Genomic DNA, 57,671 nt, shown 5'->3' with positions numbered 1-57,671 from the left:
ATCGTGAACAAGACTTGCTAAATGCAACATTTCTACGCCCGCGCAAGCTTTCGCCACGCGTTCCATCACAGGAGAATTTTTTCCCGATGTCGCAATTAACGAAAGCACTGTCGAACGAATCTTTTTTCCTTTGCGCTGAATGAGTTTTAACATCCGTTCCGAAACACCTTCTGGAGCCGAGCGCGCAACCGCTAAAACGGTCGCATCGGCTTCGTTCAAGTATTCTTGAACTTGTCCACGTGCATTCTGCAGCACTTCTTGAAAGGTCTTGTGATCGGCGGAATTCATAGGAAAAATTAAATGTCCAAATCGTTGATGACTTTGTATGCGTTTTCTTCGATGAATTTGCGGCGCGGTTCCACGTCTTCGCCCATCAACATGCTGAACACATTGTCGGCGAGAACGCCATCGCTAACGTGACATTTTTTCATAATGCGCGTTTCGGGATTCATCGTTGTTTCAGCGAGCTGTTCTGGGTTCATTTCACCCAAACCTTTGTATCGCTGAATGTCATAATTTTTCTTTTCGCCCGAGTCAATGCTTGCGAGTTCACCTTCATCGAAGATGTAACGAATCGTCTTCTTGCCTTGCGCCAAACGGAAGAGAGGCGGCTGCGCAATGAAGACATAACCGCCATCGACGAGCGGACGCATATAGCGGAAGAAGAACGTGAGCAAAAGAGTTTGAATGTGAGAACCGTCCACATCCGCATCGGTCATGATAATCACTTTGTGATAGCGGAGTTTTTCCAATTTGAATTCGTTGCCAATGCCACAGCCGAGTGCGTTCACCAAATCCTGAATAGTATCAGCGTTCAAAACGCGGTCAAGGCCCGCTTTTTCCACATTCAAAATTTTACCGCGGAGCGGAAGAATCGCTTGAAATTCACGGCGACGTCCTTGCTTTGCAGAACCACCTGCAGAGTCACCTTCCACAATGAAAAGTTCACATTTCGCTGGATCGCGTTCACTGCAGTCGGCGAGTTTTCCCGGAAGTCCACCACTTTCGAGAATGTTCTTGCGACGAGCGAGATTGCGGGCTTTGTGTGCAGCTTCGCGGGCAACTGCAGCGTTGTAAACTTTATCGACAATCGCTTTGACAATCGCAGGATTTTCGGCAAAGTATTCATCAATTTTTGCACCGAAAGCGGTATTCACCAAACCGGCGACTTCGGAGTTTCCCAAACGGCGTTTCGTCTGGCCTTCGAACTGCGGCTGCGGAATTTTAATCGAGATAACTGCGGTCAAACCTTCGCGGATATCGTCAGCAGCAATCTGCGTATCTTTCTTGCCCTTCGGAAGAATTTCTTGCGCATACTTTCCGATGATGCGGGTCATCGCCGTTTTAAAACCGGTGACATGAGTTCCGCCATCGTGAGTATTCACATTGTTCACAAAGCTGAAGAAATTTTCTTGATAACCGTCGTTGTACCAAAGTGCGACTTCCAGCGGATATGTACCTGCGGTCGTCGTGATATGAATCGGTTCATCAAAAAGCGGTTTGCGATGTTCGTCCACATAACGGACAAATGCCGAGACGCCTCCCGGGAAATAGAACGAATCTTTTTTACCATCCGGAGTGCGTTCATCGGTTAACGAAATGCGAAGTCCGCTCATGAGGAAAGCGAGCTCGCGGAAACGTTCAGCGAGAGTTGCGTAATCGTAAACGGTTTCTGTAAAAATCGAATCGTCCGGATAATATTCAACGGTTGTTCCCGTCGTTCCGTCCGAAGCGCCGATGTCTTTCTGATCGGCGAGCGGTTTACCCTTCGAAAATTCTTGCTGAATCACGCGACCGTTGCGGCGCACCGTCACGATGAGCTTTGTCGAAAGCGCGTTTACACAACTCACGCCCACACCGTGAAGACCCGCAGAAACTTTATACGAATTGCTGTCGAATTTTCCGCCAGCGTGGAGTTTCGTCATCACGACTTGAATCGTGCCCACGTGCTCTTTCGGGTGAATATCCGTTGGGATGCCGCGACCATTATCGACGACGCGGATTCCGTTGCCCGGTAAAATGGTCACTTCGATATGCGTGCAAAAGCCCGCGAGAGCTTCGTCCACCGAGTTGTCCACCACTTCCCAAACCAGCTGATGGAGGCCCACGGAATCGGTCGAACCGATGTACATTGCCGGACGAACGCGAACTGCTTCGAGTCCTTCAAGAACGGTAATGCTCGAGCCACTATATTCTTCAGCCATGAAAACCTCAAAAAAAAATCGAAATTAAACGAATCGGATGTTCTTAACGCACTTCGCGCCAAGGAGTCCATTACACCGTTCAATTATAGCTTTTTTTTGGTATTCCGATTCGGTTTTCCACACGGAATTGGAGGCTTTTAAGACCAAAATAGAGTTCTTTAAATCGATGATTTTTAAATGCTCGGCGAGTTGTTTTCCAAAGAGATTTTCGAAGTTCGCCATGAGAGTAAAAAGGTTCTGTTTTTCGCCGATTTCTCCCGCAGCAAATATCCGCGAAAGAAGCAAACTCGCATGCGTTAAATCCCGCAATTTATGCAGATGCGGACTATTTTCTTCTTGGCTCATACTAATAAAAGTTTTGAAAGCACAAAGCCGCCGATGAGGATGCTCGTCATGCCCGCAACCACTGTTGACTTTGTACTTTTTCCAACGCCTTCGGCACCGCTATGCGTGTTGTAACCGAAGAAGCAAGCGTAACTCGCGATGAAGAATCCGTAAACCGCAGCCTTGATTAAACCGACTGCAAAATCCCAGTCTTCGTAGAACATGCGAACGCCATAAAAGAAAGTCGAAAAGGAAACTTCTTTGTAAAGATAAGCGGTGACAAATCCGCCGACGATACCGATAAAAATGCTGATAATCGTGAGCACCGGAAGCATGACAACGGTTGCGATTAAACGCGGCGCTAACAAAAAACGATACGGATTTAGTCCGAGAACATTATACGCATCAAGTTGTTCTGTAACCGCCATCGTGCCGAGTTCCGAGCACATCGATGCGCCTACGCGCCCTGCGAGAACCATCGCCGTTAAAATCGGACAGAGTTCTACCATCACCGATTTGCCGACCGCCATTCCCACAAAAACAAGCGGAATCATATCGCCGAATTGATACGCCAACTGCCACGCCATAATGGCGCCCGTCGCTAAACTCGCCGCAAAAACCACCGGAATACTTGTAATTCCGGTGATATACATTTGTTCTACAATCGTATGAAAATTGCGGAATGAACTCGGAATCGTTTTGCCGAGTTCCCACATAAAGACAAAATAACCGCGGACCGTGTCAAAGAACTTTCGAACGTAATGCCCGAGGCTCGTTGCCGCAATGTCCAACACCGAAGGCATTTATTTCTTTTTGCCTTTTTCTTTGGTCGGCGCTTTCGTCGGTGCGCTAATCGTCTTCTTGTACAAATCCATATCCGACAAGTACTTGATAGCTTCCTTGACCTGCGCATCGCTTTGAAGTGTAAACGCAGTGCTTGCCGAATCGCCTTGGAAAACAGTCAACAATTCGCGTTTGATTCCGTTCATAATGTATTCGCGGTTTTCGCCGAATTGATTATCGCGGTCTTTTTCAAGGGCTTTGCGAAGCGCATTAACTTCGGCGCTGAGAACTGTATCGGAAAGCGTCTTCGAAGAATCGCCCATAAAATTCTGTTCGCGGATTAAATCTTTTTCGAGAATTTCCAAAGTCGCTAAAGAATTGCTCTTAATCTTTGTAAAATTCGTATCCTTTAAACAGAAATCTTTGAACTGTGTAAAGAGAGAATCGGGAACAACCCAATTTCCATCAACTTTTACGCCTTGCTTTTCTAAACTCGGGCGAATTTTCACCGCATACTTGAAATACATCGCCATGCGTTCTTGCACTTGAACGACCCACGGAATCGGGTCTAATTCAATATCGACGTCAGGTGTGATGCCTCCGCCGCCATACATTTTACGGCCGGCATTGGTAAAGAATGTGTCCACAACAACGGTATCCGCCGAAGCGACAGTGGAATCTTGCGCCGTTTCTGTTTCGTCTTCAAGCTCTTCTTCTTCGCGGATTTTCAAACCTTTAATGCCATTTTCCGGCTTGTTAATGCAGCGTCCGAACGGCAAATAATAAAACGCCGTCGTGAGTTTTAACGCATAACCTTGATTGTCTAACGGGAAAATCGTTTGCACAGAACCTTTACCAAACGAAGTCTTTCCGATGATAAGTCCGCGGTCCCAATCTTGAATGGCGCCCGAAACAATTTCTGCGGCGCTTGCCGAACCTTGGTTCACCAAAACGACGAGCGGAACATCGGGAGAAACGATGCCGTCTTTATGTGCACGGCTTTCGGTCTGCTGAGTCCGTCCACGAGTGCTGACGATGACGTTTCCTTTTTTCAAAAAGAGTTCGCCGATTTCTACCGCTTGGTTGAGAAGTCCGCCCGGATTATAGCGCAAATCGAGGACGAGTTTTTTCATGCCTTGCTTTTGCAATTTCTGAATCGCGCTTACGACTTCGTCGCGGGTCTTTAACGAGAACGATGCGAGTTTAATGTAGCCGATGTCTTCGGAAATCATTCCGCTAAACGGCACCGCATGCACCACAATTTTCGCACGGGTAATTGTAAAGTCCATTAGTTCGGTAACACCTGCGCGAGCAATGCTCACGGTCACATCTGTTCCGACTTTTCCGCGGAGTTTACTCACGGCTTCGTCTAATGTGTAACCTTTCGTGTCTTTACCGTCAATCTTCATAATGCGGTCACCCGCACGAATGCCCAAATTAAAAGCCGGCGTTCCCGCAAGCGGCGAAATCACCGTCAAAATATTATCGCGGAGACTAATCGTAATTCCGACGCCACCGAATTCCCCTTCCGTCGAAACTTTCAAATCTTCGTAATCTTTCGGGGCAAAAACCGCTGTATGCGGATCCAAAATATTCCGCATTCCTTGAATCGCCGATTCCGAAAGTTCTGCCGGATCGACATCTTCGACATACTTCAAATTGATTTCCGAAAGAACTTTGTTCAAGCGCGAAAGTTCTTCGTAAAAATCGCCTGGCGCTTTCTTCTCGTTTTTAGAAGAAGCAGCAAAGACGACGCTTACCGCAATCCCTGCGATAGTAAGAGTTTTAAAAAGGCAATGTGCAAAAGACATTCTAAGTTTCATGTGATAAACATATAAAATTTGCCGCATTCTTACCGAAGGCATTTTTCATTTTGCATCATTTCCCTATTTCGTTTTAAAACTCTTTGTTTGATTTTGAAATACTTCGCCGCATTCTCTTGGCCTTTTTTGCCAAATTTCATCGCTACAGAAAAATTGGCACGGCTTTTGCATAATCATCGGGTGAAAATAAAAAAGGAGATACAATATGTACAACACTCAAATGATTCCGACTCACTTCTTTGGATTAGATAATTTCTTTGACGCCCTCGATGGCAACGGAAAAGCTTGCATGCCGCGCGCTGCTGTCGTCGAAAAAGATGGCGCTTACACTTTGGAAATTGATCTTCCGGGCGTAAGGAAAGAAGATGTAGAAGTCGATGTCGAAGGCGATACTCTCGCAGTCAAGGCTTCTCGTAAGACCGCCACATCTCAGGTGACATACGAACGCACATTCAAACTCGCCGAAGATTTGGATCCGTCTTCTGCCGAAGCGTCTTTTGAAAACGGCGTTTTGAGCTTTAAGCTTTCGAAGAAGCAAGCGGCTGAAAAACGCAAAATCATGATTAAATAAACGGCAATTTTAGAAAAGGAGATTTCATTATGTTTACGAAAAAAATGATTCCGGCAAATTTCTTTGGATTGAATGATTGGTTTGACACATTGAATGAAGATGTGAAGGCTTGCGATTCTTATGTTCCACGCGCAACCGTTTCGGAAAAAGGTGGAATTTACACTTTGGAAGTTGAACTCCCCGGTGTAAAGAAGAGCGATATTGACGTGGACATCGAAGGCGATACTCTTACCATTAAAGCAACGCGTAAGAGCGCAACTTCCGAAATGAAATACGAACGCTCGTTCAAGCTTTCCGAAGATTTGAATGCAGAAAATGCAGACGCTTTCTTGGAAGATGGCATTCTCACATTCAAATTCGTCAAGAAGCAGAGCGCACAAGCCCACAAATTGGTCATCAAATAAAAACGAAAAAAGCGGCGAAAGCCGCTTTTTTTATGCTTCGTTTTTTTGCAGTGTTGGATTTTTATTACTGCGACGAGAACGACTCATCCAACTCAGAACGAGATTTTGCCATACGACATAAAATGTCGGACAAAGAGCAGCGACGGGGCCCGCGTAAAGCTGCGCCACCCAAATGATAAGCATCGTATTCTTTTGTCCCATACTCTGCGAACCTTCAATCGGATGCGATTTCCGTTCACAAAGCCAGCCTAAGAAAAAGAGAAGAACGCAAAGTACAAGAGAAATAATTGCGGTCAGTTGAAAATCTCCAGCGTCCCACAATTTTTTGACGCCCATTAAACGGACATCGTAACTCGCCTTCGAAAGCAAAACGAAAACGTTGAAAATCCAAATGAACATCGTGTATTTCTGTAGTTTCGCAATTTTATCAGCGACTTCGGGATAAAAACTGCGAAGGCCGAGCGCAATCGCCAAAGGAATTGTAATAATCGGTTGAATCGAATTAAAAATTCTCTTGGAAAGGCCTAAAAAATCAAGCTGTTCCATTCCCGCAGGCGGTGGACAAAAATAGCCGAAAATAAATGGAATCGAAAAGCAAGCGATGACGCTTCCGACAAGGAAAATTTTAAGCGCTAAAATCGGATTTCCACCGAGAAGTTTCGCCATCACCGGAGCCGCATTCGCTGGCGGGCAAAGGCAAATGAGCATGCAGCCGAGAACAATCGGCCGCGAAAGTCCAAAAAGTTTTTCGGAAGCTAATAAAAGCCCGCAGAGAAAAAGCCCCGCAAAGAGCGCTCGCATTTCAATTTTAAACGTAAATCCGTGCTGCTGCGGTGGCACTTTCGACACAAAAGTAAGCGCCATCATAAGGCCGATGCAAAAAGGCATCAGCGGAGAAAGCACATGTGCACAAGGCAGTAAAATGCCCAAAAGAATCGCCAGCGGCATCAAAATGGAACGCAGTTTTGCCATAACGCAGCAAAAGTTAGTAAATTGGGGCGATAAATGCTACTGTCGCGGTATAAAGACATTCCGATGACCAAATCGGTCGTCAAAAAGAAATCGTCGAATCCGATGCTATTTCTCATCAAAGCCTATGCGGTTTTGATCGTGCTCGGAACGATTCTTTTAAAGTGTCCTTTTTCACTCGAAAAAGATTTATCCGTCATCGATGCATTTTTTACAGCGACTTCGGCGGTATGCGTTACCGGACTTTCGGTCATCGATATCGGAACTGTCCTATCCCCGACGGGACTTTGGATTTTAGCTGCGCTGATTCAAATCGGCGGTCTCGGTATCATGACATTTTCTACGGCGATTCTTCTTCTCTCAGGAATTCGCCCCGGTTTTAACCAACAAGCGCTTTTCAAATCCGGCTTTACCTCGCAAGATGACATTGAACCGAAGAAAATTTTAATCGCCATTCTTCCTTTTACCTTCGTCATCGAAGGGCTTGGAACGACAGCGTTATTTACGCAATTTGATCATCTCCCGATGGATCAGCGGATTCTTTATTCCGTTTTCCATTCCATTAGCGCTTTTTGCAACGCAGGATTTTCTCCGTTCGCCAATTCCCTCTGCGATTATCAATTCAATCATGTCGTAAACATCGTGACGATGCTCATGGTCGTTGCAGGCGGTATCGGTTTCCTTTCGATGTCCGAAATCAAAAATCTCTTCGACTTTCACACCCGTACGATTCAGAAAATTTCATTGCACACAAAAATTATTTTGCTGACTACGGCGATTATTTCTATTGTGGAATTATTGTTTGTCCTTCTCTTAGAATGGAACGGTGCGCTCGCCGGGCTTGACTTTGGCGAAAAATTGATTTCTGGACTTTTCATTTCGTTTTCTTCTAGAACCGCAGGCTTCAACACATTTGATATGCTCACCCTCCGCGAAACGACGATTATCATTATCATTATTTCGATGTTCATCGGCGCAAGCCCCGGAAGCTGTGGCGGCGGCATTAAAACATCTACAGCCGCTGTGATTGCTATTCTCGGATTTAATCGCCTTCTCGGCCGCGAAAAAACGCAGGTTTTAAACCGCACCATTCCCGAAGAAACCGTGAGCAAATCCGTGCGAATTTTCATCGTTTACATTGTCCTTTCGCTGGTTGGAACATTGATTTTACTTCTCACCGAATATCCGGGCGCTTCGGCGGGCTCATCGGAATCGCACTTGCTTTATGTTTTCTTCGAAGTGACAAGCGCACTTTCGACTTGCGGACTTTCTCTCGGATTAACTCCAGAACTTTCCTCGTTTGGACGCATCTTTATTTGTATTTTCATGTTTGTAGGTCGTATGGGAGCACTGCTCCTCATTTCTGCGGTTGTAAAGAAAAGGGAAACCGGTGCTTGGTATGCAGAAGAAGATATTATGGTAGGTTAAAATGGCAAAGAAGCAATTCATTATCATCGGTCTCGGGAACACGGGAATTTTTCTTTCGAAGCATTTGACAAGCCTCGGCAACGAAGTGCTTGCCGTGGACAATACTCCCGAAAAAGTTCAAGATATTACGCCAAGCGTCGCCCAAGCTGTCGTCGCCGATTCAACGAGAAAGCAGCAACTGGCTGCGCTTCCGGTGACGAAAGTGGATGCGGTCATTAGCTGCATCGGCGCCGACCTCGAAGCATCTCTCCTCACCATTTTAAATTTGCGCGAACTCGGCGTAAAGCACATCATCGCCAAAAGTTCTAGTTCGCAGCACACTTCGATTTTGGAACGTTTCGGCGTCTCGGACATTTTCCAGCCAGAACGCGACATGGCAATTTCTTTGGCTGAGCGTTTAACGCACCCGAATATGCTCGATCGGTTACCGTTCCTCGATGGATTTTCGATTATCGAAATCGTGTGCCCGAATAAATTCAAAGGCAAAACGTTAAAAGAACTCGCCCTCACTTCGAAATACGGCATTCAAATTATCGCCATCCGCGATCCGCTGCAGCCCAAAGCGCTCATCGGAAATTTGGCCGATCACCAATTAAAAGAAAACGATATTTTGTTTGTGCTCGGACCCGACGACGTTCTCGACGATTTGCCGGATTAAATCACGAACGCTTTAACATCCGTTCGATAAGCGGACGATTTTTCAAGAAAGCATTTACCACATCGGGATCAAAATGCGTTCCACTTTCCCCTGCGATAATTTTCATCGCTTCGTTGAGAGAGAACGCATTTTTATACGGACGCACCGACACTAAAGCGTCAAACACATCGGCAACTGCCATAATCCGCGCCGAAAGCGGAATTTCTTTGCCCTTTAATTTTTCCGGATAACCGCGAGAACCGTCCCACCATTCGTGATGACTGTAAGCGATTTCCTTCGCCATTTGCAAATAATCCGAATCGCCCAAATTTTTGGATGCCGCAGCCAACATATCGCGACCAAAAACCGAATGCAATTTCATCTGATCAAATTCTTCGACGGTGAGTTTTCCCGGTTTATTTAAAATCATATCGGACACGCGGATTTTTCCGATATCGTGAAGAGGCGCCGCCACGTAAATTGTATCGACAAATTTATCATCAATTTCTTTTTCAACGCCGTCTTTCTGTAACTGCCGCGCGATGATTTTTGCGTAATTCGCCGTCCGTTGCACATGACCGCCCGTCGTTTCGTCTCGCGTTTCGACCAAGTTGCTGAGAGTCGTAATGATATTCATCTGTAACGCTGCAATCAAATCGGATTGTTCCTTGGATTTTGTAATGTAATGATCGATTTCTTCAACTGCTTTAATAATTGACTTGTGCAAATTTTCAATTTCATTTCCCGTTTGCATCGGGAGCGCGCAAATGCTCGCAATGGATTTTTTACGCCCGACTTTGCTATCGTATTCAAAATTTTCCATTTCCGCTGTGATTTCTTGAATCGGATAAACGACCCGCTGATTGGCAAAGAGAATCGCCGCAAAAACAATGCAGAGCAAAAGTCCGGATAATGTAGAGAAAATTTTTGTGCAAAAAAGAATCACTTCACTTTGAATCGCTTCGGAACTAAACCGCGTGCAAACCGTAAATGCGCCTTCATCGCAGACAACCGACGAATTTTCCATCGGCGGACGATTCCATGTCACCGCAGCAATTTGCGGATATTTTTCTTCTAATTCCGCAATGTATTTTTCAACTGACGCCGAATCCGTTTTCTGAATCGCATCCGAAATAAGATGATTTACCGAATGCGAAAGCAAAGTAAATTCTTGCTGTTTCGTTTCCGTAAAAATTTTATAGCCCACAGCCGTCGCAACAAAAACCGAAGCCAAACATGCAAACGCTAAAAACACGCTCACTTGATGCCGGAGCGATTCCTTCCCCGAATGAAATTTCGGATTTCCGAGAATGATTCGGCCCGAACTCATATCAAAAAAGTGAAAAATTTTCTTCGGCGTCAATTGATAAAGCGTGTACGCGACGAGAACAGAAATCGTTTTATCCGGAACTTCGGTCAAATAGTCCGCGAGAATTTGCGCAAGAACAATCGGAAGGCCGCGACTATGCAAATCCTGCGTAATCGGTGAAACCACATTTTCCGCAATTTCAAAATGATAAAGGAAATACGAAAATAGCGAGCCCGGAATACTTAAAATCATGAGGAAGAGCAAAAGAATCGGCAGCCGGCGAATGCTTTCAAAGGCGCCAAAGCGCGCCGCAATTCCCGTACAAACGGCGATTAAAAAATTGATCGTTCCATAATAAAATGTCGAAGAATCAACGATGCCCCCGATAAAATTCGTCAAAAATCCGACAATCGCACCGGGGCAAAAGCCTCCCAAAGCCGCCACAAAAATTGTCCCAATCGAATCCAAATACAGCGGCAAATGAAAATGCAGAGTCAATTCTGCAAAAATGCGATTAAAAATCAAGCCAAAAGCAATCAGCCCGCAAAGTCCAAGATAACGCTTAATGACAAGATTTCCCATAACATAGATATATATAAAATCTTAAAATAAAGTTCGCTTATCAGGCAAAATTGCGTGTAATCCAAAAATCCCGCAGAAACCAAAAACTTTTTCCGTCTTCGCTTCTCGATTTTGTTTACTTTAAAATCATGGAAGCGTTGCAATTAAAATCGATTACCATTCGAAATCTCCGCTCAATCCGAGAGGAGACATTTCCGCTGAGCGATTTTACCGCTCTCATCGGCTACAATAATGCGGGCAAAACGAATATTCTCATGGGAATTCGTTGGCTTTTGTATCGCTCTTCTCTCAACAATTCTTACTTTGATAATCCAGATATTCCTGTCGAAGCCGAAGGTCTTTTCGGCGGAATTTCGCCCGCGATTTTAGAAAAACTCGAACCCGAACAGCGCGAACTTCTAGCGCCATTTTTAAAAAACGGTGAATTGCGCGTGCAACGTTCGCAGCGCGTCCCCGGCGAAAACGCAGCCGATGTTGAATTTTGGGTTCTCGATTGGGACGCCGCCAAAGGAAAAGGCGAATGGGTAAAAGCTCCATTTGGATTTGAAGAAACATTTTCTCGCATTTTTCCGCCGCCCATTCAGATTTGGGATTTTGAAGGCGATAAAGCATTCGCAAAATTGCTCAATGAAATTTTTAAACCGTTAGAACGTCGCTTGGGCAAAGAATTTAACGAACTCATTCAAAAATTCAGCGCCCTTTTGGATGCGCATAGCGATTCGCGCGCCGAAGAATTTGCATTATTTGAACGCGGGCTCAATCAAAAACTCCGCCCACTTTTTCCCTCTGTCAACGTGCGCTTAGACATTCAAGCGCCGACTCTCAACGCATTTCTTTCGACGGCGCAGCTCAACGTCCTCGACGAAGATGACGGCTTTGAACGCGACATTCAATCGATGGGCGCAGGCTCAAAACGCGCCATCCAAATGGCGCTTGTGCGTTACTTGGACGAAGTAAAAAAGCATCACAACAATCATTACCTCAGCCGCACACTTCTTTTAATCGATTCACCCGAATTATTTTTGCATCCGCAAGCCGTTGAACTTGTCCGCGTCGCCCTCAAAAATCTTTCGCACGAAGGTTATCAAGTCGTCTTTGCAACGCATTCCGCACAAATGGTTACGAGCGAAGATGTGAGCACTTCTCTTCTCATCCGAAAGAATAAAGAACGCGGAACCTTTATGCGCCGCCGTATGGAAGACGCTGTGCATTCTGTCATTACCGATGCGCAAGCGCAGCTGCAAATGCTTTTCTCCCTTTCGAATTCCAACGAGCTTTTATTCGCCGATTACGTGCTTTTAACCGAAGGCAAAACCGAATGGCGCGTTCTCCCGACTCTTTTTGAAAAAATGACGGGACTTTCGTTTGCGCTCATTCGCTGTGCGTTGGTGCATCAAGGCGGCGTAAGCAATACGCGAAAAAGTATGCAAGTATTAGCGGCGATGGATTTACCGGTCCGCGCCATCGTCGATTTGGATTATGCATTTAACAATGCGCAACAAGACGGATTCTTAGCCAAAGATGATCCCGATATCGATTTTTGCAAATCGCTTTTCCGCGAACTTTCTTTGCAAGAACATATTCGTCTAATTCACGGCATTCCGGTGAGCAAAAAATCGCGCATCTCGGCAAGTGAAGCTTACGCGATGATGGCAGCCCTCCCCGAAGCGCGGAAACCGTTAGAAAATATTCACAATAAATTGGCAAAGGTCGGCATTTGGGTCTGGACCCGCGGAGCCATTGAACAGCATTTAGGATTAGATGGGAAAAATGAACATGTGTGGCATCAATTTGTCGAACGCGTTCACCGCGAAGATCCGCATCATTTCCTTCCCGATTACGATAACATCCATTCTCTCTGCGAGTGGATTATCGACGGCGCCAATTTAAATTAGAGAAAATTTTCTACTTTTTTGTTTACTCATCAAAAAGGATTCCTTGGATGCAAGATCGATTCATAGTTACAGGAACCTTTACGGATGATCCGTTTGCTATTGACATGGCTCAATACATCGGACTCCGCGAAGACATCTCCGATACCGTTTCGCTCAAGACCTACGCGAATACCGAATTCTGCCCGCGTTACATGCTCGACGTTTTCGACGACGAAAACATCGGTAAGCGCTTAAAAGGCAAAATCGTTCTTATCTGCTCTTCGACAACTCACGAGTGGAGCCGCAACGATTTAGCTATGCGCGCTTGCATTTTGGCACGTGCCGCCAAAGAAAACGGAGCCGAAAGCGTTGTTTTAATTGAACCGGATTTGTTCTACAGTGCACAAGACCGCGGCGCTCATCGCGTCGGCGATTTAGAAAAAGACCGCCCCGTTTCGGATTTGAAAAAATTCGACGGTCAGCCGTTTACCGCATTACTTTATGCGCAGCTTTTGAAGGCTTCGGGAGTCGATGCAGTCGTTACCGTGCACAATCACTCGGTCAAAGTTCAGAATCTTTACAGCGAAATTTTTGGCGGACACTTCCACAATATGATTCCGACGGAAGTGTATGCCCATTATATTAAGACTTCGAATTTCGTGCAAACCGGAAAAGATGGCGATAACCTCGTCATCGTCGCCCCCGATAAAGGTGCAACTCCGTTTGTAAACGCGATGTTCGATGCGCTCCAACTCTCAAAATGCAAACGCGTGATTATGAGCAAGGTGCGTACAGGCGAACGCGAAGTCAGCATGTCGCTTTCTCCGGATAGCGAAGTGCAGCTGGATTATTTAAAAGGCAAAGATGTCATCGTCTTCGACGATATGGTTCGCACCGGTTCGACGATTGTTCGCTGCTGCGATTACTTGAAAACAGGAAAACCCAACCGCGTTTGTTTCTGCGTTTCGCATTTCAATTCGAGCCCAGAAGCCCGCGAAAAGTTGAACAGCCCTGCTATCGACGAAATTTTGACGACGAACACTCTCCCGGATATTATGAACCGCGACTGCCAAGGTCGTTTGCGTCATAAGCTCACCGTTTTGAAAATCGCCAAGTGGATGTCGCGTTATGTAATGCGTCTCTATGGTGAAGATGACGGTCGCTATGACAAAAACTTCTACAAGGTCGATATGAGTTCAAAGAACCCGCGTTGGCCGCCTCCGCACATGTATTGATTAAAAAAGGCTCGCTTTTAGCGAGCCTTTTTTATTAGAAATGAGTGCGCACGGCTACGCAGTGCTCCGCCTTCGGCAAGTTAGGAATTGAGAGAGAACTTAGAACTGAGAACTTTGATCTTAGAAATGCTAAGCTCTAAACTCTAAGTTCTAAGATCTCATTCCTGCGAGATGCCGTTTTACTCACCAAATGTGTCCTCGCATTTCTGCAAGATGCCATTTTACCCACCAAATGGGGCATTGCACTTTTGAATGGTGGCATTTTTACCACCAAATCTGGCAATTCACTTTTGAAAAGGGCTGTTTTTACTACTAAATCTGGCAATTCACTTTTGAAAAGGGCTGTTTTTACTACCAAATCTGGCAATTCACTTTTGAAAAGGGCTGTTTTTACCACCAAATCTGGCAATTCACTTTTGAAAAGGGCTGTTTTTACTACCAAATCTGGCAATTCACTTTTGAAAAGGGCTGTTTTTACTACCAAATCTGGCAATTCACTTTTGTGAAGAGCATTTGTTGGGCGAAACAGGGCTTTGCACTTTTGAATAGGGACATTTGTTGGGTAAAACGGGGCTTTGCACTTTTGAATAGGGACATTTGTTGGGTAAAACGGGGCTTTGCACTTTTGAATGGTGCCGTTTTACTCACCAAATAGGTCTGGAAGTGCGAATTTTTTAGCGGTTAATTTTGGAAGTTTTCGTGCGAAGCGCCATTTTTAAGAACTTAGAGCGGAGAACTTTGATCTTAGAATTTCTAAGCGCTAAGTTCTAAAATCTCATTCAAAGCCGCACTTCTATAAACAAACCTCATTTTATTCGAAAAAAAGGAATTTGTTCAAAGACAATGCGAAAAATTTGAAATTTAATAGGTGCTTTTTTTATTTTTGGGGTGCTTTCATCAAAAAGGAAAAGCCATGGCAGAAAAAGAAGTCCTCGGAACAGATATGCCGCGTGCGGCAATCGATAAATTTGTAGCTCCGGTTCAGCGATTCCTCAAAGTGGAATCCACTGCGGGCATTGGTCTTATCGTTGTGACATTTTTAGCTCTTCTTTGGGCGAATTTATCCAACGAAACCTATAACGCTTTCTGGCATTTACCATTTGATTTTCATATCGGTTCTTGGAGCTTAGGCAAAGCCCTCGGCGATCACGCTCCGAGCATCGGCTGGCTTGTTAACGATGCGTTAATGACGATTTTCTTCTTCTCTGTCGGCTTGGAAGTGAAAGGTGAAATTGTTCAAGGTGAATTGCACGATGTGCGGAAAGCTTTGCTCCCGATTCTCGCCGCTATCGGCGGAATGATTTTCCCCGCTCTCATTTATCTTATCCTTTGCCCGGGCGAAGCTCATCACGGTTGGGGAATCCCGATGGCTACGGATATCGCCTTTACCGTTGGCTGTATGGCTCTTCTCGGTTCCCGCATTCCGCACGGCTTACGCGTGATGATTTTGACCCTCGCAATTGCAGACGATATCGGTTCGATTATCGTCGTCGCCGTCGGTTATTCGAGCGGCGTCCAATGGAGCGCTCTCGCTATCGCTGCGATTTTCCTTTTCCTCACTTGGCTTTCGTTTAAGGTCGGCATTCGCAATCTCTTTGTCCACGGTGTCCTCGCTATTGTCGCTTGGTTCTGCTTTGTGCAAAGCGGTGTGCACCCGACAATCTGCGGTGTGATTATCGGTCTTTTGACTCCGGTGACTCCGATGGTTGCGAAGACTTATATGGATCGTTTGATTGTAACGGTCGGCGATGCGGTCAAAGAAAACCGCCCGATGACCAATGATCAACGCAAAGAAGTTTTGGATATGCTCGAACGCACTTCGCGCGAAAGCGGTTCTTTGCAAGGCCGTTTGAATACGCATTTGCAACCGTGGGTGAACTTTGTGATTATGCCGCTCTTCGCTTTGGCAAACGCCGGCGTTGTCATCGAACCGAAAGCGATTAGTGCGGTAACTTTCTCTGTCGCTCTCGGTCTTTTAATCGGTAAACCTCTCGGCATTTTCCTCGTTTCGTTTGCAGCGATTAAGGCAAAAATTTGCCGTCTTCCGAATGGCGTCAACTGGCGCATTCTTCTCGGCGGTGGAATGCTCGCGGGTATCGGCTTTACGATGTCGCTCTTTGTCGCAAGCCTTGCCTTTGACGATCCGGCTCACGCCCACTTCCTCGCTGCGGCAAAAGTCGGAATTCTTTCGGGAAGTTTCGCTTCAGCAATTCTCGGCGTCATTTATATGAAGCTGATTTCTAAGCCCTCTGCCGCTGCCGAAGTTCCTGCAGGCCCGACAGAATAATTCCAAAAGTTTACAGAAAAACGAAAATTTTTCAAAGGCGGTGAAAACCGCCTTTTGTATTTTAAAATAAAGTCGATAAAAAGGGCTGAAAACTCCCGTTACTGCGAAATTCTCTGTAAAAATGCGGTAAAAAACGAATGTTAAACTTTTTTTAGGGTGTTTTCTTGTCTGCTTGAAACTAATTTCAAGGTAGCTTAACATTGGAGCTTTTATGCTTGACCTTTTGACCGTTCAGTCCAGTGCTGCTTATCCTACCGTCATCACGATGGTTTATACTTTGCTTCTCGCTTTCGTCTGTTCGACGGCGATTGGTTTTACCTACGAGCACACTTTCCTCGGGCTTTCATATTCGCGAAATTTTGTCCAGGCGCTAGTCCTCAGTTCTGTCGTCGCTGCGACGGTGATGCAAGCCATCGGCGATAACGTCGGGCGCGGGCTTGGGATGCTCGGTGCGCTTTCCATCGTTCGATTCAGAACGAGCTTCAAGGATCCGCGTGATATCATGTTCCTGTTTGCGGCACTCGGCGCGGGCATCGGCTGCGGTGTGTTTGCCTGGGGTATCGCTGCGGGTGGAACCTTTACCTTTTGTGTAATCGCTTTTGTGCTTTCCCGTTCGGGACTCGGTACCAAGAATTTCTTCGACGGTATGCTCCGTTTTGCAATGCCGAATAATTCGGAATCCCGCGCTCAGTTAGAAAAGATTATGCGGGCGAATATCAAGACATTTGTGCTGATTACGATGCGAGAGGTGGACGGAGGAGAACGCATTGATGTAGCCTACCAGGTTCGACTGCGCCGCAAGCGCCCGGCAAATGAAGTGCTGAAGGAGCTGACTCTGGTCCCGGGCATTTCGGACATTCACTTCATGATGCAAGACGCGACGACGGAAGTGTAGGAGGCTATCATGGGTTTCTCTAAAAAATTAGACGAATTGGCAGATCTGAACTCTTCGCGTTTTCATGCAATCGAATCGCACAAGATGCTTATCGCTTGGATTTTTGCGGTCGCGTCGATTATTGCCCTCGGTTATTTTTTCCACGGTCAGAAGATTGTGTTCTCGGGTATTGCGGAAGCTGCGGAAACGACTGTCAGTATGCCGGAAGCGGTAGAAGTCGTGAAAATTCACGTGATTCCTGGTCAGGAAGTTCAGGCGGGCGATACGCTTGTGGAACTCAGCCGTCCGGATCTTGCTGTGCGTATGAACGAGCTTACCCGTGAACTCGACGCTCTCGAAGGCCGTACCAATTTGAATTCGGCGGACATCGATCAGAAGGTGGCGAGCATTCAATCGGATTTGAACATCAAGCGCAATACGATTCTTCTTGAAATTGACAAGCTCAGTCAGCAGTACGAACAGAACAAGGCGATTTCTTCGAAGCTCAAGAGCATTTCGACTTCGATCAAGACAGACAGCTCGAACGGTATTCTGCTTTCCATTCGCAATCTGAAGCAGGAATTGAAAATTGCGGAATCGAATGCCGCTTCCCAGATCCGTCTTCTGCGCGGTAGCAAGGGCCTTGCAAAGTCCAGCAACAAGACAGAAGCCGAAGCGCTCCGCCGCGAAATGGACATCCTGAAGCAGCAACAGCAGGAACTGACGATCATCGCCAAGGAAGGCTGGGTCGTGGCGACTGTGGAAGCGCGTGACGGCGAAAAAATTTCGAGCTACAACCCGATCATCACTTTGACGCACAAGGCGGTGACTCTCGTGCGCGGCTACATCAACGAAAAGGTGTACACCCGCATCCAGGTCGGTGACGCGATCGAAGTGATCAGCGGTTCCGGTGAACGCATGGATGGTGAAGTGCTTGGGATGTCGAGCCGCATCGTTCCGTATCCGATCCGTTTGCTTAAGATGGTCGATATGCCGCTCTACGGTCGTGAAGTGATGATTCGCGTTCCGGACAAGAACGGTCTCCTTCTCGGCGAAAAAGTGACGATTGCGGAAAAAAGCAAAATGCCGAAGATCTTGGAAAACTCTGCGATCCAGGGAGGTCATGAATGAAAACTTTAGCTTGGTGCGGGATTCTCGTGGCATGCGCTGTCGCGGAGCCTCTCACGTGGGACAAGCTCGTTGCGTCTGCGGATGAAGATCCCGTTATTCAGGCTTCGCAAAAGAAGCAGACTGCTATCGGGGGCCGTTCTTGCACCAGACTTTGGGATGATCTCGAGTTTGAATATACGCTCGACGGTTTTGGATTCCTTGAACATGATTTCGAGTTGAAGATCAAGCCGAAGGCGTTTGGCGAAGGATCCGCGGATGAAGCTTACTGGAAGAGCCAGGCGGAGTATCAGCGTGCGCTGATGAACTACGACCGTTCCGCAGTGATGTTTGAACGTTATGAACACGCTCTGCGTTACGTGCTGCGCCAGCAGATCCGTTTGATCCATGAACAGCTCGCTCAGATCGCCGCGGACCGCATTGAAGTCTTGCAGGCGCTGGCGGGTTCTGAAACCTTTCGTTTGCAGGACCTGGTGACGGCGATGGAAGAACAGGCTGCGATCAGTGCAAAGCTCGTGGCGGATTCGAACTCGATGAACGATTCGAAACTCAAGCTCCTTTCGTTTGTGAAGGGATACGATTCCGTTTCGATCGATTCGAATTTTCTTCCGACGATAGATGAGCTGAAGAGTATTCTGAAGGACATGCCGATGGATGCGGAAAAGTACGCCGACGTCGCCGCCGCGAAAGCCAAGTGGCTGGTGAACGAAAAGAAGGCGGGCCAGGACGCGGCCGGTGAACGCAATTTCATATCGAAGATCGGCGTCGGCTACAAGTACGTGCATGCAAAGTACAAGTACAAATGGGTGACGCAGTCCTGCTCTGGTTCTTCTTGCACAGAAGAATGGCAGTTGCAGCGTACTGACGACGACCGCAGAACTCAAGACAAGTTCTATGCTTCTGTCGCTATTCGTTTGCCGTTCTTCTCGGGAAACGACAATTCGAACCTCAAGCGCCAGATTGACGTTCTCGAAAGCGAACGCGACTACCAGGAAGCGAAGCGCGATTTGAGCCAGAAGGTGGAACGCTTGCGTGAAGAAATCCTCGGCCTGATCGCGGAACGCGATGTGCAGCAGAAGTTCGTGGAACAGGTGGACCAGGGCGCGCTCTTCGAAGACTTTGCGACGAAGGCGGGCAACGATCCTCTTCTTCTTTTGCGCGCCAAGGAAAGCTCCTTGCAGAGCCAGCTGAAGATTGTTCAGCTCGATATGGACATCTTTACCATCTACTTGGATATGCTCGACAGAATGGGTGCGCTTGCGCGTACCGATGTGACGAATCATTTGAAAGCGGGACCTGCAAAATGAGTGAAGCGCGCGGATTCAGCCTGCTCGAAAGATTCGAGCTCAAGTATCATATTCCAGTATCGCTCGCCGACGAGATAGGCGAGTTCTTGAAGCCGTACTGTGAAGAGGACTACTATTCCAAAATCACACCGGGTAAATTTTATTGGATTACGAATTTGTACCTGGATTCGCCGCGCTGGACTTTCCTCGGCTGGAAAAAGGCGGGGCTATTGGACCGCTTCAACATGCGCGTCCGCACGTATGGGGAACATCCGGCCGATGACGGCTTTTTTCACTTTGAATGCAAACGCAAAATCGGACGTGTCTGCTACAAGAGCCGTGGAACCATCAAAGGCGTAAATCCTTCCTTTGTCTGGGAACACCCGGAAGAGGAATGGCCGTGCAAAACGGACCAGGACCGCAAATACATCCGCGAATTCTTGAACAAGACGTGGCTGCACAATGCACATCCGAGACTGCTCACGCAGTACAAGCGTCGCGCCTGGTTCGGCACTCGCGAAGAATATTCCCGTGTGACGATCGATATGGGAATGCGCTTCCGCGAAGAAAACGGCTTCGATTATACCGTGAATCCGCAGGAAATGTGGTCTACGGGTATTCCGAGATTCTTCCAAAAGGACTGCAATGCTGTGCTTGAACTCAAATGTCCGGCTTTGCAGGTACCTTATTGGATGCTCGATTTGATTCGTCGTTTTAATTTAAAGCATGGCGCATTTTCTAAGTTCGGAAATGCAGCTGCCGAATGGAAACGCGTTTACGAAAAGCCGAAGGACTTCCGCGATGCGCGCTTCCCATATTTGGCAGGTAACTTTGAAGATTCGAAGGAGATCTTTGCATGAAAAAAATATTACCCTTGGCGGTTTCCGCCGCCATGCTCTCTACGTTTTCCATGACAGCCTGCTCCGAAAGCAGCAGTGGAAAAACGCGTACCGTTTCGATCCCGGCGATGGCCGTGACGGAACTCATGTATCATCCGGCGGACGGCTATCCGGAATTTGTGGAACTCACCCTTTCGGGAACATCCCTTTCCAGCATGTCCAACGTGAATTTGCGTTTGGACGGCGCTGTGGAATTTACGTTCCCCGATGAAGCACTCGACAAGGGTGAAATCATCGTGGTGACGGAAGACTCGGCGCTTTTCCGTGAAAAGTATCCGGATTACAAGGGGCGCCTGTTCCAGTGGGACGCCGGCTTTAAGCTTTCGAACTCGGGCGACGTGTTGGAAGTGAAGCTCGACGGTAAAGGCGACTTTGACGCCCGTTACGACAACAATCCTCCTTGGCCAAGTCTTGCCGATGGCAATGGGAGCTCTCTCGTTTACATGGGAGAAAATCCTGCCTATGCGGAATCCTGGGCGGCGAGCAAGATCGTGAACGGAAATCCGGGTTCGACCGAAGATCCTTATTATGCAACTTCCTCGGTGCGCATCAACGAAATCATGCCGTACCACAGCGACGAAACCGGCTCCTGGATAGAATTTTACAATGCGGGAACTTCGACAACGGACATCAGCGGATGGAAGGTTGTCCGTGCTGACGCAAAAGACAGCGTCCGTTACATTCCGAGCGGAACGACGATTGCGGGTGGCGCTTACCTTTCTTTGCACACGCTCCTGACGGAAGACGGTAACGAGTCAAGCGTTTCTTTTGTCGCCCGCGGTGAAGCGGTTTACCTGCGCGAAGTGCAGGATGGTGAAGTGACCGGTGTGGAATCGGGCATGGAATATTCCGCCGTCCCGACGGGGCTTTCTGCCGGCGTAATCGAACTTTCCGACGGGTCGACCCAGCAGGGAACTTTGCTGAAACCGACTGAAGGCGCTAGGAATTCCGAAATCGATCTCGGACCGATTTACATCAGCGAAGTCTTCTACAATCCGCTCGACGGCGACGTGGAATTCCTTGAAATCGTGAACAAGGGTGATTCGACGGTAACGCTCCACCCCATGCTCAACCTGAGCGACAAAGGCTGGAAAATCGGCGGTGTCGGCTTTGAATTTGGAGAGAACCATACGCTCGAACCAGGTGAAGTCGCAGTTCTTATCCCGTCTTCTTATACGGATACGGACGGTTACACGTCGGTGAGCATTACTGTAGACGAATTCCGCAAAAAGTGGGAAGGCGCGCTTGCCGATTCCGTTCAGGTTTTCCAGTACACGGGTAAGCTTTCGAACCGCGGCGAAAAAATTTCCGTTGAAAATCCTTTGGAAATCGCGAAGAACTTGAAAGATTCTCTCATCGTCTATTATCAAGTTTCCGATGCGATTCTCTATTCGGATAACGGTCTCTGGCCCAAAGAAGCCGATGGCTACGGATTTAGCTTAAACCGCGTCGATTATCGCATTTCAGGCTACGAGCCATCCAACTGGGAAGCCAAAGAGCCAACTCCCGGGAAATAATGCAAAAAATGCTTAACCTTGTAAATTCTCATTTACAAAGCGAACATTTTTTCTGAAAAAAACGTCTATATAGATGAGGTTTCACTTTTATCCAAAAGGAGAAACCTCATGCAACAAACACAACCTCTCACCCGTTTCAAAATCGGACTTTTCGTCGATGGTTTTACGCTAAGAAAAGTCAACGAATACTATCGATTCCAAAATCCCGATTGCAACGGCATCAATCTTCTCGGACTAAAAAATTGGGTCGCCGCCCAAGCGAGCCGCTATTTTTGGCCCAATCGTCCACTCGAAATGATGTCGCATTACTATCATCCTTATCGCAATCCCGAATTGGATAACGATTATCGACATCGCAACATTATGCATTTCGCCGATGAAATCGTCAAAGCGGGTTTTAGTGTTCACTTTGCGTCGCTGGATTACGCGCATTCGCTTTGCCCGAATATGGCGCTCAAAGAAGATGCGTTACTTTATGCGCAATACAATCAACTCGATGCTCTCGTTCTCGTTTCCACGCAAGGACAATTCGGCGGGCTTCCAAGCACACTTTTAAAACAAAAAATTCCCACATTGCTTTTAGGTTGGAATTTCAAATACACCAACAAAGATCGCACCATCCATTGGCACACCGATCAAAATCTACGCCACGAATCCACCTATTACATCCCGATGGAACGCATCATGGACAAAGAAAAAGCCAGCAGAGATGTGCTGGCTCAAGATTTGTTTTTGCTTCCGCGAATGCAGACTAAAGTTTATCCCGCAGCTTCCGCTGATTTTCCGAGAGGAATGTCCAAGTTAGCTTAGCGCCGATAAACCACGTGTCGCCGTTGTTATCCGGATCGCCTAATTTATAACCTTCGACATCAAATTCGTCGAATCGGATAACGCGGTAACCGCCGTAAGCACCGACCGAGAACGGATCAAGTGCAAAGCGAAGTTCGAGTTGCGCATTAAACGTCGGCGAGAAAACGCTGTAATAACGATTGCGCACTTTCACCGTATCGCCGTCATCCGTTTTAAACGAATAATTCGAGCCCAAGTGAACATTCAGCAAATTAAAACCGATACCCACCGATGGAATCAAATTGATGACTGTGTTTTCCCCGAAAAGCTTCCAACCAAACATCCAATCGATTCCGTAAGAGAACCACTTCACGTCGTAAAGATCAAAGCCGTTGCTGTTCTTATCCGACGGTTTATCCGAAACTTGAGTCGGCATAAAGTTAATGTCGAACCAAGTCAAGAATTGATGATACTGCGCACCGACTTCCACGTGCAGACCGATATAGTAATCGTCAAAGTGTTCGTACTTGCCGACCGATTCATCGCGTTCAAAAGTTTTTGTGACCGCGGTATCTCCCGGCGCTTGCGTTTCAATAATATGCCCGAAATTGCGCTTGAACAAAGTCTTGTTCAAGTAATCCACGTAGGCACTACGCATTCCGCGATAGTCGCCGCCGATAGAAATAAATCCGCGGATATCGTGCTTTTCGTAAAAGCCTTCTTCGGGCTCAGCAAAAGCGGAAGTTGTTAGTGCGCAAAGAGTTGCGACAAACAGGAATAGGGAAAGCTTTCTGAATTTCATACAATTAAAATAGCTTAAAAAAAGAATGCGGAGTGATTTGCATACAAAATTTGACGGAAAATTGCCCCATTCTAGTGAAACGCAAAATTCTAATTTTACATTATGAGAAAAATTTTCCCTTTATTCGCCTTTTTTCTTTGCCTTTTTGCGCTAAACGGCTGCAAAGAAAATTCTCCAGAAAAAAAAATCATCCCCGCCTGCGAAGAAAAGCCCGCGCTCACCCTCGCTTACGCTCAAAATTTTTCCGTCGATTCTTGCGGCAGTTTCCGCATTTTGCAAGTTCAAAACGGGAAAGCGGCGCCAGTGCGTTGGCTGCTTAAAGATTCGCTTTCGCCCCAAGAAATTCCGCCAAACCTTTCGAATTATCCGCAAATTTCTATTCCCGCAAAACGCATCGTCGCCCTTTCTTCCACTTACCTCGGATTTTTGTCTGCGCTACAAATGGAAAAAAATATCGTCGGCATCGATACGAAAAAATACATCGCAGATTCTGCATTTTATGCATGGGCAGATTCCGTACAAATTAACGAAGTCGGCGAAGGCGCAGCGCTTTCTCCCGAAAAAATTTATGCGCTTAACGCCGATGCGATTTTCGCATTCTCGATGGGCGAATCTATTTACGACGCTTATCCCAAACTCGCTCAATTAAAAATGCCCGTGATTTTAACTTCGGAATGGATTGAAAATAGTCCGCTCGCCAAAGCCGAATGGTTAAAATTCTTCGGCATTTTAACGGGCAAAGAATCCCGCGCAGATTCGCTTTTTGCAGCACACGAAAAAAGCTACAGAGAAATTTTGCAAAAAATCAATGCGATGGTAAAAGCAAAACCCATCGTCTTTACCGGTTCTGCAGCTGCGGGAACTTGGTATGCGTCCACTGGGAAAAGTTTTATGGCGCATTTAATTCAAGACGCTGGCGGCATTTACTTGTGGGCAAATGATTCGTCGAAAGAAACTCTTTCGATGCCTTTTGAAAAAGCATTTTCCGATGTGCAAAAAGCCGACATTTGGTTGAACGCTTACGGAAAAAATTTACAAGAAATTCTTGCGGGCGAAAGCCGCGTGAAACTTTTCCCCGTTTGGAAAACCGGCGAAATTTACGGCTATAATTTACGGCAAGGTCCTGCAGGCGGCCTCGATTTTTATGAAAGCGCAGTCGTCAAACCCGACTCTTTACTGCTCGATGTCGCAAAAATCCTACATCCGGCATATTTTCAAGATGAGCCGTCCAGATGGTATCGCAAACTTTCTAATTTTTAAGCAGATATGACAAATCGTTCTAGCATCGGTGATTGGATCTCGGCATCTTACGAAAGAGAAGTCCCCTTCCTGCAGCAAATTCCGCGGGAATCCGCAGACTTTTTTTTGCTCAATTCACAGATCAAAGAATACGAAGCCGGCGAAACCATTATTTCGGGCGGACAAGACGGAAAAACTTTCTGCGTTTTGCAAAGCGGACGCGCTCAAATTTGCGGAAGCTTTTTCCCCGATGGACATTACAATGTCATCGCTTGGCTCGAAACCGGTGCGTGCTTTGGCGAAATGTCAATTCTCTGCAACGAAGCGACGAGCAATACCGTTATCGCCGCCGAAGATTGCACTGTGCTTCACCTTTCTCGTGAAGCGTTCATCAAATTTCTCGAAAAAAATCCGAGCATCGTCGTCTGCCTTTACAAAATCGCAGCCGATCGTCTCCGCGCAAAAAATCAAGCGCTCGATGAATTCGAAAGCCTCTCGCTTTTAGCGAGTGGACGCGTTCTTCCTTTTATCGATTTTGCGCAAACTTTGGAAAAGAGCCGCATCACGGGAACCGTTCTACTCGAATGCAACGGCGCTTCGGGATTTATCGCATTTAAAGACGGCAGAATTTGCTGTGCAAAAAGCGGGCGCCTTACCGGTCCCGACGCCTTTGAGCTCATGCTTTCTTGGGGCGAAGATACGCTCTTCAAATTGGATACGCATTTGATGCCCGATGCGGTGAATATCAATCAGCAAGCTGATACGACAAGTTTAATTCTGGATGCGCTTCGCAACATCGACGAAAAGCAGCTCCAGCAAAAGAAGAATCAATAAAAACAAAAAAACAAAGGAAAAAATCGTATGAATTATGCAGACGCAGGTGTTTCCCTTTCTCGTGCAGACGAAGCCATGGTCGGCGTCAAAAAGTCTGTCCGTTCCACGTTTAATCCATGCGTCTTGGGTGACGTTGGTAACTTCGGCGGACTTTTTACTTTAAAGCATCTCGGCTTTAAGGATCCCGTGCTCGTCAGTTCTGTAGATGGTGTCGGTACAAAGCTCAAAGTCGATATCGAAATGGGCTCGCACACTCTCCCAGGCCAAGACATTGTGAACCACTGCTGCAACGACATTCTCGTGCAAGGTGCGCGTCCGCTCTTCTTCTTGGACTACGTTGCGATGGGCAGCTTGGAACCGCAAGTGATGGACAGTATCGTCGTCGGCATGGCAAAAGCTTGTCGCGAAAATGATATGGTTCTCATCGGCGGCGAAACAGCAGAAATGCCGGGCTTCTACGCAAAAGGCGATTACGATATTTCGGGAACAATCGTCGGCGTCGTCGAACGCGATAATATCATCGATGGTTCTCGCATTCATCCGGGCACAAAAATTCTCGGCCTTCCGTCAACCGGTCTTCACACCAACGGTTATTCTCTCGCTCGCAAGGCGCTCTTTGAAGTCGCCGGCTACACACCGCAATCGCGCGTCGAATGCCTTGACAAAACTATCGGCGAAGCGCTCACCGTTCCGCACCGCAGCTATTACAAGAGCCTCATCGATTTGACCAATGCGAAAAAAATCGACGGCCTTGTGCACGTTACCGGTTCGGGCTTCCAAGGAAACATTCCACGTATTCTCCCGGCTGATGTCGATGTCGTTATCGATCGCACTTCTTGGGAAGTTCCCGCAATCTTCAAGCTCATTCAGCAAGCGGGCACTGTGGAAAAAGACGAAATGTATTCCACATTCAATATGGGAATTGGCATGCTCGTCTTCGTCGACGACAAAAATCTCGCTGACGTAGAAGCGCATCTCAAAGCGAAAAATGAACCGTATTATATGGTCGGTGAAGTCGTGAAGGGATCGAAGAAAGTTCTCTTCAAAGACTAAGTAAAAAGTTAACGCAGAACGCCCCGCGAAGCGGGGCGTTTTTCATTTGACCTGTGAAAAAATCAAACCGGAATTGCGTGCGAATTTTTAATTTCTCCGATGACAAAAATACTATGCAAACTTCCAATGCTTTTAATTTCTCCGAGTCGCATTAAAACAAATTCTTGATAATGCGGCATATCCCGCACATAAATTTTAATCATAAAATCGTAATCGCCCGAAATATTATAGCATTCCGTCACTTCGGGAATTTTTTGAACCGCTTGAATAAAATCAAGTCCAATCGTTCTGCTGTGTTGCTTTAAACGAATATTGCAAAAAGCGATGAGCCCATTTCCCGTTTTCTCGGGATGTAAAACGGCGGCGTAATGATCGATGAAACCTTCGCGCTCTAAGCGTTTCAAGCGTTCAAATGTAGGCGTTGGAGAAAGTTTGATTTTATCCGCTAACTCTTTTGTGGTGAGCTTTGCGTTTTCTTGCATCAGCTGAAGAATTTTTCTATCGATTTCATCTAAATTTTCCATTCTACGAAATTAGAAATTTTTAGAATAATTTTCTTCAATTCAATCAAATTTTAGTCAAAAATAGAATTGTTTTCTTTTTTATTAGAAAATTTTAGGAGCTCATTTTTCGCTTTATAGATTTGTGCACATCAAAAACAACCACAAGAAAGGAGTTTACATGTCCACAATTCACGCACCATTTAGAGCTGATTTCGTCGGAAGTTTCTTGCGTCCCGCAGAATTAAAAGAAGCAAGAGCCAATTTTGCAAGCGGAAAAATCTCTGCAGAAGATTTGAAAAATGTTGAAGACAAACTAATCACCGAACTGGTGAAAAAGCAAAAAGCGCACGGGCTTCATGTGATTACCGACGGTGAATTCCGCCGCAGTTATTGGCATTTGGATTTCTTCTGGGGATTCAACGGAATTGAACATATTGAACTTGAACACGGTTACAAATTCCACGGAATTGAAACCAAAAAAGGTTCCATTCAAATTACCGGAAAAATTTCAGGAACAAATCATCCGTTTGTCAATCACTATAAATTCGTCAAACAATTTGAAGAAGAAGGCATTATCGCAAAGCAGACAATTCCTGCGCCCGCGCAACTTTGGGCAGAACTTTTCCGCGGCGATAACGGAAAAAATACGAATCAATTTTACCCCGATAAAGAAGTCTTGATTCAAGATATTGCAAAAGCTTATCACGAAACGATTCTTGAACTTTATCAAGCGGGCTGCAGAACCATTCAACTTGACGACTGCACTTGGGGAATGATCATCGATAAAGATTATTGGAAAGCTCGCGGCAAAACGGAATTTTCCATTGAAGACGAAGCAGCTCTTTATCTGCGTTTGAATAATCTCGCAATCGAAAATTTGCCCGAAGATTTAGTCATCAACACGCATGTGTGCCGTGGCAATTACAATTCTTGCTTCGCTTCTCAAGGCGCTTATGACCCGGTTGCACCTTACTTATTTGCCAAAGAAAATGTGAACGCTTTTTATTTGGAATACGACGATGAACGTTCGGGTTCTTTTGATGCGCTCAAATTCGTGCCGAAAAATAAGAAAGTCGTTTTGGGTTTGATTACTTCGAAGTCGCCGAAATTAGAAGACAGAAACGAAGAGATTAAACGCATTCACGAAGCTTCAAAATTCGTTACTCTTGACAATCTTTATTTAAGCCCGCAATGCGGTTTCGCTTCTTGCGAAATCGGTAACCGCTTAACCGAAGACGAACAATGGGCAAAGCTTGATTTAGTCAAATCGATTGCCGACGAAGTCTGGGGATAAAAAAAGCGCAGAATTTTGGACGTTAATAAGCGTCCAAAATTTCAAAGCGTTCGTAAGCCGTTTCTAATTGCTTTTCTTTTTCCGCTAATTGCGCTTGGATTTCGATGAGTTTTGTCGCATTCGTATAAACCTCTTCCGTTCCAAGCGCCGTTTGCAATTCGGTAATTTCTTTTTCCAATTTATCGATTAAATCAGGGAGCGCTTGATATTCGCGCTCTTCTTTATAGCTGCGTTTCTTTTTTTCTTTCACCCGTTTTTCGGACGTTTCTTTTTTCAAATTTGCCGAGACACTTTCCGCTTCTTTGATGCGCAATTTTTTTGCTTCGGCATAATCCGAATAACCGCCCACGTTTTCGTGAATATCGCCGACTCCTTCAAAGCCTAAAATTTCGGTGGCGACGTTATCCAAAAAATCGCGGTCATGGCTTACTGTAATCACGGTGCCGTTATATTCTACAAGCAAGTCCGCGAGTAAATCCAAAGTTTCCATGTCCAAGTCATTCGTCGGTTCATCGAGAACGAGAACATTCGACGGATGCGAAAATAAACAAGCGAGAAGCAAACGATTGCGTTCACCGCCCGAAAGTGCGCTGATCGGTCCGCGGGCGCGTTGTGCGGTAAACAAAAAATCTTGCAAATAGCTGAGCACGTGGCGTTTCTGTCCATTGAGCACGACATATTCTTGCCCGTCGCCGATATTTTCAATGAGCGATTTATCTTCGCGCAAACGAGTCCGCATTTGATCAAAATAGGCGATTTGTAAATTCGAGCCCAAGCGCACGCTTCCGCTTTGCGGCGTGAGTTCGCCGAGAAGAATTTTTAAAAGCGTCGTTTTGCCGCAGCCGTTTTCGCCCACAATTCCTACACGATCGCCACGAGAAATTTCCGTCGAAAAATTCTGAATTAGCGGACGCCCTTCATACGAATACGAAATATTTTCTGCGCGGACAACAAGACGCCCCGAGCGTTCCGCTTCGGTAATTTGCATTTTCACATTTCCCGTGCGATTTCTTCTGTCAGCGCGTTCTCTTCGCATTTGAATCAGTGCGCGGACGCGGCCTTCGTTACGCGTTCTGCGGGCTTGAATTCCTTTGCGAATCCAAACTTCTTCTTCGGCTAAACGCTTGTCAAAAAGTTTATTCGCTTTTTCTTCTTCGGCAAGTGCCGCGTCGCGGTGACGCACAAATTCATCGTAAGGAAAATTCCAAGAACGAATTCGTCCACGGTCTAATTCCAAAATCCGAGTCGCCAAGCGCCGCACAAAAGCACGGTCGTGACTGATGAAAAGAACCGTGCATTGCACCCGCGCGAGAATTCCTTCGAGCCATTGAATGCTCGGAATATCCAAGTGATTCGTCGGCTCATCGAGCAAAAGCAAATCCGGTTCTTCGGCAATCGCCTTCGCAAAAAGAACGCGGCGTTTTTGTCCGCCCGAAAGCGAATCATATTTTGCATCCGGATCAATTCCCGTCTTTCCTAAAATATCTTCGCCTGCGGTATGTCTTTCTGGAGTTTCGCCGATAACAATATCGCGGACAGTTCCTGCAATGTGCGCAGGAATTTCTTGAATTAACCGCGAAGTTCTTAAACCATTTTTGCGAATAATTTCACCCGAGTTCGCTTCCATTTCGCCCGAGAGAATTTTGAGCAGCGTACTTTTGCCTTCGCCGTTTCGTCCCATCAAACAAACGCGTTCACCTTCTTGAATATCAAAGGAAACATGATCGAGTAAAGCGGGATCGCTAAAACGAAGCAATAAATTTTTGACGGAAAGTAATGCCATAATTCAAAATTAGAAATTCGAATTTTACAACCGAAGACACTCTACTTATACTACCGTTTATTCACATTTTTTTCTATATTCAATAACAAAGATTTTTCACTCTAACCAAAAGGCAAAATATGGCTGCAATTATCAAGTCTGTTAAGGCTCGTCAGATTCTGGATTCCCGTGGCAATCCGACTGTCGAAGCTGTCGTTGTTCTCGAATCTGGCGTCGAAGGCGTCGCTAAGGTTCCGAGCGGTGCTTCTACCGGTATCCGCGAAGCTTGCGAACTCCGCGATGGTGGCAAGGCATACTGCGGCAAGGGTACAACCAAGGCTGTGAACAATGTTAACGAAAAAATTGCAAAGAAAGGCAAAGGCATCATCGGAATGGATGCATTTGATCAGAAAGCTGTTGACGATAAGATGATCGAACTCGACGGCGATCGCATGCACAAGAATCATCTCGGTGCAAACGCAATTCTCGCTGTTTCGATGGCTGTCTGCGTTGCTGCTGCTAAGGAAGCAGGCCTTCCGCTTTATCAGTACATCGCAAAGCTCCATGGCACCAAGAAACTCACTCTCCCGTGCCCGATGTGCAACGTGATTAACGGCGGTGCTCACTCTTCTGCTCCGATTGACTTCCAAGAATTCATGATCGCTCCGGTTGGCGCTTCTTCTTTCTCGAAGGGCCTCCAGATGGTCACTGAAATTTTCCACTCCCTCAAGAGCGTTCTCAAGAAGGGTGGCTACGAAACGACCGTCGGTGACGAAGGTGGTTTTGCTCCGGGCGTTGCTCTGAAGAAAGATCCGAAGTCTAAATTCGGTTGGAAGATTACCGGTGTGATGACCCTCGAAAAGGCTCTCACCGCTCTCAAGGATGCAACCGAAGCTGCTGGCTACAAGTTCGGCAAGGACATCAAGATTGCTCTCGACGTCGCTTCCTCTGAATTCTGTGATCAAGAAGAAAAGAGCGAAAAGACCAAGTGGGACAAGAATAAGACTTACACCTTCAAGAAGTCTAACGGCAAGACCTACAAGAGCGCACAGCTCGTTAAGTACTACGAAAAGCTCGTGGACAAGTTCTCTATCTTCTCGATCGAAGACGGCTTGGACGAAAACGACTGGGCAGGTTGGAAGGTTCTCACTCAGGATCTCGGCAAGAAGATCAACCTCGTTGGCGACGATCTGTTTGTGACCAACCCGACTATCTTCAACGAAGGTATCGAAGCTGGCATTGCAAACGCAATCCTTATCAAGGTGAACCAGGTCGGTTCTATTTCCGAAACTCTCGCCGCTATCAAGACTGCTCAGGAAAAGGGCTACGCTCCGATCGTTTCTCACCGTTCTGGCGAAACCGAAGACACCTTCATCGCTGACCTCGCTGTGGGTACTGCTGCTGGCCAGATCAAGACTGGTTCGCTCTCTCGTACCGACCGTATTGCCAAGTACAACCGTCTTCTCGCAATCGAAGAAGAACTCGGCAAGAAGGCTGTTTACGCTGGCGATCCGCGCAAGTAATTGACAACTTTTGTCAAAGAAAAACTCTCACACTCGCGAGAGTTTTTCTTTTTTAAACGCTGAAATTGCAAATTATTTTTGTTTCTAAAATCAGAGAAGATTTTTCTTTTTCAAATCTTTTACGAGAGAAGCGGGCATCCATTTTTCCACTTTTTCGTATGCGGGATCGTTGAATTTTCCCGCTTTCATTTTTGCTTTTTCGTCATCGCCTGCCGCTAAATAAATCCGCGCTAAATTGCCGACGGCGCAGAAATACCGCACCGATTTTTTGGAACGTTTATAATAATCCTTTGAGCTCTTCTCGTAAATTTCTGCGGCCTCTGCGTAACGCTTTAATTTGTAAAGCATATCCGCTTTCATCTGAATGAATATGGGATTTCCGGGCGCTTTTCCAAGGGCTCGATTCACCACCGCAAGCGCTTTTTCATATTCTTCGCGGTCGTAATACATCCACGCGAGTGGCGTCGCAAAGAGTGCCCAGAAAAATTCGGATTTTGCAGAACGCTCTTCTAAAATTTTCAGATAAGTTTCGCGGTCGTCCGAGACGAACGGCAGAAAACTAAAACCGTCATCGACATAATAAGCGTAAATCGAATAAATCGCCTGCGCATCTTTGTCTTTGGAATCTTCAAATTTTTTTGCAGCGCTTCGCGTCCCTAATGCACCCTTAAACGAATGCCCTAAGGCACTCATCGCATAACCCAATTCGAATTCTCGAAGCACATCCCATGCGCTATCCGCTTTGCACTGCGAAAGTTCTTCGTGAGCCTTTATCAATGCGACAGTATCGCCTAAATCGTCAAATTCACTCAAGCGCACAATGTTTCTTAGAACACAAGCTGCGCCCGCATTTTTCTTTTCAATTTTTTGAATCGTCGCATACGAAGCCGCATAATTTGTTTGAAGCGCTTGCGCCATCGCTTGCTTCGCCAAAGAATTTAATTCTCCGGGTAAAGAAAAAATTGAAGTGTTTTCGGCCGAAGAAATTCCAACAAAAAAAAGAATGAGCGAAATCAATAAGCCAAAACTGTTGCGTTTCATTTTTACTGACTCCGCTCGGATGATTTTACAATCAATTATTGCGCTCTGCAATAATTATTTTTCTGCACACTTGGTTTTGTTCACAAAAGCCGACGAATCCACGCTCATGATTTGAACATTTGCATTAGCGCCACGTTCAAAGCGAATGTCGCCGTAAACGCCGACGAAATTCTTTTGCGAATAAATTTTCTTCACCAATTCTTTTTCGCCCGATGCGAGAAGCGAGAAGACAATGTTTGCTGCGCTGTAACTGAGCCCGCTGACTTTATCTGCTTTCGGCGCTTCGCCAAATTTCGATTTGTACGCATTCGCAAAATCGGTGTAAACTTTGTTGGAATCAACTCCCGCCGAAGCGACGCTAAAGTAAGAACCTTCGACAAGTTTTTTGCCTTCGTCGATTAAGTCTTGCCCATACCAGCCCGAAGTGCCGAGAAGTGTGCCGTTCAATTTGTGATACGCCACCTGACGCGCAATCAGTCCTGCATCCGACGGGCTTGAGCTCGGAATGAAAATGCCGGGAATCGCAAACACAGAATCTTGCAAATAAGACTTTTTATCTTTTGCCGAAATCGCATCTAAATCTTTGGCTCCGCGAGCAATGTTCCGCTTGCGCAAAATTTGCGGGAAACGCACCGCACGCAATTTTCGAAATTCCGTCGTATAATCAGGACGACCTTCTTCAAATTCCTGCGTCGCAACAATCACTCCGCCGCGACTTTCGACAGCGCGGGTAAAGCTCTGCGTCATCGCTGAACCAAAATCTCCCACCGGAGAAAGGACTGCAAATTCGCGAATGCCTAAGCAGTTAATCGCATAATTCGCAATGCCTGTCGCCAAATTATCCATGCTCACATTCACTTGGAAAATATTCGAGCCCATCCGAGAAATGCCCGCATCCGTTGCCGTCGGCGTAATCATCGGAATATTTGTATGCATCGAACTGAGCCAAGCTGCAACCGTTGCTGCCGGCGCACTCATCAAAGGTCCAATTATTGCGACGACGCTATCTTGCGCAACCGCTTGACGCGTTTTGCGAAGCGCTTCCACGGCATCGGCACGCGTATCGGCAACGCGTAAATTCACTTTATTTTTCAAATCCGATTTTTCAAATGCCAAGCGAACGCCGTTCACCGCTTCTTTACCAAATTCCGCAAAATCGCCCGAAGTCGGCGCCAAAATCAAAACGGTCGGAATCGAAGCTTTCCCTTCTAAATCATCGATTGATCGATTTGCTTTTTCTACCCATTCTGCGCTTTCATTTGCCGTTACCACTTTTTTATACCAGTAACGCGCCGCTTTGTAATTTTGCTTTTTCGCAAGTTCGCTGCCTAAGCGCAACCAAGTCGCATTCGAAACTTTGCGATTCACGAGCGCTTTATCTGCAATCGTCGTGAGTTGTCCAATCGTTAAGCGCGCATCTTTTGCAATAATTCGCACCGCTAAATTGCTCGCATCTTCTTTAATCGTATTATTCTGGCTATACGAAAGCACATTCAAAAGCATATCGATGGCTTTTGTCACCGACGAATCATTCGCAAGCATCCGTTCTGCGGCGATGACTTCCATCCGCGAACGTTTCGGATTTCCCGCATAAAATTCGAGGAACCGAGAAGACAAACGATCCAAATTTGCGGTATCGCCCGATGCTGCGTAGCAAGCTGCGAGCTGTAACGCTGCCTGATAACCTTCTTCGGTTTTCAACTTCTTTTCTGCGAGAGGTTTTAAAGATTCAAGAGACGAGCAATCCGCCGATTCTGTCGGAGCAGCAGAAACAACTGCGGACGCCAAAAGCAGCGCCGGAATTGTGGATGAAAAAATTTTTTTGAGCATAAATTTCCAAAAATCAAGAAGCATCCGCAACGGCTTCTTGGATTACGATGTGTTCTTTTTTAATGTCTTTTTGCATGCCTTCTGTGAGCTTTGACCAATCGATAATATCGACGCGAAAAGGAAGTCCGCTTTCGGCGAATGCATTTTCAACGCTCACCATTTCTTCGAAGGAAACAGGCTGCGAAGTAACGACTACGATATTCAACGCAGACTCTGGCGTTAAATCAACACCAGTTACCCGCGGACCATAAGCGTCCACTTCAAGCCCTGCGAAATGGGCATTTAAAATTCGCTGAATTAAATTCAGCTGATCTGGTTCTAAGCATAATTGCATTGCCGTAAATATAGAAAATCATCGTCAAAACCCCAACCATTTGATCATTTCATCGGAAAACGACCCATTTTATCTTTTCCTCCCTACAAAAAACTTATAAAAAAAGCCATTTTTGTGCTAGCATGAAAATAAAACTGTTTTTTCTTTCTCTGGCTTTCCTTTCCGCGCTTGCTTTTGCGGACGAAACCCCGCAGACAGCAGCAACCGATACCTCTTCGGTTGAGTCAAAACAGCCCGCAGGCAATTCGGATTCGATTCCCGAATATACACCGCGAACTCCCACCGGCAAACGCCTTCCTGTCATCGTTCCCTTTATCGGCGTTCTCGCACAAGACGGTCTCGTTTGGGTTTGGGACCGCTACGTTTTGCAAAAAGATTATGCGAAAGTCGGCCCTTCTTATTGGAAGCGCAATTACCGCGAAGGTTGGCGTTGGGACGATAACCATTTTGCGATTAACTTCTTCGGTCACCCGTATCAAGGCAACATGTATTATGCGACGGCTCGTGCTTCGGGTTATGACTTTTACGAAAGCTATTTCTTCGCTTTAACCGGATCATATTTCTGGGAAATGTTCTGCGAAACAGAATATCCCGCCCCAAACGATCTCATTGCGACAAGCGTCGGCGGAACAATTTACGGCGAAATGCTTTATCGTATTTCTACGCGAGCCTTAGCAAAACCTAACGCCGGAATCCTTGACAATATTTTTGCATTCATCGCAAGTCCGATGGCTTACGTCCAAGAAAAATGGCACGGTCCAAGTCCCACAAATCCGGGCTACGCACCGATGAAATGGTCCATCTTTGCCGGTCTCGGCAAACGCTTCGGAAGTGAATATCGCTACGATGGTGAAGACGGAAAATTACAAGACAGCGATGATTGGGATGCAGGATCGATGACTTATGGATTAAATCTCGTTTACGGAAGTCCCAATCGAAAAATCAAAGAACCGTTTGAATATTTCACCTTTGACTTTAGTCAAGATCAAAGCGAAGACGGTATGATGATGCGGATGAATTCCGTGGGCAAGCTTAAAAATTTGCACTTCCACGCCGGCGAAAATTGGATGGACTTTGCTACATACTTGCACTTCGATACATTCTACGGAGACTTAGTTGAAATGTCTGCTCTCGCAATCGGTCTCGGCGCCGACGTAAATATTGACCTTTCCGAAAGTCTTCGATTCCGAATGATTCACATGCCATCTTATATCATTCTCGGCTCTTCGGACTTTAACTATGACGATGTGTTAGCCGCAGCGGATACCAATTATCAAGTTACCCGCAAATACCAATACAGCTTGGGCTTAAGCTACAAATCGACCATTGAATTAGAACTTAAAAATTGGGGAAAATTTTACAACTACATCGCGGCCTATCTTTTCCGCACCATCCCCAATACCGAACCGCACTACGGCACGAACGGCTACGACTTCGTCATCTTTAACAATGCCGGCATCGAAGCCTACTTGCCCGCTGATTTTGGTTTAGGTCTCCGCTTAAACTCTTATGTAAAAATCGCTGCATACGAGCGCGTTCCCCCAATGTCACGCACCATGCATGCAGTTAATTTATATGTAAGATATAATATCTAAATCAAAATTTTTCAAAAAATCATTTTGCAAAATTTAAAAAATCTGCAAAATGATTTATTGCCTAGAAGAATTTGGAAAATACCAATTTTCAAATTCGTAATTCACCATTTTATGCCATTCATCATCGCCTTTGATGACGACTGATGAATTTACCTTGATTAGATCCAAGCCGAGACCATTATCATACTCAAAACTATAATTCATCGAAATAGTTTTGCCCAATGTGGAATCATTATAAAATGTTAATGGTTTATCTAGTTTTTGCGATTTATCAAAACATTTAGGAATTTGTTGTGCATTATAAATTCGATATTTTTCATTATAAATGCTATCCGAAAAATCACAACTTTCATAATTGACAATAGAACTATCCCTATTTCCAATAAATATGGTATCCTTTATATGGCTAAAATTTAGAAGTTGATCTACATCAAAATCATATTTCTTTTCAACATCATTCGCGTCAAACAATGAAAATTTGACATGACCTAGTGTATCTAACTTTAATTTATACTTTGGCCCAGCATATCCATTTTGTTTAGAATTATTCTCTAGAGCTACTATATACTTGTAATTTGTATTAGAGCACACATTTTTATCAATATCCTGTTTTTCTAAGCCTTCTCCTAATGATAATTGTACATTCACTATTGCATCTTTATCGATTAAATTCTTTGTTTTATATACTTTTTCTAAATAAAGATTTATTATCATCGCTTTATAATGAATGACTCTCCTATAATAACAAGTGTTTGCATCTTTATACTTATAGTCATCATCGCTACTGGAAATACATCCCACAAGTACAAAAAGAATTGCACTCAACAAAATGAACAATATTTTTTTTACTTTGAGCATCACAATAAAAAGATATTATATTTCAAAAAAGAAAATGGAGTTTTGTATGAAATTTTTAAGAAGATTGGATTTATTTTACTACTTAATCTACTTCCCATCAATGCTCAAATTATTTGTAACGACAATAATTATTCGGGAAATCCTGGCATTCCAAAATCAACTTGTATAACATCTTTATCAAAATTTTCATTATCCATTCAAGAAGGTGGCACCTTTTTTATTGCTTCTAGCGACACGGTCACAATTAACAATAAAAAATATTCTTTGCGATTTCACATTCTTCCATCTTCTAATTTAAGCTACAATCAAACGCAAGCTTTGGCGCAAACTGGATACGCAACTAAAAGTTTTTTTAGCATTATTTTTGTGAATTATTCTTCGGCAACAAACACTCTTAATGATACGAATTGCGCTATTTTAAATGATGCAAATGGGAAACCAACTTTTGTATCTTGTCCGATAAAATCACTTTCTATCGTTCCCTAAAATTTTATGACTCGAATTATTTTCGCTATTGTTTTACTTTGCATAACACAAATTTCTTTTGCGAAAATACATTCCATTTCCTATAATGAAAAAACAGTCATCTCTCTTCAAAACGGCGACGAAATCGCATTAAAAAATTTTCCTACTGGTTGGTTTTATTCGCGAATTATTTTAGGAATCAATTCGATTCCATCAGTTCCACTTTCAGGAAATTTAACTGTTAATGACTGTAGATATAATCTGCGTTCTTATTATCACGAAATCAATTTTAAAAAAATCCGATTCCCTTTTGATTCAATACGAGGGTCCATCACAAAATTTACCCATTCAATGGTGGGTTGATTCTGAAATTGCAACGTCAACTTGTCAAGAAACAAATTCAAAAACAGATTAGATAAAAAAACAATTGATTGAAAAATTTGATTCCATTTATTTTGAACAAATTAAAAATGATATTGATTTAGGAGAACTAAATTCAACAACTGAATTTAAAGGAATTTCTTCAAACTTCAAAATAACAGAACTTCCAAAATTTGAATACACCACGATTTATGTACAAATTGAGCCCACGGATAAAAAACAACTGAATGGTTATTTTTATGCCGGAAACAAAAGAGTTCCTTTAAGCGGTTGGAATACAATCGTCAAATTATCTCATCAAATTAACATTGCGCCGACTTTTGAAATTGTCATGAATGACCATCGAAAAATAAAATTAAAATGGTGGGCAAAAAAAGAAACTCCTGAATGGATTGAAATTAAGAAAACCGAAAAATTACTTGATAAAGATTTTGTTGAAGCGATTTATGAATTTGACGAAACTCCTTTTGTTTCAAAAAATTTGTAGACGGAAAAATTCCGACTTACAACAAATTAGAATTTAATCCGAATGGCCCTGAAAATTATGAAGAGTTATGTATTCTGGGAGACATTTACGATATTGATGAGAAATTAAAAAATGGCGATACTGTGGATGTTGCGCTCCCTTTAGATTTTTCCTATTCTACAAATGATAGCATTTATGTGGAACACTTTATAAAATCTGAAAATCGTTGGGAAAGTATAAAAGCAGATAGCATTGTAGATGACTTTGTTTATTTTAGAACAAATTCATTTAGCTTGTTTAGACTTGTAAAAAATGTTGTAAAAGCTGCTGTTTATGTTGATGTACCTGCATTAGGAGTAACGGCAAAATTTTCTAAAAATGTAAGAGATATTGTTGATGGTTATTCATCAACTGTTGCAACGATATGTTGTTCTGTTGTCAACGGAATTTACCAACCAGCACAATGGATTTATAAATTATACAAAAAAATACTTTGTTTTGATTTTGTTGGCATAAAAGATCAACTTTCAAAAACTTTTTCTTCAAATGACAAATCTATAACTAGTTGGAATTTATCGCAAAATAATATTCAAATTGATACATCAAGTTATAATTGGAAATTTTTTGAAAATTATTTACACGCTAGCGATACTATTCAATTGAAACCTTTAAATGATGACGATAATGAAGCTAAAAAATGGGCAACAACAAGGGATAACTTAAACCTTTTATTAACAGATGAAATTTTATCAAAATTGAATTCTGACAAAAAAAATCGATTCGATTTTGAATTAGATTCAACCTCAGGTCTTGGGAAAATTATTGTTAGCAATCATAAAAACAATCAAATTGATACATTAAATTATGAGGATTATTTTTTAACAAGTAGTTCAATGATAGAAGATGCTGCTTGGATTGTAGATGGAATTAACGCTTGCTACGAAACATTCAATTTAACAGGAAATTACATAAAAAAATGGAAAGATTTTGGAAATTCTATAGACAAATCTTATACTGCAAATTGTACCAAATTTTATGAAGCCTACGATTACAAATGGTCTAATCAACTTTCATCCACTATTGATTGTGGATTTTTTGCTAAGGATTTTATTTCTAAAAAAGGTTATAACATTTTCAATAACCATCAAGAAAAACTAATTGCTATTTCAGAAGCGATGGTTCGCATTTCTTTACTCGCTTGGCTTGATAAAAATAATTTTAGAGCCTTTTCGTTAATGGCTTATAAAAAAGTTTACGATGGTGTTTTAGCTTGGCTTGAACTTGCAGCACCATTTTTAGCATTTAACAATATTGCCATCAAATCCTATGGAAGTTTAGCGTTATATGAATACATTCACTTTGGAACAGATAATAATTTAAAGGCGATTAACGATGCCTTAAATATTCATTATAGTTCAAATGGTGCTTATTCAGAAGGAGCTGGTTATTCTGAATACATTTGGGAAGATTTTCCTTACTTATTAGCAGCTCTAAAAGAAGCTTATGCAACTCAAGGGCAGTCTATTTTTATCAATGAAAAATTTTTAGCATCTCCCGATTATATGTACCATTTTTCAAGACCCGTAAAAAATGCAGGATATATTCCTGTTGAAATTGATGATGGCTGCACTTATAATCCAGATTATCGCATTTGGGGAAAATTAAAAGAAAATCCAATCTATTATAAATGGGCAAATAAACATCCTGTTGATCCATACAAATTATCTCCAATCATGTTTTTAGGATTTCCGAATTACAATTTAGACTCACTTACAATACCTACAGAGAGCAATCTATTATGGGGAGATTTTAAAGATGGAATTGGACTAATTACTGCAATCGCAGGTAACGATACTGTTGCTTTATCAATGATCGCAGAAAATGGCGATTTATTAGAAAATGGGCAATCTCATGACCAACAAGATAATTTATCCATTACTTTATCCAGTTCAAAAAAAGGATTTATTATTCAAGACCGAGGTTATTCTGAATTTTATAATCGTTCAGATGAAAATTTTCATCGATACAACAATCACAATGTGCTTACTTATGGAAAAAATTGTGAATCATCAACCTCTAAAAAAGATTGTTTAATCGGTGGAGGGCAACCCGATAATTATACAATTTCAATTGATGAATTACGAAAACGAACTGAAAAAATGATGGGTTCAACTCCCGGATTTTTTTGGTCAGCAAATATGGCTATTTTTAATATAGTCCTTAAAATAAAAGACAAAAACTATGATTTTACTGTAGATGGCGGCTATGAAGCAAAAGTTTTAGACAAACATATAAACAATCCGCAAAAAAATATTATAGGCTACACAGCTCGCACAAATATTATTCAAGATTTTATAAAAAATGAATTTATCACAAATTACAGAACCATTCTCTATTTTGGAGAAAGTTTTTGGGTAATTGATAGACCAACAGAAAAGGGAATGGTTTGGCTTGCAAACATAAATGCTCATTTAGATTCGACTCACTTAAAACTATATACCTCAAATAAAGAACCAATAGATCTACTTGATACTACTATCACAAACTATCAAATCATCTCAATAAAGCAACACATTCAAAGAAATGATTATGATTTAATTAATAATGAAAAAAAATATTTAACTAATTTATGGACGTCAGTTCAAAATAAAACTTCAGTTATGTATATAATGGAATACCCATTAACTCAAGAGTTATTTTCTAAAACAGATATTTGTCTACAAAATTTTCAATGTTTCGCTACACCAAATAAAGACAAATACTTAATTATTCCGCCAAGAAATACCCCCTTTAAAATTTGCGATATTTTACCTTATAATGACTGTTCTGGAGATTTTTCTTCAACTGGCATCACAATGATTTCAAGAAACAATGATGCTTATGATATTTTAGGAGTTCTCGATGGTTCATTAACCATTACCAAAAATGGCAACACCAAAGAAATCCATTCTGCAACAACAGCTAAAAATTTTTATCAATACACATCACAAGATGGAAGCGTATTTCAAGAAAATACAGCAGTAAATTATTTACCCGCATTACCACTTTTACTTTTGAGATGAATTATGAATAAGCTAATTTTTATTTTAACTTGTCTATTTTTATTGTCTTGTGGTATTGATATGGGATTAGATGATAGTTGCCCAGAATGTAGCTCTCGTGATTGTTATGCAGCATGCAAATCTCATGACGATTGTGATTCTAGAGATGTAAAGCTAACGAGAAAAATTCATTATGCAAGTATGATTTACTTTATAAGATTATACCTAGAGAATGAACTCTACAAAAATGCCGCTATAGTTCAATTTAAAGAAGGGTTACAAATTCAAAAAAATGATAACACAAAATCTACATTAACCTCACAAGGATATGAAGTTATAACAAGTAAACAGGCTTCAACAAAATGCTATTCTCTTCCAAGGTATATATACAAAAGCAATCATCAAACCGTCAATTACGATAGTAAAATAACTCTACCTCTAGACTCGAATAATTTTGTCCATTTTGAATTAAAAGATGCAAATTCTGTCGTAAAAAAATTTGATATTGATTTAACTCCTTATAAAACATTTTACAAACAAATTGGCGATTCCATTCAAATCACATTTCCTTCGAAACAGGCTTATTTTATAGCAACTCTAAACGATTCTGAATTTAGAGTAAATGCAGACACTGCAACAACACCCACTATCGTAGGCTTAGATAGTTTATCCAAGTCTCATATTTATTTATTTGATTCCTTTGGGATGAATACCGTCGTCGGAAGAGATTCTTTTACGGTGAGAGTCGATATTAACTTAAAGCCCGAAAATGGGATTGAGTAAATTATCTGAATTTTTCTAACAGCAGAATTTTACCTTTTTAATTTTTCAAAAATACGTTGCTTAATTTGTGTGTAAACATTTTCAACAGAATCTTCTGCATAAATAAGAGAAACGCAGGCTGGGAAATTTTTTGCCATTTGCTGATAACCGTTTCGAACTCTTTCAAAAAAATCTGCGGCTTCGCTTTCAAGTCTATCGGGAGTGCGGCCTTCGCCCGCTTGCCGACGACGACTTTCTTCAACCGATAAATCTAATACGATAGTGAGTTCGGGAGTGTATTCGCCACACGCAATTTGCGAAAGTTCAAGAATTGTCTGCGGGTCAATTCCGCGACCATAACCTTGATATGCAAGAGTGCTCCACGCAAAGCGATCTGCAAGAACTACTTTTCCTTTGGCAAGTGCTGGCGCTATTTTTTCAGCGATTAACTGAGAACGCGCAGCGTTATACAAAAGCAATTCAGTTTTATCGCACATGATTCCTTTGTATTTTACATCCAACAAAAGCTGCCGAATTTTTTCTGAGATTTCAACGCCACCTGGTTCCCGAATGCAAAGAACTTCGTAACCTGCGTTTTCTAAATCAAGAGCAATTTTTTTTAACTGCGTACTTTTTCCGCAGCCATCAATGCCTTCTAAACAGAAAAAATTTTTTGCCGTCTGAAAATTCATTTTAAAATCCATTGCGAAAAAAAGCGAAAATGTTTTTCAACACTTTCGCTTTTGAAAATTACACTTCGTCTTTGCCGTGGCACTTTTTATACTTGAGGCCCGAGCCGCACCAACAAAGATCATTGCGTCCAAGTTTTGGATGATCGTTTTTCACAGTGCGAGCGCCCGGAAGAGTCCGACGCATTCCCTGCGGGCGAGTTCCCGGTAACGCTGAACTCGGAATCGCACTCGATGTCGGCGCTTGCGGAACAGGATCTACTGCTTTAGGCGCTTCTGCATTTTCGGTTTGTTCTGCAGCAGTTTCTTTTGCAGTTGTTTCTGCAGCGTCTGCGGGCTTTTCAGCATTTGCAGGAATTGGCTGCGGGCGCGGAGCTTTTTGCAACTGTTCCGGCGAAACGGAAATGCCATTCGGCAGTTGAATGCGAATATTCAAAATGCGCTGCGCTGTAACCGATGCAATGCTTTCAAGGCATTTTTGGAAGGTGACGAAAGCTTGATTTTTATACATCACCAAAGGATCTTTCTGCGCATAACCTTGATAACGAATCGCATCTTTCAACTGATCCATCGCATACAAATTTTCCTTCCAATGTTGGTCAATTGTGTAAAGGAAAATGCGACGTTCAATGTTGCGGAAATCTGCATCCGGAATAATTTCGACGAGTTTGTCATACTTTGTTTTGCAAAGTGCGATGACTTCGTCCAAAACTTGTTCCGCGGATTTTGTGCTACGTTCATCTGCGCTCGGATTGTATTCAATCGCAAAGCTCAATTTTACAGCAGTCGTAAGACCGTCCCAATTCCATTCATCGGCAAAACGATCTTTGAAAATGAATTGAGAAACTTTAATGTCGCAAGCATCTTGAACATTGTCCCAAATATCTTTGCGCACATCTTCACCATTCAAAATGCGACGGCGAATTCCGTAAATCACTTTACGTTGTTCGTTCATCACATTATCGTAGTCCAGCAAATATTTACGCGTATCAAAGCTTTGACTTTCCACGCGTTTCTGGGCTCCGCGAATGGAGCGCGAAACAATCGGATGCGTAATCACTTCGTCATCGCCAACGCCAAAGCGATTCATTAACTGCTTCACATTGCTTCCGCCGAAGATGCGCATTAAATCGTCATCGAGAGAAAGGAAGTATTGCGATGAACCCGGATCACCTTGACGCCCAGCACGTCCGCGCAACTGGTTATCAATGCGACGGCTTTCGTGACGTTCTGTTCCGAGCACATGCAAACCGCCGAGTTCTTTTACTCCCGGACCAAGCACAATGTCCGTTCCGCGGCCGGCCATATTCGTCGCTACGGTAACTTTGCCCTTGTATCCTGCGAACTGAATAATTTCTGCTTCGCGACTATGATTCTTTGCGTTCAACACATCATGCGGAATGCCTTCTTTCAAAAGCAACTGATGCATTTTTTCGGAACGTTCCACCGAAGCGGTACCCACAAGAATCGGCTGACCTTTTTCGTGACGCTTTTTAATTTCTGCGACGATGGCTTTCCATTTTGCGTCTTCGGTTTTGTAAACCATGTCCTGCATATCTTTGCGAATGCAGGGTTTGTTTGTGGGAATTACCCACGTGTTCATGTTATAAATTTTTATGAATTCCGTCGCTTCCGTTTCTGCGGTACCTGTCATACCGGAAAGCTTCTTATACATGCGGAAATAATTCTGGAATGTAATCGTCGCAAGGGTCTGATTTTCGCGGCGAATCTGCACACCTTCCTTCGCTTCAATCGACTGGTGAATGCCATCCGAATAACGGCGACCTTCCATCAAACGACCCGTGTTTTCATCGACGATAACCACTTCGCCATCGCGGATAATGTAATCGCGGTCGCGGATAAATAAATTTTCCGCCTTCAACGCTTGGCTGATAAAGTGCACCCATTCCGCGTGTTCGCCATACAAATTCGTGAAACCCATAATTTGTTCCACGTGATTTGTTCCGCGTTCGGTGAGCTGCACAATTTTATCTTTTTCATCAACGGTGTAATCTTTTCCGCGGACAAGTTGCGCAACCAACTGACGCGCCTTCGTGTATTTATCCGTTGCATCTTCTGCGGGACCGCTAATGATAAGCGGTGTACGCGCTTCATCGATTAAAATCGAGTCCACTTCATCGACAATGCAGAAATTCGGTTCACGCTGCACCACTTCTTTCGGATCTACCGCCATATTATCGCGGAGATAGTCAAATCCGAATTCATTGTTCGTGCCGTATGTCACATCCGAATTGTAACTTTCACGGCGCTGTTCCGCATTCAAATCGTGAACGATTAAGCCAACGGTTAAACCGAGGAACTTGTAAACAAAACCCATCTGCTTTGCGTCACGTCCAGCGAGGTAATCGTTTACCGTCACTACATGAACGCCTTTGCCCGAAAGTCCATTCAAATAAACCGGGCAAACCGCAGCCAACGTTTTACCTTCACCCGTTGCCATTTCTGCGATTGCACCTTCGTGAAGCACAAGGCCACCGATTAACTGCACATCAAACGGAAGCATTCGGAAAGGCTTTACCGAGTCCGGATAAAGTTCGCGAATTTTCGCATAGAACTTTGCGGGCATGTAAATTTCCCATTCGGGCTTGCCTTCTGCAATCGCCACTTTCGCAGCATCTACCGCAGACAAAATTTCTGCGTCATCGCCGAGCTTCGAAAAATCAAATCCAAATTCTGGCTTAAAGATATTGAACATTCCCAAGCGACGGTCGCAAGCTTCTTGACAAACCGCAAACGCTTCGACTTTAATATCTTCTAATGTTTTCCCGTTCTTCAGCATTTCGCGGAATTCCGCAGACTTTGCTGCTAACTCCGCATCGTTTAAACTTTCGAGTTTTTTGCGGGCTTCGTGAATCTCTGCAATGACTGGGCGCAAAGATTTCACTTTACGTTCATGCGGAGTACCAAAAACCTTGTGCAGAAGCGAATCGAGAATGCTCATTGAAAATCCTTTTTAAAATTTACTCCACTAATTTAGAAAATCAAAAAAGACCCGCCCTGCGGGCGAGTCTTTGGATGCGTAAAAAGAGCCTCAATTAAAGCGATTTCAGCAAATTTTCCATGCAATTTTCTTCGGTAGTAGTTTCAAATGCAAAATCTTCAAATTGAAATTTTCCCACCGAACCGTTTTCTCGATATTCGGCAAATGCAGCTTCGCAATCTTCCCGATTTATCGCAAAGCGCGGCGAAACTTTTACTGCGCACGAAATATCTCCATGCGAAATTTTCATTGCAATTTCTAACGGACGATAATTTTCTACGACAATTTTCATTCCGCGGAAAGTTTTCGCAGAACGACAACCGAATTCTGTAATTGAATCGCCAAAAATTTCTTTGCCCAAAAATTCAACCGCCCGCAAATTTTTCATCGCACAAGAATCGGAAAATACATTCATCGATGTAAAAATTCCTTCGTTATCCAATGAAAATCCCGAAGCATAACTCGTTGAATCCGTTTGACTTAACCAATTTCCAATCGGAAAAATTTTTCCGTCATAATGCAAATCAAAACTTTCGCCCGCTAAATCGAAACGAATCGTTTTTTCTTTCGAATGATACTTGTAAATTCCCACAATCCGTTCGCCCGACGGTGCCCAAATTAGCGAATCTTTTTCGGCACGGCAAACCGGAACATTCAGCGTAATCGTTGATTTTTCGGTGTCAATTTCATAAGCGTCCATCGCTCGGAAATAAACCGCATTTTCTTTTTTCGAAATTTTTCCCACTTCATTTTCATCTGCCGACGATAATCCTTCGCTACACGCAAAGACAATCGCCATCGCGGAACATGCAAAGAGTAAATGAAAGCGGTTTATCATAAAATCCTCAGTCCAAGTGTAAAATAGCTCCTCTCCCGCAGACTTTCAAGTGACGAAAAACACAGACGAAAAAGCTATTTATTTTTCAACATTTTCGTCGTGAATTTAGCTTTCTATTTTGACAATTTATGTCTTTTTTATTTTGCCGCTAAACGCTTTTTCTTAGCCGTTTTATAATTTTGATAGAGCGTGCTAATCGTATAAATAAAGAGAAGGAAAATTACCGTTGCAAGCGGACGATTTAAATTGCAAAAACTCCACGCAATTGTAATGAGCGGCAAATGAATCAAATACGGATAAAACGAAGCGCGTCCCACCGACCGAATCATCGGAATGCAGAAAATTTTAGAAAGCCATCCTTTCGATGTGGTAATGCTTACAATTAAACCGCCGTAAATCAAAACGGCAACCGAATGATGACAAATAAAATTCCACGCGACATTTTCGGATTTCATCGTAAACAAACTCGCATATAAAAGTCCGAGCAATGCGATTTGCAAAATTCCTGCGACATAATTTTTTTGTAAAAAATCAAACGCGCCCGATTTATAAAGTCGAAAAAGAATCATCCCAAACAGATATTCAAAAATGCGAACAAACGGAAACATGTGAAAATATTGATAACGTAAATTGTAATCCGAAAAATCGCCTAATAATGGAAGCGTTCCTAAACATCCTGCGTATTCAAAGAAAATTCCCCACGCAATTCCCGGAATAAAAACAAGCCCGCAGAAAATCCAAAGAATTTTTCGACTTTCAATTTTTGCAAAGAATCGTGCGCAAAAAGGAGTAATCGCATAGCACACAAAAAATGCGGTGAGCGACCAACTCGGTTCATTTAATTTCATTCCCAACTGCGGTAAAAATGTCCACGTTAGCGTCGCATGCATGAGAAAAGAACGCAGCGGATGAAACATATTTTCAAAGCCGCCGAGTTTTACATAAAGCGCTGCAAACATTAAAACCGTCATCGCAAAATGGCAACGATAAAGTTTTGCAATCCGCGCAAACATAAAAGGAATTACAGGCATTCGCCGATCGGGATCATTAAATTTGGAGCCGAATAAAAATCCCGCTAAAATAAAAAACAATCCCGCTGCAAATGCCGGCGCCGTAACCACCGGAAAAATCCAATTCCAATGCGACATATAACCGAGCGCCGATGACGACGAAAGGTGTAACATCACGATATTGAGAGAAGCTAAAAGCCGTAACCCATCTATCGCTGGGAAATAAGATTTTCCATTGACATTCATCGCGGGCAAAAGTAGAAATAAAAAAGCGCTCCTCGTCAGAGCGCTCTCGTGAATCCATTCAAATGTTTTCCTTAAACATTCAATTCGTTCATCATCTGTTCAAAGAATTTGCGATACAATTCTTTATCCGGTCCTTTGCGGAATTCAATTGCCGACGACGGATGCAAATTCAAAGAACCCGTAATCATCTGCGGAATAATGTAACCCCATTCGTACTTGCGACGAAGCGGAGTAAAGAGTTCTGTAATCGCATCCAAAACCGGACGCAAATCATATTTCGGATTTTTCAGGAAACTGAGCAAAAGTTCTGTCGTGCAGTTTCCAGCACCGCGGCCCATTCCAGTCACCGTGCAATCCAAATAATCCACATGATTGATAATTGCTTGAATCGTATTGGAGAAAGCAAGCTGCTGATTATTATGACCGTGGAAACCGAATTTTTTCGACTTCACATGCTCGCGATAACGCACCATGCTCTGATCAATATCTTCTTGATAGAAATGACCAAAAGAATCCACCAAGTAGAGCACATCGTTTTTGCATTCGTGTTCCACTTGATCCAACGCTTCATCCAATTCCGGACCGCGATCGCGGCTCACCGCCATAATATTCAGCGTCGTTTCAAATCCTAAATCGTGGAATGTATTGACGAGGCTAATGCCTTTGTCGATATTCTTCACATAACTTGCCACGCGAACCATCTGATACGGAGATTCCGAAGCCGGCTTAATTGCGTTCATATTGACGCGGCCAACATCGGCCATCACCGCCATCTTCATTTCGCTATCAATGCCATCGCGCACTTTCCAAAGCATTTCATCTTCGCAGAATTTCCACGGGCCATATTCCTTCGGATCAAACAATTCCGGAGAATTCTTATAGCCCATTTCCATATAATCCACGCCCGCCGCCGTCAAAAGTTGATAAAGACGACGCACAAATTCCAAACTGAAGTCATGCTTGTTGACGAGTCCGCCATCGCGAATGGTGCAATCGAGGACTTTAATCGACGGGTAGTACATAATGAATCCTTTTCCCAAAATGGGGTTGAAATGAATGCACCAAAGATAAATTCAGTGAAAAGAATTTTCCATAGAAAAATTGATGATAGACAAAAAAGTCGTATTATTAACGCATTTTTTGCGTAAATTATGTAAAAATCGCTTAAATTTTAAAAATTTTCATTCTAAAATGAATTTGGAGAATTTTTAAAATCAATTTTTAATCAAAAATTTCGTATGGATGAAGTATTTTTCCAAGAAAAATTTTTATATTCAACGCAGAATATGCGTATAAAAATAAATTTTCACTTTCTCTTTTCACGGTAATTATGCTTTTCATTCATCAATATCCCGATTGGACAAATTTTCGCATTTCTTATTTAAAAATCGCCGATTTACTCTGTAAAATTCGATTTTTACAAGGAAAATTACAAGGAAAGTGCGCATTTGCGCTTTCCAATGAAAATTTTCAAGGAATTCAAGAAGAAAATTTATCAAATTTATGTAAAATTGATGAATATTCAGAAATTCCAAAACTTTTTTTCTCCGCAGAACGCAATTTTTCAAACGAACTAACCGAAAAACGCCTTTTTTCATTTCATTCTTCGCTAATTTTTAATGGCGGACGTTACAAAAATTCTTCTAAATCGCAAAATTTGGATTATCTTTGTGGATTTCGAGGCGTTTCAGCGGATCGAATTCCAAAAGAAATGGAAAAATTGATTCGTTTTTTCAATTTATCCGAAATGGATCCCGTTTTAAAAGCGGCAATTGTTCATTTTTGGTTTGTAACAATTCGTCCTTTTTCAAAAGGCAACGGCTGCATGGCTCGCCTTCTTTCGGATTTGCTGCTTTCGCAAAGTGAACATTCCGAAAAGCACAGTTATTCATTTCATTCTCTGTTTTTTGAAGACAAAAATTCTTATTTTCAATCTCTTTTTCAAGCGCAAACTTCGAACGGCGACATCACCGATTGGATTTTTTATTTCCTTTCCAAATTGCATCTCGCTTTAGAAAATGCTCAAGCGAATTGGGCGCAAAAATTTTCCGCAAAAAAGTCCGAATTTTCTCTCAGCGGAATTGCGCTTTCGGAACGCGAACAACTTCTTATAAAATATCTACAAGAAAATCCACATGCAAAAATTTCTTCGTCAGAATGGGCAAAAATTTCTGCGATTTCTCACGATTCCGCTCTTCGCGATTTTAAAAATTTACAGCAAAAAAACATTCTCAAAAAATCCAAAGAAAAAGGCCGCAGCACCAAATATTTTTTCAATGAAGAATCGTTTTAAGCTTTCTCGTTTACAACATTTTTAATAAAAACTTTTATATTTTTGAAGCATCAATTTCAAAGGATATCATAGATGAAATTAGACATTCAAACCAAATGCGTTCAAAGCGGCTGGCAGCCAAAAAAAGGCGAACCTCGAATTCTCCCCATTTATCAAAGCACGACTTTTAAATATGACACCAGTGCTCAAATGGCGGATTTGTTTGATTTAAAAGAAGAAGGTTATTTTTACACACGTCTTCAAAATCCAACCAATGATGCTGTCGCTTCTAAAATTGCAGATCTCGAAGGCGGCGTCGCTGCGATGCTTACCAGTTCGGGTCAAGCAGCAAATTTCTACGCAATTTTCAACATCTGCGAATCCGGCGATCATTTTGTGAGTTCTTCTGCCATTTACGGCGGTACTTATAATCTTTTCAGCGTAAGCATGAAAAAACTCGGAATTGATGTAACTTTCATCGATCCGGATGCAAGCGAAGAAGAAATTGAAAAGGCTTTCCGCCCGAATACAAAAGCATTCTTTGGCGAAACCATTTCAAATCCGACTTGTCATGTCACCGACATTAAAAAGTTTGCAGACATCGCTCACAAGCACGGCGTTCCTTTCATCATCGACAATACATTTGCAACTCCTGTTCTCTGCCGTCCATTTGAATTTGGCGCAGATATCGTAACGCATTCCACTACAAAGTATATGGATGGTCATGCGATGACTGTCGGCGGCTGCATTATCGATAGCGGAAACTTTGACTGGGAAGCACACAAAGAAAAATTCCCCGGCATTACAGAACCGGATCCGTCTTATCACGGACTCGCTTACAGTAAAGCATTTGGTAAAAAATGCTACATCGTGAAAGCAACTGTTCAGCTGATGCGCGACTTCGGAAGTATTCAAGCTCCGATGAATGCATTCCTTTTAAACATCGGTCTTGAAACATTAGCACTTCGTATGCAAAAGCACTGCGAAAATGCTTTGAAGATTGCCAAGTTCCTGCAAAATCATCCGAAAGTAGCTTGGGTCAATTACGCGGGTCTTGAAAACGATAAGTATCACGCACTCGCTCAAAAGCAATTTGACGGAGGACTTCCTTGCGGTGTTATGGCATTTGGCATTAAAGGCGGCCGCGAAGAATCCATTAAATTTATGGATTCGCTTAAGTTAATCGCTATTGTAACTCACGTTGCCGATGCACGTTCTTGCGTTTTGCATCCCGCTAGCCATACGCACCGTCAGTTAAGCGATGAACAACTTTTAGAAGCGGGCGTTCGTCCTGATTTGATTCGTCTTTCTGTGGGCATTGAAAATGCAGATGATTTAATCGCAGATATGAATCAAGCATTCGAACAAATCTAATTCATCAACTCCAAAAAACGCAGTTCATTTTGAACTGCGTTTTTCATTTTAAATCAAAAAAAATTTTAATTGAAATTAATCTAAGCGAATTCCCGCTTTTGCAAAGCTATCTGCATTGCTAGAATCTTTTGCGGCGACATTGGTAATCCAATTATATTCGGCAATTCCTGCAAGTCCGACTCGACTGCAAACTTGATCGCGCGCTTCATCGTAATTTTGCAAAATCGCCACTTTTTGTTCGCCTTGAGCTTGTTCAATTTTCGAAGACCATTCTTCGCCCAAAAGAATTAACGCAGCACTTGCATTGGCATATTGCTGAGCTTTCTTTTCATCTATCGCGGAATTTGCAGGAGGAGTAAATTTCGGAACCGAAACCGGAGCCGATGCAACTTGAGCATTCTTCGAAGGAAGCGACGGAGTCAAATCAGCCGTCTGATCATTCCCACAGGATACAAAAAAGGAAGAAGCCAACAAGAACAAGATCGCAAAAAGCATTTTCTTCATCTGAAGCTCCTTCCAAAGGAAAATAATAGCGGTTTGTGGGGTCGAACCACAGACACACGGATTATGATTCCGTTGCTCTACCAACTGAGCTAAACCGCCAGGTGAACTCAATTTAGATTATTATTAAAAAAATTTCAAGGGTTAAAGAGAAAATTTTTAAAGATAACGCAATTCTGTGGAAATTTTTTCATTTTTATATTCAATATACCGCCAACCTGGAACTGTACTAATGATATTAAATTCTGAAACATCCGGATTTAATTGCATTTGCGTCGCCGGCGTCAAATAAACTTTCTTTCCATTCTCCAAATTCACTTCCATCGCCGAATGATAATGCCCCGTAAAAATTGCTCGCAGATTTGGAATTTCTTCCATTACCGATTTTGTTTCATTCCAATTTTTCAATGCATAACGCGAATCCATAAACAGATGCCCGCAAAGACACGGCGGATGATGCATAAAAATAAAAATTTCTTTACTTTCTTTCGCTGCTTCTTCTTTTAACCATTCTAATTGACTTTTTGAAACAGAATCCGTTGAAGAATCTAAAAAGAAAAGCGCCACTTCATTTACCGTTTTTTTATAGAAATATTCCCCATGATGTAATTCAATAGGAAAAGGCGAATAACGTGCAATATCCGCTGATTTATCATGATTTCCCGCAATCATACACCATTTTCCCGAATATGCTTTCATCATTTCAAAAAAAAGTTGGTATTCCTGCGGAAAACTATGTTCTGTCATATCTCCGCTAATAACGAGAAGATCTAAATCAAATTTATCAGCATCCGCGAGAGTTTTTTCAAAACTTTCCACCGATTTGAGATGATCCGCTTCATCGTTATCCGCGATCAAGTGAACATCTGCGATTTGCCCAATTCTAAAAGTTCTCTTATCCATCCTTTTAAATTTAATTAAACTTTAATCCCGAAAGAATAAAATTCTTTAACTCATTGAATTTCAATGTGATACGAATCAATTCAACAAATCTATTCACATGTGGATAAATAAGTTGTTGAAAAGTCAACTTTCAACGGTGTTTTGGGCATTTACGTGGGAAAAATGTTGAAAACTTTTCGTTTAACATCTTTCAACGTTGAATAATGTGAATAACTTAGATAGTTTTCATCATTTTAAAACTATCCACGCTTTTTATATCTTGATGAAAATCAATCACTTATAATCGCAATCGATTAAACTCTTCACAAATCCACGTTACCATTATCAATCTCTTTTATATATATAAGAAGAATATTTAAAGAGTGTGTGGAAAGATGATAAATCTTCTTTTAGAGAAATAAAAAACAGTCCCTCATCAAGAGACTGTTCAAAAAAATTAAAAAGCGAAATTACTTTTTAACAGGTTCTGCTTCTTTTTCCGTAGAAACTTGGCAATTTCCGCTGAGTTTTGCTCCGCATTCAATAACGAGAAGCTTTGTTTTGATATTACCGATGAAAAGCGATTTGGATTCTAAAACCAACTTTTCGGAACATTCAATGTCTCCATTGATTTTTCCTGCAATCGTTGCATTTTTCGATTTGATAACGCCTTCGACAAAGCCAGAATTTTCGATTACTACATCGCCGGTAGTTTCGATGTTTCCTTTGATTTTGCCAGCGATACGAATATCGCTAGAGCCCGATAAATCTCCGGTGATATTCATCGACGGGCTAATTTGTGTAAATTGGCTATCGTTTTCTTTTGCCATGTTTTATTCCTCAATAAAAAGTTCTGGATCGATGGGTTCGTTGTTTTTCAAAATTTCATAGTGAATATGCGGGCCTGTCGTTTTTCCGCTAGAACCGACTGTTCCGATTGCTTCACCTTTTTTCACCAATTTTCCTTTATTCACATAAGTTTGCTCTAAATGGGAATAACTGGTGGTATATTCGTTGCCGTGATCAATGATAATATGTAATCCGCGATCTTTGTTTTTAAGAACGGAGATGACTTTTCCTTCGGCGGTAGCAAAAACAGGTTCATTTAATTTTGCGGAAATATCTATTCCCGGATGATTCTCTTCTAAAGAAAAATTCTTGCTGATAATGCCGATTGTAGGAATGATACTGGGAACTTTTGCCCAATTTTGAGTTTTTCCATCGGTAGAATAGCCTTTTAACTCTGCAGTAAAGCGATTTTTCGAAGAAGGTTGAAAATCAAAGCGGTTTTTATCGATGACAGAAGAAAGTTTTAAAGAATCATTTTCATAAAATGCACCGAGAATGTTCTTAATTTGCTTTTCCATCGTAGAAATAGAATCTAATTCCGAAAAAAAGAGTTCATATTCGCTTTGTTTTTGCTGTAAAAGTTCATTTTGCGCTTGAACTTGCCGCGAACTCACGATAATTGCATTGATTGTGGATAATTTATAGATGAAAAATCCGCCAAGTACAAAAATAACGATTAAAAGAATCGCAAATAACTTCCAAAGGATGGAATTCACTTTAAAAGATAAAGTTTTTCCGGAATCCGATGGAATAATTTGAATAATGTGATAGCGATTTTTCAATTCAATCCTTCCATTTTTTCCTGGATGCGTGTTAAATCTTCAAAGGAATAATAATCAATAATTAATCGACCTTTTGAAGCATTGTCCGCAGATTGTTGCAATTTGATTTTTGTGCCGAAAAACTCTTCCATTTTTTGCAGAAATGCAGAAATGTTTGGATCTAATGGTTGCGCTTCTTTTTGTTGCGGCTGCGGTTTTGGTTCTGAATTTTTATTTTCTTTGGTGAGCTTTTCAATATCGCGGACATTCATTCCTTTTTCAATAATGTCGCGGGCGACTGCTTCGGGATCCGAAATTTCCGGACTTAAAAGAGTGCGTGCAGCACTTTGAGAAAGTTTCCCTTCGCAAATCCAAGCTTGAACTTGTTCCGGAAGTTTTAAAAGTCGCAAGGAATTTGTGATTGCAGAACGCGATTTTCCCACGCTTTTTGCTAAATCATCATGAGTGTAGCCGTAATTTTCTAAAAGTTTCTCGTAGGATTTTGCTACTTCAATTGCATTTAAGTCTACGCGCTGAATATTTTCAATCAGCGACCATTCCGCCATTTTTTTGTCGGAAAGCAATTCGTGGACATAAGCATCGATTGTTGTCCATCCAGCAAGTTTTGCGGCTCGAGTGCGACGTTCCCCGCTGACAATCTGATAACGTCCATTGAATTTACGAACTGTAATCGGCTGAATCAAACCTTGTTGTTCAATTGTTTCGGCTAATTCAACTAATTCATCTTCATTAAATTCAGTCCGCGGCTGATATGGGTTAGGGTCAATTAAATCCAAATTGATTTTTTCAATTTTGACTGTTTGCCCATTTTCATCTTTCTGAATGGTTTCGTCCAGATTATTGGTGTGGTTATTCATAATGGCGCTCAGACCCATTCCGAGCGCAAAAGATTTCTTTCCCATATTATTTAGCCTTGTTGATAATTTCTTCTGCGAGTTTCATGTATGCTTGTGAACCTGGACTCTTTACATTATAAAGAATAACCGGTTTTCCGTGAGAAGGCGCTTCGCTGAGAGTCACATTTCGCGGAATCATAATTTTGAAAACGCTTTCTGAAATGACATTGCGAACTTCTTCTGCCACTTGACGCGAAAGACTTAATCTTGCGTCATACATAGTGAGAAGAGCGCCTTCGATATTCAGCTGACTATTTAAATTTTTCTGCACCAATCGAATGGTGTTGAAAAGTTCAGCAAGTCCTTGTAAAGCGTAATATTCACATTGAACAGGAATTAAAACGCTATCGGCTGCGGTTAAAACATTCAGAGTTAAAAGGTTTAAACTAGGAGGAGCATCGATAATAATGTATTCGAATTCTTCTTTTAAAACAGAAGTAATGCGGCGCAGACGATGTTCGCGGCTCATCGCATTGACTAATTCGAGTTCCATTACCGAAAGATCCGGACCCGAAGTAATGACTTTTAAATAGTCTAAATCCGTTTTTAAAATGAACTTTTGCAGAGATTCTTTTGTGATTGCATCAGGACTTTCTGCAAGTTCCAAAGCTTCGTGAATATCTTCTTCTTGACTTTCGAGATAACCTAAACCTTGGGAAGCATTTCCCTGAGGATCCATGTCAATCAAAAGAGTTTTCTTTTCTAGTGCGGCAAAATTTGCAGCTAAATTGATAGCTGTTGTGGTTTTTCCCACGCCGCCTTTTTGATTACAGATTGCAATAATTTTACCCATAGATTCCTTTAATCACTAATGAGTATTCTAAGTTTTCTAATGGAAGACGATAATCAATCAAATGAACATTCGGAATGTTCTTCAATTCTTGCGCAATTTCTTTGCTTTTAAAAGTCACAAAAATTCCATCTTTTTTAAGAGCAGGAAGAGCGCGTTCATAATCTGCTTCGAAGCGTGAAAGTGCGCGACAAGAAATTACATCGCAATTTGAAATTTCAGAAGTTTCAAATCTTTTTCCAACGATTTGAAGATTCTCTAAATGCAGAGAATTTTTTGTTTTTTCTAAAAAGAGAACTCTCTTGTGTCGCGGCTCAGAAGCATAAAATTGAATTTCTGGACAAGCAATTGCTAAAGGAAATACAGGACATCCGCCGCCTGCGCCCATATCAGCCCAAATCATATTAGGTTTTAAAAAGTTTTTTTTAGAAAGAACAATATAAGGCATTAAAGAATCTGCGATATGGCGCGATAAAAATTTAGGAATGTCATTTCGAGAAATTAAATTTACTTTTTCATTTCCTTGAATGACTAATTGGACATAATCAAAAAGCTTTTCCAACTGATTGTCGGATAAAGAAACTTCTTGTTTGGCAAGAAATTTCAAAAGAAGTTCTTCTTGATTTGAATCAAAATAATGTTTCACGTGAAACAATTTAGAATTAAAAATTGTGAATAAAAAGAGGTTGAATAAAAATTTTAAAAATTGTGTTGGATAAAATGTTTATTATTCGTGAAAAAGGTTCTGTCAAATAAACTGTGTCATTTAGTTTTTGTTAGCTAAAAAAAGAGCTTTGAAATTTCAAAATTGAAGAAGCGAAAAGCAAAATCAAAG

At 42.8% G+C, this 57,671-nt stretch carries 52 protein-coding genes and 1 tRNA gene (1 of these 53 running past the window's edge); 25 read left to right on the top strand and 28 right to left on the bottom strand.

The annotated features are described in order from the left end of the window. The 5 genes in view from B0H50_RS06995 to B0H50_RS06975 are tightly spaced (at most 24 nt apart) and all read right to left on the bottom strand, a layout consistent with a single transcriptional unit that may run on beyond the window. On the bottom strand, nucleotides 1-288 hold the start of the coding sequence (locus tag B0H50_RS06995; RefSeq protein ID WP_106198771.1) for a polyprenyl synthetase family protein. 720 nt of this gene lie to the left of the window's left edge; only the first 288 of its 1,008 coding nucleotides appear in the window; the start codon lies at nucleotides 286-288; its stop codon lies beyond the left edge, outside the window. An 8-nt stretch (nucleotides 289-296) separates the two neighbouring features. Next, on the bottom strand, nucleotides 297-2,204 hold the full coding sequence (gene gyrB, locus B0H50_RS06990) for a DNA topoisomerase (ATP-hydrolyzing) subunit B (protein ID WP_106198772.1): 1,908 nt from the start codon (nucleotides 2,202-2,204) through the stop codon (nucleotides 297-299). Between the two features lie 24 nt (nucleotides 2,205-2,228). Next, nucleotides 2,229-2,549: a DUF721 domain-containing protein gene (locus B0H50_RS06985; RefSeq protein WP_106198773.1), complete on the bottom strand. Its 321-nt coding sequence runs from the start codon at nucleotides 2,547-2,549 to the stop codon at nucleotides 2,229-2,231. Beyond that, complete coding sequence (locus B0H50_RS06980) at nucleotides 2,546-3,331, bottom strand: MlaE family ABC transporter permease (RefSeq protein ID WP_106198774.1); 786 nt, start codon at nucleotides 3,329-3,331, stop codon at nucleotides 2,546-2,548. Before B0H50_RS06980 ends, B0H50_RS06985 begins: the two co-directional genes overlap by 4 nt. Next, nucleotides 3,332-5,134 carry a S41 family peptidase gene (locus B0H50_RS06975; protein WP_233244594.1) on the bottom strand — a complete coding sequence of 601 codons (1,803 nt, stop codon included), beginning with the start codon at nucleotides 5,132-5,134 and terminating at the stop codon, nucleotides 3,332-3,334. Nucleotides 5,135-5,339: 205 nt separating this feature from the next. On the opposite strand from B0H50_RS06975, the gene B0H50_RS06970 reads away from it, so the two are divergent. Both B0H50_RS06970 and B0H50_RS06965 read left to right on the top strand, forming a co-directional pair. After that, nucleotides 5,340-5,705 (top strand): Hsp20/alpha crystallin family protein, encoded by a 366-nt coding sequence (locus B0H50_RS06970; protein WP_109587473.1) that lies wholly within the window; start codon nucleotides 5,340-5,342, stop codon nucleotides 5,703-5,705. A 29-nt stretch (nucleotides 5,706-5,734) separates the two neighbouring features. Beyond that, nucleotides 5,735-6,109, top strand: a complete 375-nt coding sequence (locus tag B0H50_RS06965) for an Hsp20/alpha crystallin family protein (RefSeq protein ID WP_106198777.1) — start codon at nucleotides 5,735-5,737, stop codon at nucleotides 6,107-6,109. A gap of 30 nt (nucleotides 6,110-6,139) precedes the next feature. Here B0H50_RS06965 and B0H50_RS06960 read toward each other — a convergent pair whose 3' ends face one another. After that, nucleotides 6,140-7,081 carry a bile acid:sodium symporter family protein gene (locus B0H50_RS06960; RefSeq protein WP_106198778.1) on the bottom strand — a complete coding sequence of 314 codons (942 nt, stop codon included), beginning with the start codon at nucleotides 7,079-7,081 and terminating at the stop codon, nucleotides 6,140-6,142. A gap of 33 nt (nucleotides 7,082-7,114) precedes the next feature. On the opposite strand from B0H50_RS06960, the gene B0H50_RS06955 reads away from it, so the two are divergent. Further along, a complete protein-coding gene (locus B0H50_RS06955; RefSeq protein ID WP_106198779.1) occupies nucleotides 7,115-8,506 on the top strand; it encodes a TrkH family potassium uptake protein in 1,392 nt (463 codons plus the stop codon). A 1-nt stretch (nucleotide 8,507) separates the two neighbouring features. Next, entirely contained in the window at nucleotides 8,508-9,164 is a 657-nt protein-coding gene (locus B0H50_RS06950; protein WP_106198780.1) for a potassium channel family protein, read from the top strand. A gap of 1 nt (nucleotide 9,165) precedes the next feature. On the opposite strand, the gene B0H50_RS06945 is transcribed toward B0H50_RS06950, so the two are convergent. Beyond that, a complete protein-coding gene (locus tag B0H50_RS06945; protein WP_106198781.1) occupies nucleotides 9,166-11,034 on the bottom strand; it encodes an HD-GYP domain-containing protein in 1,869 nt (622 codons plus the stop codon). Between the two features lie 50 nt (nucleotides 11,035-11,084). Here B0H50_RS06945 and B0H50_RS06940 point away from each other — a divergent pair, with 50 nt between their 5' ends. Beyond that, nucleotides 11,085-12,929, top strand: coding sequence for an ATP-dependent nuclease (locus B0H50_RS06940; RefSeq protein ID WP_233244591.1), 1,845 nt, complete (start codon nucleotides 11,085-11,087; stop codon nucleotides 12,927-12,929). Between the two features lie 47 nt (nucleotides 12,930-12,976). After that, nucleotides 12,977-14,143 carry a ribose-phosphate diphosphokinase gene (locus B0H50_RS06935; RefSeq protein ID WP_106198782.1) on the top strand — a complete coding sequence of 389 codons (1,167 nt, stop codon included), beginning with the start codon at nucleotides 12,977-12,979 and terminating at the stop codon, nucleotides 14,141-14,143. A 136-nt stretch (nucleotides 14,144-14,279) separates the two neighbouring features. Here the strand turns inward: B0H50_RS06935 and B0H50_RS06930 are convergent, their stop codons facing one another. Beyond that, nucleotides 14,280-14,636 (bottom strand): hypothetical protein, encoded by a 357-nt coding sequence (locus B0H50_RS06930; RefSeq protein ID WP_109587472.1) that lies wholly within the window; start codon nucleotides 14,634-14,636, stop codon nucleotides 14,280-14,282. Between the two features lie 420 nt (nucleotides 14,637-15,056). Here B0H50_RS06930 and nhaA point away from each other — a divergent pair, with 420 nt between their 5' ends. From nhaA to B0H50_RS06895, 7 genes are all read left to right on the top strand, one after another. Then, entirely contained in the window at nucleotides 15,057-16,430 is a 1,374-nt protein-coding gene (gene nhaA / locus B0H50_RS06925) for a Na+/H+ antiporter NhaA (protein ID WP_233244588.1), read from the top strand. A gap of 211 nt (nucleotides 16,431-16,641) precedes the next feature. Continuing rightward, the gene (locus B0H50_RS06920) at nucleotides 16,642-17,325 is read left to right on the top strand and encodes a DUF4956 domain-containing protein (RefSeq protein ID WP_109587471.1); all 684 of its coding nucleotides are present in this window, start codon (nucleotides 16,642-16,644) and stop codon (nucleotides 17,323-17,325) included. A gap of 9 nt (nucleotides 17,326-17,334) precedes the next feature. Then, complete coding sequence (locus tag B0H50_RS06915; protein WP_106520012.1) at nucleotides 17,335-18,435, top strand: HlyD family secretion protein; 1,101 nt, start codon at nucleotides 17,335-17,337, stop codon at nucleotides 18,433-18,435. Then, nucleotides 18,432-19,739, top strand: coding sequence for a TolC family protein (locus tag B0H50_RS06910; protein WP_109587470.1), 1,308 nt, complete (start codon nucleotides 18,432-18,434; stop codon nucleotides 19,737-19,739). The genes B0H50_RS06915 and B0H50_RS06910 overlap by 4 nt, the downstream gene beginning before the upstream one ends. Continuing rightward, nucleotides 19,736-20,578, top strand: coding sequence for a polyphosphate polymerase domain-containing protein (locus B0H50_RS06905; RefSeq protein WP_100425218.1), 843 nt, complete (start codon nucleotides 19,736-19,738; stop codon nucleotides 20,576-20,578). Before B0H50_RS06910 ends, B0H50_RS06905 begins: the two co-directional genes overlap by 4 nt. After that, nucleotides 20,575-22,134 carry a lamin tail domain-containing protein gene (locus B0H50_RS06900; protein WP_109587469.1) on the top strand — a complete coding sequence of 520 codons (1,560 nt, stop codon included), beginning with the start codon at nucleotides 20,575-20,577 and terminating at the stop codon, nucleotides 22,132-22,134. Before B0H50_RS06905 ends, B0H50_RS06900 begins: the two co-directional genes overlap by 4 nt. A 108-nt stretch (nucleotides 22,135-22,242) precedes the next feature. Next, nucleotides 22,243-22,944 carry an NYN domain-containing protein gene (locus B0H50_RS06895; protein WP_106198789.1) on the top strand — a complete coding sequence of 234 codons (702 nt, stop codon included), beginning with the start codon at nucleotides 22,243-22,245 and terminating at the stop codon, nucleotides 22,942-22,944. Here B0H50_RS06895 and B0H50_RS06890 read toward each other — a convergent pair. Then, nucleotides 22,886-23,725: a hypothetical protein gene (locus tag B0H50_RS06890; protein ID WP_106198790.1), complete on the bottom strand. Its 840-nt coding sequence runs from the start codon at nucleotides 23,723-23,725 to the stop codon at nucleotides 22,886-22,888. The genes B0H50_RS06895 and B0H50_RS06890 overlap by 59 nt on opposite strands. A gap of 102 nt (nucleotides 23,726-23,827) precedes the next feature. Here B0H50_RS06890 and B0H50_RS06885 point away from each other — a divergent pair, with 102 nt between their 5' ends. From B0H50_RS06885 to purM, 3 genes are read left to right on the top strand one after another with little or no spacing between them, the layout of a single operon-like run. Then, on the top strand, nucleotides 23,828-24,985 hold the full coding sequence (locus B0H50_RS06885) for an ABC transporter substrate-binding protein (RefSeq protein WP_106198791.1): 1,158 nt from the start codon (nucleotides 23,828-23,830) through the stop codon (nucleotides 24,983-24,985). A gap of 6 nt (nucleotides 24,986-24,991) precedes the next feature. Next, nucleotides 24,992-25,798, top strand: a complete 807-nt coding sequence (locus B0H50_RS06880) for a cyclic nucleotide-binding domain-containing protein (RefSeq protein ID WP_106198792.1) — start codon at nucleotides 24,992-24,994, stop codon at nucleotides 25,796-25,798. Between the two features lie 27 nt (nucleotides 25,799-25,825). After that, nucleotides 25,826-26,851 carry a phosphoribosylformylglycinamidine cyclo-ligase gene (gene purM / locus B0H50_RS06875; protein WP_106198793.1) on the top strand — a complete coding sequence of 342 codons (1,026 nt, stop codon included), beginning with the start codon at nucleotides 25,826-25,828 and terminating at the stop codon, nucleotides 26,849-26,851. A 62-nt stretch (nucleotides 26,852-26,913) separates the two neighbouring features. Here purM and B0H50_RS06870 read toward each other — a convergent pair whose 3' ends face one another. Further along, nucleotides 26,914-27,375: an Lrp/AsnC family transcriptional regulator gene (locus B0H50_RS06870; RefSeq protein WP_106198794.1), complete on the bottom strand. Its 462-nt coding sequence runs from the start codon at nucleotides 27,373-27,375 to the stop codon at nucleotides 26,914-26,916. A 157-nt stretch (nucleotides 27,376-27,532) separates the two neighbouring features. Here B0H50_RS06870 and B0H50_RS06865 point away from each other — a divergent pair, with 157 nt between their 5' ends. Then, on the top strand, nucleotides 27,533-28,648 hold the full coding sequence (locus B0H50_RS06865; RefSeq protein WP_106198821.1) for a 5-methyltetrahydropteroyltriglutamate--homocysteine S-methyltransferase: 1,116 nt from the start codon (nucleotides 27,533-27,535) through the stop codon (nucleotides 28,646-28,648). Between the two features lie 22 nt (nucleotides 28,649-28,670). Here B0H50_RS06865 and B0H50_RS06860 read toward each other — a convergent pair whose 3' ends face one another. Beyond that, nucleotides 28,671-30,431, bottom strand: coding sequence for an ATP-binding cassette domain-containing protein (locus B0H50_RS06860; protein ID WP_106198795.1), 1,761 nt, complete (start codon nucleotides 30,429-30,431; stop codon nucleotides 28,671-28,673). Between the two features lie 119 nt (nucleotides 30,432-30,550). Between B0H50_RS06860 and eno the strand changes: the two genes are divergently transcribed. Continuing rightward, nucleotides 30,551-31,933, top strand: a complete 1,383-nt coding sequence (eno, locus tag B0H50_RS06855) for a phosphopyruvate hydratase (protein WP_106198796.1) — start codon at nucleotides 30,551-30,553, stop codon at nucleotides 31,931-31,933. A 90-nt stretch (nucleotides 31,934-32,023) separates the two neighbouring features. Here the strand turns inward: eno and B0H50_RS06850 are convergent, their stop codons facing one another. From B0H50_RS06850 to B0H50_RS06840, 3 genes are read right to left on the bottom strand one after another with little or no spacing between them, the layout of a single operon-like run. Then, nucleotides 32,024-32,974: a tetratricopeptide repeat protein gene (locus B0H50_RS06850; RefSeq protein ID WP_233244586.1), complete on the bottom strand. Its 951-nt coding sequence runs from the start codon at nucleotides 32,972-32,974 to the stop codon at nucleotides 32,024-32,026. A gap of 54 nt (nucleotides 32,975-33,028) precedes the next feature. After that, nucleotides 33,029-34,804, bottom strand: a complete 1,776-nt coding sequence (locus B0H50_RS06845; RefSeq protein ID WP_158256490.1) for an ABC transporter substrate-binding protein — start codon at nucleotides 34,802-34,804, stop codon at nucleotides 33,029-33,031. Nucleotides 34,805-34,817: 13 nt separating this feature from the next. After that, on the bottom strand, nucleotides 34,818-35,138 hold the full coding sequence (locus tag B0H50_RS06840) for a nucleotidyltransferase domain-containing protein (RefSeq protein WP_106198798.1): 321 nt from the start codon (nucleotides 35,136-35,138) through the stop codon (nucleotides 34,818-34,820). 122 nt (nucleotides 35,139-35,260) lie between these two features. On the opposite strand from B0H50_RS06840, the gene B0H50_RS06835 reads away from it, so the two are divergent. Then, the gene (locus B0H50_RS06835; RefSeq protein ID WP_106198799.1) at nucleotides 35,261-36,733 is read left to right on the top strand and encodes a DUF3943 domain-containing protein; all 1,473 of its coding nucleotides are present in this window, start codon (nucleotides 35,261-35,263) and stop codon (nucleotides 36,731-36,733) included. A gap of 54 nt (nucleotides 36,734-36,787) precedes the next feature. Here B0H50_RS06835 and B0H50_RS06830 read toward each other — a convergent pair whose 3' ends face one another. Beyond that, nucleotides 36,788-37,594: a hypothetical protein gene (locus tag B0H50_RS06830; RefSeq protein WP_146193703.1), complete on the bottom strand. Its 807-nt coding sequence runs from the start codon at nucleotides 37,592-37,594 to the stop codon at nucleotides 36,788-36,790. Between the two features lie 39 nt (nucleotides 37,595-37,633). Here B0H50_RS06830 and B0H50_RS06825 point away from each other — a divergent pair, with 39 nt between their 5' ends. From B0H50_RS06825 to B0H50_RS06810, 4 genes are all read left to right on the top strand, one after another. Continuing rightward, the gene (locus B0H50_RS06825; protein ID WP_106198801.1) at nucleotides 37,634-38,077 is read left to right on the top strand and encodes a hypothetical protein; all 444 of its coding nucleotides are present in this window, start codon (nucleotides 37,634-37,636) and stop codon (nucleotides 38,075-38,077) included. A 406-nt stretch (nucleotides 38,078-38,483) separates the two neighbouring features. After that, complete coding sequence (locus B0H50_RS06820; protein WP_109587467.1) at nucleotides 38,484-38,924, top strand: hypothetical protein; 441 nt, start codon at nucleotides 38,484-38,486, stop codon at nucleotides 38,922-38,924. Nucleotides 38,925-39,046: 122 nt separating this feature from the next. Beyond that, complete coding sequence (locus tag B0H50_RS06815; RefSeq protein ID WP_109587466.1) at nucleotides 39,047-41,965, top strand: hypothetical protein; 2,919 nt, start codon at nucleotides 39,047-39,049, stop codon at nucleotides 41,963-41,965. Nucleotides 41,966-41,968: 3 nt separating this feature from the next. Beyond that, nucleotides 41,969-42,727, top strand: a complete 759-nt coding sequence (locus B0H50_RS06810; RefSeq protein WP_146129189.1) for a hypothetical protein — start codon at nucleotides 41,969-41,971, stop codon at nucleotides 42,725-42,727. 29 nt (nucleotides 42,728-42,756) lie between these two features. Here the strand turns inward: B0H50_RS06810 and tmk are convergent, their stop codons facing one another. From tmk to B0H50_RS06785, 5 genes are all read right to left on the bottom strand, one after another. Further along, on the bottom strand, nucleotides 42,757-43,398 hold the full coding sequence (gene tmk, locus B0H50_RS06805; protein WP_106198823.1) for a dTMP kinase: 642 nt from the start codon (nucleotides 43,396-43,398) through the stop codon (nucleotides 42,757-42,759). 58 nt (nucleotides 43,399-43,456) lie between these two features. After that, nucleotides 43,457-46,357, bottom strand: a complete 2,901-nt coding sequence (secA, locus tag B0H50_RS06800) for a preprotein translocase subunit SecA (RefSeq protein ID WP_106198806.1) — start codon at nucleotides 46,355-46,357, stop codon at nucleotides 43,457-43,459. Nucleotides 46,358-46,451: 94 nt separating this feature from the next. Next, a complete protein-coding gene (locus B0H50_RS06795; RefSeq protein WP_106198807.1) occupies nucleotides 46,452-47,234 on the bottom strand; it encodes a hypothetical protein in 783 nt (260 codons plus the stop codon). Between the two features lie 137 nt (nucleotides 47,235-47,371). Further along, a complete protein-coding gene (locus B0H50_RS06790; protein ID WP_106198808.1) occupies nucleotides 47,372-48,490 on the bottom strand; it encodes an acyltransferase family protein in 1,119 nt (372 codons plus the stop codon). Nucleotides 48,491-48,561: 71 nt separating this feature from the next. After that, nucleotides 48,562-49,512 carry an aldolase catalytic domain-containing protein gene (locus B0H50_RS06785; RefSeq protein ID WP_106198809.1) on the bottom strand — a complete coding sequence of 317 codons (951 nt, stop codon included), beginning with the start codon at nucleotides 49,510-49,512 and terminating at the stop codon, nucleotides 48,562-48,564. A gap of 308 nt (nucleotides 49,513-49,820) precedes the next feature. Between B0H50_RS06785 and B0H50_RS06780 the strand changes: the two genes are divergently transcribed. Beyond that, complete coding sequence (locus tag B0H50_RS06780) at nucleotides 49,821-50,783, top strand: Fic family protein (RefSeq protein ID WP_106198810.1); 963 nt, start codon at nucleotides 49,821-49,823, stop codon at nucleotides 50,781-50,783. Between the two features lie 72 nt (nucleotides 50,784-50,855). Continuing rightward, nucleotides 50,856-52,136: an O-acetylhomoserine aminocarboxypropyltransferase/cysteine synthase family protein gene (locus B0H50_RS06775; protein WP_106198811.1), complete on the top strand. Its 1,281-nt coding sequence runs from the start codon at nucleotides 50,856-50,858 to the stop codon at nucleotides 52,134-52,136. Nucleotides 52,137-52,211: 75 nt separating this feature from the next. Here B0H50_RS06775 and B0H50_RS06770 read toward each other — a convergent pair whose 3' ends face one another. From B0H50_RS06770 to rsmG, 8 genes are all read right to left on the bottom strand, one after another. After that, nucleotides 52,212-52,640, bottom strand: coding sequence for a hypothetical protein (locus B0H50_RS06770; RefSeq protein ID WP_106198812.1), 429 nt, complete (start codon nucleotides 52,638-52,640; stop codon nucleotides 52,212-52,214). A gap of 26 nt (nucleotides 52,641-52,666) precedes the next feature. Further along, nucleotides 52,667-52,739 (bottom strand) — tRNA-Met (locus tag B0H50_RS06765). A 57-nt stretch (nucleotides 52,740-52,796) separates the two neighbouring features. Continuing rightward, entirely contained in the window at nucleotides 52,797-53,540 is a 744-nt protein-coding gene (locus B0H50_RS06760; RefSeq protein WP_106198813.1) for a metallophosphoesterase family protein, read from the bottom strand. Between the two features lie 449 nt (nucleotides 53,541-53,989). Beyond that, a complete protein-coding gene (locus B0H50_RS06755; protein WP_109587465.1) occupies nucleotides 53,990-54,349 on the bottom strand; it encodes a bactofilin family protein in 360 nt (119 codons plus the stop codon). A gap of 3 nt (nucleotides 54,350-54,352) precedes the next feature. Next, the gene (locus B0H50_RS06750) at nucleotides 54,353-55,150 is read right to left on the bottom strand and encodes a M23 family metallopeptidase (RefSeq protein WP_109587464.1); all 798 of its coding nucleotides are present in this window, start codon (nucleotides 55,148-55,150) and stop codon (nucleotides 54,353-54,355) included. After that, nucleotides 55,147-56,052 carry a ParB/RepB/Spo0J family partition protein gene (locus B0H50_RS06745; RefSeq protein ID WP_106198816.1) on the bottom strand — a complete coding sequence of 302 codons (906 nt, stop codon included), beginning with the start codon at nucleotides 56,050-56,052 and terminating at the stop codon, nucleotides 55,147-55,149. Before B0H50_RS06745 ends, B0H50_RS06750 begins: the two co-directional genes overlap by 4 nt. Nucleotide 56,053: 1 nt before the next feature. Next, on the bottom strand, nucleotides 56,054-56,839 hold the full coding sequence (locus B0H50_RS06740; RefSeq protein ID WP_106198817.1) for a ParA family protein: 786 nt from the start codon (nucleotides 56,837-56,839) through the stop codon (nucleotides 56,054-56,056). After that, on the bottom strand, nucleotides 56,832-57,482 hold the full coding sequence (rsmG, locus tag B0H50_RS06735) for a 16S rRNA (guanine(527)-N(7))-methyltransferase RsmG (RefSeq protein WP_158256491.1): 651 nt from the start codon (nucleotides 57,480-57,482) through the stop codon (nucleotides 56,832-56,834). The genes B0H50_RS06740 and rsmG overlap by 8 nt, the downstream gene beginning before the upstream one ends. Nucleotides 57,483-57,671 lie beyond the last annotated feature (189 nt).

Origin of the sequence: Hallerella porci (genome assembly GCF_003148885.1) — a bacterium.
Classification (GTDB): domain Bacteria; phylum Fibrobacterota; class Fibrobacteria; order Fibrobacterales; family Fibrobacteraceae; genus Hallerella; species Hallerella porci.
This window is presented reverse-complemented; position numbering and strand designations above follow the sequence as displayed.

Bases quoted from the DNA above. Each gene is read 5' to 3' on its own strand.
- gyrB (WP_106198772.1), bottom strand. From the start codon at position 2,204: ATGGCTGAAGAATATAGTGGCTCGAGCATTACCGTTCTTGAAGGACTC.
- B0H50_RS06985 (WP_106198773.1), bottom strand. From the start codon at position 2,549: ATGAGCCAAGAAGAAAATAGTCCGCATCTGCATAAATTGCGGGATTTA.
- B0H50_RS06980 (WP_106198774.1), bottom strand. From the start codon at position 3,331: ATGCCTTCGGTGTTGGACATTGCGGCAACGAGCCTCGGGCATTACGTT.
- B0H50_RS06975 (WP_233244594.1), bottom strand. From the start codon at position 5,134: ATGAAACTTAGAATGTCTTTTGCACATTGCCTTTTTAAAACTCTTACT.
- B0H50_RS06970 (WP_109587473.1), top strand. From the start codon at position 5,340: ATGTACAACACTCAAATGATTCCGACTCACTTCTTTGGATTAGATAAT.
- B0H50_RS06965 (WP_106198777.1), top strand. From the start codon at position 5,735: ATGTTTACGAAAAAAATGATTCCGGCAAATTTCTTTGGATTGAATGAT.
- B0H50_RS06960 (WP_106198778.1), bottom strand. From the start codon at position 7,081: ATGGCAAAACTGCGTTCCATTTTGATGCCGCTGGCGATTCTTTTGGGC.
- B0H50_RS06955 (WP_106198779.1), top strand. From the start codon at position 7,115: ATGCTACTGTCGCGGTATAAAGACATTCCGATGACCAAATCGGTCGTC.
- B0H50_RS06950 (WP_106198780.1), top strand. From the start codon at position 8,508: ATGGCAAAGAAGCAATTCATTATCATCGGTCTCGGGAACACGGGAATT.
- B0H50_RS06945 (WP_106198781.1), bottom strand. From the start codon at position 11,034: ATGGGAAATCTTGTCATTAAGCGTTATCTTGGACTTTGCGGGCTGATT.
- B0H50_RS06935 (WP_106198782.1), top strand. From the start codon at position 12,977: ATGCAAGATCGATTCATAGTTACAGGAACCTTTACGGATGATCCGTTT.
- nhaA (WP_233244588.1), top strand. From the start codon at position 15,057: ATGGCAGAAAAAGAAGTCCTCGGAACAGATATGCCGCGTGCGGCAATC.
- B0H50_RS06920 (WP_109587471.1), top strand. From the start codon at position 16,642: ATGCTTGACCTTTTGACCGTTCAGTCCAGTGCTGCTTATCCTACCGTC.
- B0H50_RS06915 (WP_106520012.1), top strand. From the start codon at position 17,335: ATGGGTTTCTCTAAAAAATTAGACGAATTGGCAGATCTGAACTCTTCG.
- B0H50_RS06910 (WP_109587470.1), top strand. From the start codon at position 18,432: ATGAAAACTTTAGCTTGGTGCGGGATTCTCGTGGCATGCGCTGTCGCG.
- B0H50_RS06905 (WP_100425218.1), top strand. From the start codon at position 19,736: ATGAGTGAAGCGCGCGGATTCAGCCTGCTCGAAAGATTCGAGCTCAAG.
- B0H50_RS06900 (WP_109587469.1), top strand. From the start codon at position 20,575: ATGAAAAAAATATTACCCTTGGCGGTTTCCGCCGCCATGCTCTCTACG.
- B0H50_RS06895 (WP_106198789.1), top strand. From the start codon at position 22,243: ATGCAACAAACACAACCTCTCACCCGTTTCAAAATCGGACTTTTCGTC.
- B0H50_RS06890 (WP_106198790.1), bottom strand. From the start codon at position 23,725: ATGAAATTCAGAAAGCTTTCCCTATTCCTGTTTGTCGCAACTCTTTGC.
- B0H50_RS06885 (WP_106198791.1), top strand. From the start codon at position 23,828: ATGAGAAAAATTTTCCCTTTATTCGCCTTTTTTCTTTGCCTTTTTGCG.
- B0H50_RS06880 (WP_106198792.1), top strand. From the start codon at position 24,992: ATGACAAATCGTTCTAGCATCGGTGATTGGATCTCGGCATCTTACGAA.
- purM (WP_106198793.1), top strand. From the start codon at position 25,826: ATGAATTATGCAGACGCAGGTGTTTCCCTTTCTCGTGCAGACGAAGCC.
- B0H50_RS06870 (WP_106198794.1), bottom strand. From the start codon at position 27,375: ATGGAAAATTTAGATGAAATCGATAGAAAAATTCTTCAGCTGATGCAA.
- B0H50_RS06865 (WP_106198821.1), top strand. From the start codon at position 27,533: ATGTCCACAATTCACGCACCATTTAGAGCTGATTTCGTCGGAAGTTTC.
- B0H50_RS06860 (WP_106198795.1), bottom strand. From the start codon at position 30,431: ATGGCATTACTTTCCGTCAAAAATTTATTGCTTCGTTTTAGCGATCCC.
- eno (WP_106198796.1), top strand. From the start codon at position 30,551: ATGGCTGCAATTATCAAGTCTGTTAAGGCTCGTCAGATTCTGGATTCC.
- B0H50_RS06850 (WP_233244586.1), bottom strand. From the start codon at position 32,974: ATGAAACGCAACAGTTTTGGCTTATTGATTTCGCTCATTCTTTTTTTT.
- B0H50_RS06845 (WP_158256490.1), bottom strand. From the start codon at position 34,804: ATGCTCAAAAAAATTTTTTCATCCACAATTCCGGCGCTGCTTTTGGCG.
- B0H50_RS06840 (WP_106198798.1), bottom strand. From the start codon at position 35,138: ATGCAATTATGCTTAGAACCAGATCAGCTGAATTTAATTCAGCGAATT.
- B0H50_RS06835 (WP_106198799.1), top strand. From the start codon at position 35,261: ATGAAAATAAAACTGTTTTTTCTTTCTCTGGCTTTCCTTTCCGCGCTT.
- B0H50_RS06810 (WP_146129189.1), top strand. From the start codon at position 41,969: ATGAATAAGCTAATTTTTATTTTAACTTGTCTATTTTTATTGTCTTGT.
- tmk (WP_106198823.1), bottom strand. From the start codon at position 43,398: ATGAATTTTCAGACGGCAAAAAATTTTTTCTGTTTAGAAGGCATTGAT.
- secA (WP_106198806.1), bottom strand. From the start codon at position 46,357: ATGAGCATTCTCGATTCGCTTCTGCACAAGGTTTTTGGTACTCCGCAT.
- B0H50_RS06795 (WP_106198807.1), bottom strand. From the start codon at position 47,234: ATGATAAACCGCTTTCATTTACTCTTTGCATGTTCCGCGATGGCGATT.
- B0H50_RS06790 (WP_106198808.1), bottom strand. From the start codon at position 48,490: ATGAATGTCAATGGAAAATCTTATTTCCCAGCGATAGATGGGTTACGG.
- B0H50_RS06785 (WP_106198809.1), bottom strand. From the start codon at position 49,512: ATGTACTACCCGTCGATTAAAGTCCTCGATTGCACCATTCGCGATGGC.
- B0H50_RS06780 (WP_106198810.1), top strand. From the start codon at position 49,821: ATGCTTTTCATTCATCAATATCCCGATTGGACAAATTTTCGCATTTCT.
- B0H50_RS06775 (WP_106198811.1), top strand. From the start codon at position 50,856: ATGAAATTAGACATTCAAACCAAATGCGTTCAAAGCGGCTGGCAGCCA.
- B0H50_RS06770 (WP_106198812.1), bottom strand. From the start codon at position 52,640: ATGAAGAAAATGCTTTTTGCGATCTTGTTCTTGTTGGCTTCTTCCTTT.
- B0H50_RS06760 (WP_106198813.1), bottom strand. From the start codon at position 53,540: ATGGATAAGAGAACTTTTAGAATTGGGCAAATCGCAGATGTTCACTTG.
- B0H50_RS06755 (WP_109587465.1), bottom strand. From the start codon at position 54,349: ATGGCAAAAGAAAACGATAGCCAATTTACACAAATTAGCCCGTCGATG.
- B0H50_RS06745 (WP_106198816.1), bottom strand. From the start codon at position 56,052: ATGGGAAAGAAATCTTTTGCGCTCGGAATGGGTCTGAGCGCCATTATG.
- B0H50_RS06740 (WP_106198817.1), bottom strand. From the start codon at position 56,839: ATGGGTAAAATTATTGCAATCTGTAATCAAAAAGGCGGCGTGGGAAAA.